Origin of the sequence: Photobacterium pectinilyticum, from assembly GCF_024357955.1 — a bacterium.
GTDB classification, from domain to species: Bacteria; Pseudomonadota; Gammaproteobacteria; order Enterobacterales; family Vibrionaceae; genus Photobacterium; species Photobacterium pectinilyticum.
This window is the reverse complement of sequence record NZ_JANEYT010000003.1, coordinates 57,672-114,336: the sequence shown is the minus strand read 5'-3', so window position 1 is coordinate 114,336 and position 56,665 is coordinate 57,672. Positions and strand designations below refer to the sequence as shown.

Genomic DNA, 56,665 nt, shown 5'->3' with positions numbered 1-56,665 from the left:
ATACAGATCTTCAATCGACACTTTGGCGATAAATTCGGCATGCTGAGGTTCATCCTCTGGCAGGATAGGACGAAGCAATATCTGTTCACCGTTCTTCAAGGCAACCTTTTCCTCAAGCTCTTTCGGATAAGGCCGAATAGCCAGGCGTTCTTGGCGGTTACCAATAAAATTGCGCAGAGTCATCGAGGCATCAATAACTGTCATTTCATTGCCTGCGGCAAGTAGCGGGTGGATATCGAATGATTCTATTTCTGGACAATCAATTATCAACTGAGACGTTTTGACCAACAGGCGGCATAGCGCTGGGATATCAATTTTCTCCGGCAAGTTACGCTGGGTAATTTTGCCTGTTTTGATCGCATTGATGACCATATATCGGGCTAGCGCCATATTTAATGGCGGGATGCCCACAGCGGCATTTTTGTGAATGTCCCAATCTTCCATATCTTCACCCAACAAGATGACAGGACCAAAGACATCATCGTTGTGCACGGATAACCTAAGCTCCTGAGCGCCGGCACGTTTTGCCATTCTCTGGACCAATAGACCGTCGATCCTTGCATGCGGATAATCCAATGACACACGATCAAGGATCGCTTGCGCGCCATTGGCAACTTCTTCCGCCGTTCGCAAATAAAGGAGAACGCCATGAATTTCTGATTTATGGGGAATATCAGGCGAGCGCAACTTCACGGCAACGGGGTAGCCTATTTGGTTAGCAATATGTGCGGCTTCTGCTGGATCGCCAGCAATCCAGGTTGGTAGGGTATTAAAGCCATAGGACTCTAACACTGGCCTAACATCGTGAGTTTCTAATTGAGAGACACCTTGTGCCAGAAGGTGGTTCACAACGTCATGTACGTGCTTTGGGTTGGCCTTGGTCTCACCAAATGATACGGGAGTTTCCATTAACTGTTTTTGGTTTCGTCGGTATTCGACTAAATGCATGAAAGCTGACACGGCACTTTCTGGGGTACGGTATGCGGGATAACCGGCTTCAGTGAAAATTTTACGAGAGGCAACGGCCTCATCTTCACCTGCCCAGTTGGTTAATATATTAAATTTTCGGGTACGAGGGTGGGCATTGAGCACTTCAACCAATCGGCGAGCTGTCTTGTTGCCTGTCGCAATAGCTGATGGAGAGTGCATGATTAACAGTGCATCAAAGTCATCACTATCAAGGAGAATTTTGACTGCTTCTTCGTAGCGACTAATATCGGCATCGCCAATGATATCTATTGGGTTTGCCTTTGGCCAACATGACGGCAATATAGCCGAGAGTTTGCTGGTGGTCTCTTCACTTAATTGAGCAAGTTTTCCGCCTCGATCGGCCAATGCATCAACCGCCATGATCGCCGGGCCACCACCATTAGTCAAAATAGCCAGCCTTTCTCCACGCAATGGGACTGAGTGGGCGAGTGTTTCAACGGCAGCGAACAGTTCATGGGTATTGTTTACTCTTAGCATACCGGAACGTCGAATCGCTGCGTCATAGACGGCATCCAGTCCGGCAGGAGAGCCGGTATGCAAGAAAGCTGCGGCACTGCCTGCGGGCGTTCTACCGCTTTTCACTACCAAAATCCGTCGGTTTCGCGCTGCGGCTCGAGCTGCCGACATAAACCGTCGTGCATCTTTTACTGAATCAATATAAAGCAATATCGCTTCGGTCTTACTATCCCGACATAAGTTATCCAATAACTCGGCGAAATTGATATCACAGGCATCGCCAAGGGAAAGGAAAGTCGAGAATCCGACATTTTTGCTTTTAGCCCAGTCCAATATAGTGGTGCATACTGCCGCTGATTGAGAAATGAAGGCGATGTTACCTTTGTTAGCGGCTATCGGGGAAAAGGATGCGTTAAGATTAATCCATGGCAGAATCAGCCCCATGCTATTGGGCCCGACCAAGCGCATATTGAACTGCCGAGCAACATCGAACATTCGCTGCTCTTCTGTTTGTCCACTTTCTACAATATTGGCCATCCCCGCAGCCAACACAATGGCGACTTTAACGCCTTTTTCACCTAACTGGCGAATAATGTCGACATTGCGATGAGCATTGGTACAAACGATGGCTAAATCTGGTATGCGAGGGAGGCTTTCAATCGTAGGGTAGGCGAGAACACCAGCAACGGCATCGTATTTGGGGGTGACTGGCATTATGGGGCCATGGAAAGAGCCTGATAAAAGGTTACGTATGACCACATTACCGGCTCGGTTTGGGTTGTCCGAGGCACCGATTACGGCAATTGACTTAGGTTTAAGTAGTTTGTCTAATCCGTCCATATCACCCTCATTCTCGCATTGATTTTCACTGAGTGTAACTAAAGCAACATCGAGTTTCTGACTAAAGTGTAGGAGCTGTGATCAATGCCTAATATCAATGAATTAGGTAAGGGAATGATGGTGGCAAGTCCATTGCCACCTGAATAGCCTGATGGAAAATGGTTTATATTTGGTACTTGGATTTATCGCCGATATCGTAATGCATTGGCATGCACCATTTAGAAAATGCGGCAACAGCCAGTAACATTGCGCCTGTCATACTGAACGCGATGCTGATTTGCAGTTGGCCGAAGACCAAACAAAACCAATACCCGGCTAAAGCCAAAGGGGTGAGCAATAAAGGCTTTAATTGAAAGCAAAAGTACTCTTTTATGGAAAGGGCACTAAAAGAGAATAAAGCCGCCCCAAGAGCCAATGGTTGCCAAAGGCCACTCAAAAGCCAAATAACAGAGAAAAGCGCGCTACCGAGGATTAACCAGCGGAAGCGTTTATCGTAAATATGTACCGTAGTCGTTGCAATAATTGCTGCAATGACAAGTGCCGTTGTACCAACATCAAGTTCCCAAGCGAGAATTGACATTATTCCTGCTGCGGCCGTAAGCGCAGAGCGATATAGGATCACTGTCAATTTATCCAGATTGTCCAAGTCGCTCTTAATGTGAGGATCGGCCATGTTGGACCTCCAATGAAACGAAAGAAAGAATGCAGAAGTATTTTACCTCTAATTCTTGTGATGAAGGGCCGAGAGTTTTTGATCTAACGTAAACTTAGGCTTGAATGGTGGAAATTCAGACGGCAGAATGTGACTAGATTTTTTGTTTGGCAGAGAAATAATGAAAAAACTAGCCATATTGGCCGTAGTTACGGCAATGTCTGGGTGCGCTTCAGATTCTGAAAATACTGAGATTATTACTTCATCCCAAGAAGAAATATATCTTCAGGAGCAAGTTGAGTCAGAGACTTTGGCTAAATTGGAAGAGGATACAATCTCGAGCAGCGAAAGTGTAGATCAAGCAACTGTTGCTGACGTCATAAAAAAAGCCGCTGAAGAGGATAAAGCTTCAGGTTTGCAGCTGTCTAAGGCCAGTTACTCGATACAGGTCTTGGCGCTAAGTCATAATAAAGGCTTCGTATCGTACATGAATAAACTTCCATCAGACCAACCGGTATGGACTAACACAAAACAACTTAACGGTGTTCCGTGGTATACCTTGCTATACGGAAATTTTGATACCAAAGAGCAAGCCCGTAAGGCTCTTGAGGCATTACCTAGAGATGTTAAAGAGTACGGGCCATTTATTCGAGATTTAGCTGAAGTTAAAGCCTCTCCCACACCGAAGTTGACTCGTTTGAACTAACGATAAACCAATCAGGTTTGCCTTGGCGACCATCACTGTCGTTGTTATGTTGTCAAAACCCACAATCCTACATAGTGAGGTTGTGGGTTTTGTGCTTTTTGCAAATCAATATCATGCATTGCGAGTAAATATTGGCTCGAATGACTGCTTATTGTTAAGATTTCGAAATAAGTAGCCATAAAGAACGATATGAGGTGCAATAGTCACCTTTTTTTTATTACTATTAAGGAAGAACTTTAGACAAGGGATGATAATGAGCTCAATCCACGTTTTATTACTCTGTGGCGGTGGAAGTGCCGAACACGAAGTCTCTCTAGTATCTGCAAATTACATTGAACAGCAGCTCAAGCAGATTGACGACATTACCTATACCCGATTGGAAATGAATACGGATGGTTGGTTTGACGAACAAGGTCAGCTTTACCATCTTACGCTTGACCGCACGTTGCATCAGGGTGAACAGCAACAGACTGTCGATTACGTTATTCCATGTGTCCACGGCTTCCCTGGTGAAACTGGCGACCTGCAGTCATTTCTAGATATGGCCAAATTACCGTATCTTGGCTGTGGTGCGGAAGCGAGCACAAATTGTTTTAATAAAATCACGACGAAACTGTGGTTTGATGCACTAGGTATCCCAAATACTCCCTATGTATTCCTAAGTGAAAACTGTGAAGAGTCGCATCTTGAGGCAGCAAACGCTTTTGATAAGTGGGGGAAGGTGTTTGTAAAGGCTGCCAGCCAAGGTTCGTCGGTTGGTTGTTACCGCGTCACTGAAAAAGAAGCATTGGCAGAAGCGGTGAATGCTGCTTTTGGTTACTCCGAGCAAGTGCTGATTGAAAAAGCCATTAAGCCACGTGAATTAGAAATCTCTTCTTACGAATACAATGGTGAGCTAATTATTACCAAGCCAGGTGAAGTGTCTTGTCCTGACGACCAGTTTTATACCTATGAAGAGAAGTACAGCGCTGACAGCCATTCAACGACTGCCGTTGAAGCAATCAACCTGACGGAAGCACAAATAGAAGACATTCGTGAGTATGCTCGTAAAGCGTTTATACATATGAAGCTTAAAGATTTGTCCCGTATTGACTTTTTCTTGAGTGAAAATGGTGAAATCCTGCTAAATGAAATCAATACCTTCCCAGGTATGACACCCATTTCGATGTTTCCTAAAATGCTTGAAAATCATGGTCATACATTTAAGGGCTTCTTAGAGCAAGCGATAATGAATGCTGTGAGGTAATTATAAGCCGGGTTTATCCCGGCTTTTTTCACTCCGAAGTAAACTGGCTATACTTTAGGTAGAGCACGCCAGTAAAGATAACAATTATGAGGCGACAAGTAATTAATGTTAACGGATGATATGAAAAAACAGCGCTTTAAGCAGTTGCAAGGGAAGAACTATCGAGCCAGTTTACGACTAGAAGGTATTCACTTAAAGTCTGATGAGAGTGAAAGTAATGATAGTGTACTGACTGAAGTTGAACATATAAAAAAGCTGAAAGGACAATATGCCAGATAAATATGGGGTTGATAGAGACCCAGATTGTTATCCAAACAGTACAGTTCTAATTAACTTGCTCAATATCCGTGATGAGGATGAACTTGAAGCGGCAGAGCGGGATTTCACAAGGGTGCGAGCGAGTCACTTTGAACCTGACTTCCATAACTTCACTTTCGAATACCTTAAACAAATTCACCAAATCCTGTTTCAAGATCTCTACTCATGGGCTGGGTTACAAAGAACGGTTGATATTACCAAGGGAGAAACCCGATTTTGCCATTGGGAAAATATTGAACGTGAATCCCAAAAGCTATTAAGTGAGTTAGCGAACCAAGACCACCTGTGTAATTTAAAACTAAATGACTTCATTGAAAAAATAGCTTTCTTCTATTGTGAACTTAATGTCATCCACCCGTTCAGAGAAGGGAATGGCCGAGTACAACGCATATTTTTTGAAATCCTTGCGATTAATGCTGGGTATGAGATTTGCTGGGAGGGAATTAGCTTGAAAGAGTGGGTAGAGGCCAACCAAGCCGGCTATTTTGGCAATATGGAACGGTTACACGCGTTATTTGATCGAATAACTACACCAATTAATTTAACGGCGGGTTACAACGAACATTGGACAGATGAGCCAAAACGCTAACATAAGATTAGCTATATCCTAGCGCACTATAATTTTGTATTATTAACTCAATATAAAATTATCATCACTAACCTAAAATGACTATTTTTCCCACGGTTTAGGCTTGATAAACTTACCTATCTCTTTCTCATGTCGATCAGTATTTCCGACATATTGAGCCGGCATCGCAGGGCTTTTCCAACGGCCTTGTTCTTGAATATCGATTATTGACATGCCGGCATCGGATAAATCTTTTGCTGCTCCGACACGTGGAGACTGTCCTGAAAATAGGGACGTGTCACCTAATCCTAATTCATCACTGGCACGACGAAAAATACGGTATATGGAAGAGTGATCTAATGGCTTATCACCGATATTACTGTGTCGGTCGATACGCCTGAACACAAAGCCTTCCGAAATCATGCCAATGACGAGCCAGCGTTGTAAGGCTTTAGACGCAATTGAGCTCAATGCAATAGTCGTCGAGCCGACCTCCAAATCTATTAAACCCGAACTATGGATGTATAAATTTTCCGCACACAGCGCGGCAAGCTCACTACGTTTCAGCATTGCTTCAAACATGACTGCCCATATAGCCAAATCTCTGATATCTTTAGGTTTTGTAGATAACTCGAATCTATCTAGTAGCTGTTGCAGGTGCTCATCACGGAAGGGAGCTGCATTCTGGTAATCGTCGTGTTTATCAAGTTGCTGTTTTTTCATGGCTAGTCGAATCTCTGTTTTAGCACAGGGGTCACTTAAGTTATGACAGCGATGAATAAGCGAGATAGTTATAATGTAACGCTTTAGGCTAGCTAACTTTCGGCTTTTCGCCATTAGCTCAATATAACGATGCACGGTATCTGGTTTAGCTGGTAACGAAGGAATGTGCTCTGAGCTGCAGAACACTAAAAAGTTATTCCAGTCATTTTTGAAGGAGATGAGAGTATTAGATGCATATTGATTGTGTGTCAATTCATCGAGTAATACTGTTGATTCCAAGTGATGACGAAAACGTTTGATACTGGACAAGCAATCAGCTTCATTTTGAATCGGTGGAATTTCTTTGGCCATCATATAACCCCTAATGCACTATAATTTATAGTTTATAACAATCTCATATAGAATTCGATTAACTTGATATATAATTTGTGCAGATGTAACACTAATGAGCCTTAACAGCAGGCAATCAAAGATTTTGATGCTTATATTTAAGAATACTGATGATAACCATAGGGCTCAGTATGGCTCAACCAAACGAGGCAGAAATGAAAAAAAGACTGTTCCACAGAGGCCACAACATTGAAAATGCCTCAGGAGCACCAAATGGCTGGAAAACAACCATCAGTGGAAACACCATTATCAGTAAGCTTTCGTTAGTAAAGAAAAGTATTGATTGGTGGTATGACATGCAGACATTTATGCCACCCGAAAAATTTATTATTGCGGGTTCAAGAGAAAAAGCGAGTCAAAAAGTTGAGGACTACAAGGGTTTCAAGTTAATCAATGACAACGGAGATCTCAATGGTTGGTATGTGATCCTTGGAACGAAACTGTTAAAAGGATCGCCGACGGCCATTAAAAAGCACTTGGATCTCGTGATAACTAAAATGCAGAAAAAATAATATCCTCAATAGCTATGACATAGTCGTCAAACAAAAACGCCCAGAGTAGGGCGTTTTTAGTATTTTCGAGCTAGTTGATAGTAATACAAACCTACATATTATCCAGATTGGTATTACTAGTCGTTTTCATCAAGCTTTTCGACATCAACGAGATAATCACCTTCAAGCCAGTTACGCCCAATCAACAGTTTGTAGTCAAGTTTGCTTCTATCACGAAGGTTGACGGTGACTGTTTTATGCTCACCGTTCCAGCCTAAATCCATTTCTACCGAATAACGACGTTCAACGCCTTGAGCATTACGGATTTTGCTCACTTTAACGATTTTTCCTTTGTATTGAGCTTTTTCTCCGTTTTCGTTGACGGAGGTGAACTCGACGGTATGGCCCAGATGATCTCGCATATTATCACTGTCACTATCGTCACCAATAACGTTGATATCCTTGGCATGTATCGAAGTCGTCGCGGCACCAGTATCAATGCGGGCAAGATAATCCATTTCTAAATCATAGACTTTAATCGTCTCGACCTGACCTACAATCGATTTCGAATCGTCACTTTTTGACTCAGCCATGGCAAGATTGGAACCAATAACAGAGAAGAACAACATTGCTGGGATAAAAAGTCTTTTCACGAAAACTCCTGACTATTAGGTACAAACTGAGGGCAATATGCCATTTATCAGATGAACGTTATATGAATCTCATCTACTTATGAAAACTCTAGTTAATTCTTAGCAGATTACGAATATCTGAACAGCTTTCACCTGGTGATTTAAAATGGAATACCTCAAACCCCAGCGCTTTTGCCGTATCTAGATTTTTTTGCTGGTCATCAATAAAGAGTGATTCTGTTGGGTCGATACCAAAACGTTGGCAAAGTAATTCAAAAATTTCAGCTTCGGGCTTAATGGCTAGCTCTTTACCCGAAACTAATCCACCGTCGAACAACTGATACAATCCGTGTTGCTCATTCAATTTTTCAAAAAAAGCGCTACTCATGTTTGTAAGAAAGTAAGCGGAATAGTTGAGGCTAAGAACTTGATTGACTAAATCGTAGGTGTCATCGATGAGCTGTAGATTACTTTGGATGTGTTCAAAAAAGTCTTCCATTCTGGATACGGGCAAATTGACCCGGGCAGCACAGCGAGGGATAGCTTCAGCCATTAACATTGTGCCACGGTCCAGTGATATCCAGTCTGGATGTCGAAGTACATGTTCGAGCAAAAGAGCTTGCTCATCCTTGGAATCTGTAAAGGAAGACACGATCTTTGCAGGGTTCCATTCAAACAAAACTGCGCCAAAATCAAAAATTACGTTTTTAATCATATCTGTTTCCGTTACAGTACCTAATATTGATACAATTGTGGTTCAGGTGATAGACAAATGAGAAATCACAAGATATTACCTGGTTCACAGATCCAAGAAATTTAATGAGATTATCCCATGAACGACAACAGCCGCTTGGTATTTTCAACAGAAACTGGCCGCATTAAAGAAGACAAGCCAACTCAACAACGTCCAACAGGCGATGGCATTGTTCGTATTCAGCACCAGACTAAAGGCCGTAAAGGTAAAGGTGTTTGCATTGTTACGGGTCTAGACCTGGAAGACGCACAATTGAAGTTGTTGGCTGCTGAGCTTAAAAAAGTATGTGGCTGTGGTGGCTCGGTTAAAGATGGTAACATCGAAATCCAGGGTGACAAACGTGACGTAATCAAAGCAGCGTTAGAGAAAAAAGGTCACACAGTAAAGCTGGCTGGCGGTTAATTCAATTGCAAAGCCACTAACAACAAATAGCCCTGAGTTTATAGCTTGGGGCTTTTTATTAGATAATTTTCACGATAGCAAACTGACACACGCATCTTGCGCAAGGCATTTTGCTCATCTGCAAATTATCTACTTTATGGTAAATAAGCATTACTGTTAAATAGCGTTAAGTGACACTGTAATTGAAGAGCAAAATTAAAATTGTTGATAGAAGAGCAGGTTAGAATGGAGAGGCAATCGGTTCTAGGTACAAATAGTTAAATACCTTATTTAACATAATATACATAATGCGCACTGAATCTTGGGTTCACTCAGGGCTAAAAATCCAGTCAAACCAAGGGTTAAGCCCCTAAATCCTTGGCTACTTAACTTTGCCGTGATGTCCTGCCAAGCTTGTTTTGCTTTGAATGTTTTGGCTTTGTCTGCGGCTAGATAAATCAAGACTTCGTGTACATCTGTATTTGTTTGCTCAGCTAAGAAAATAGCTTCATTTTCAGTTAGATAGCGGTCGCCTTTTCTTATTCTACTTAGCTTTGCAGTGTCCATACCTAAATCAGCTGCAATTTGCTTGTCTTGTATGTAGTTTTTTAGTTCTTTGTACTTGTTTAGCAGTTGATTTATGTACATGTTGAATCCTCTTTTTTTTCTATTGTAGCTCTTTAATTGTCATTTTTGGCATCTTGTAATTGTCTAAATTGGCAATTACGATTGTCAAAAGTGACAATTTACATGTGAAAACAAGATTATGTGCACTCAGCTCTATTACGAAATGAATGATGACGGTACGGGTTTCGCCTTTATTGATGGTGAGCCGGAATATTTTCGCAATTACGCCGAACTGCACCAAATCGGGCAAGATTTCTATCCGGATGGTTATGACCTCCACTTGGTCACGGCTGACAACTGGCAATCACTTTATGACTCGGGGGTTTTCGACAATGTCTGCGATTATTGATTTTCTATCCTTCTCTTGGACCCCCGAAGAGCTGGCTCAAATTTTCGACCTGACTAAAATGGGCGCATCCATCAAGGCCATTCGTGGTTTTGAGTTTAACGAATACGGTGACAACGTCACTCATCAAGCATTAGATACTGCCGCTATTGATTACAAGGCGGCGATTAATGCCAAGCTGCGGGATACTGAATTTGCTATTGGTACTGACTCCCGCAAGTTTCATGAGATCAAACGCGACATGCTTGACCATTTCGGCTTGAATACCTTGGATTGTTTATGTCGTGGTGAGGTTGACCGTTTCATTAATCGTTTGAATCATGGCCTCGGTTTGTTTGGCAATGACTGGTCCTTTTCCCTGCGTTCCGGTGGCTTTTCTGGTTATCCGCATTCCGCCAACATTCTTGTTAATGGTCAACAAGCTGGCTTGTGTGCTTGGGGGGCCAAAAATCACGGTTGCTATATTTCGTTCTCCGGTACGGGTACGGCGGTATTGGATTTGAACGAGGTTTATCGCGCATTACACGAATTGCCTGGTGCAAAAATTACCCGTGTTGATATTGCTTTCGATTCATTGGACGGCAAATACAACATCAAAACGGCTCGTAAAATGGCTGAACATGGTGAATTTATTACCCGTGGTCGCCCTGCTTCTTATTGCTATATCGAGTCGGGGCATATGTCGTCACTTTGCAATTATCAGAAATCATCAGGTAAAGAAGAGACTGTCAAAAAGCGCTATGGCTTCGTGGCTGATAAGGGCAAGTCATTCTATGTCGGTACACGTGACGCGGGTAAGTTGTTGCGTGTGTATGAAAAAGGTAAGCAACTCAAATCAGAAGAGCATAAAGATTGGGTTCGTTGGGAGCTTGAGCTTCGCGCCAAAGATCGTGTATTGCCTTTTGATGTGTTGCTTACGCCTGATAAGTATTTGGCGGGTGCATACCCTGCCCTTGGCTTTGTCAGCAAAGAAGAGCAATGCATGATTGCTACTCACAAGCGCAAATGGTTTACCAGTGTTGATAATGCGGTGCGTAACGGTGCTACCCAATGCGGCAAACTCGTCAACTTCATGCGTCAATGTTTGGATTTGGATGATTCACAGATTGTGAATATGCTGACCAATCACCTTGAATCGCATGAAATACCCAACCGACTTAATCAACCTGTTTATCAGGAAACGGAAAATTCAAAAGATATTCGGCTTCGGTGCATGAAACTCATCAATCCGGATAATCACGATATTTATTCCCTAGCATAATGAATAAGGAAATCGACAATGACAACATTAACGGTAATGGTAACGGGTTCTGTACTTGGCTCGGGTATCTCTAAAAAATCGGGTTCCCCTAAGCCTTATCAAATGGCCAATGTGATGTATCTTGCTGCTGCTGAATCATTTCAAAATGATGACCACAATATTCAGCGTTGCGGTATGCAAGAAAAACAAATTCCAATGGTGTTTAATCAAAACCTGTATGCACAATTTGCGGGCCTCTCCTATCCTATCCAGCTTCAACTTGTATTAGAACCTGACCCGCAAAATCCAACTAGAAATGTTGTTGTGGATTTTAAGGAATAACTGAAATTGTTTATTGGGGGTGTGTCTCATGCCAAAGGATGATATTTGTGTTGACATTAGCGAGCAAGGTTATTTGTTCGTCACTCCTCAAGGTTTATCAGAGTGTACTAGTTATGTGTTAGTTAGTAGCTCGAACTATGACAGCTATATAGCCGACTTTGAAATAACAGCAGAAGAAATAACAGAGGCATTTGGTTATGGTTTTGCTGCAATTATCATCTTTGGTTATTTTGCTGCCTATCCTGTCGGTATTGCGAAAAAATTGATTCGCAAACTTTAATTTGTTAAACGGAGATTACAATTATGACTGAGATTTTTGCTGCTGTTGATTTAGCGAGTGTTGCAACCTTTGTTGGTACAACGGGTGTTGTTATTATTGGTATTGCAATGGCGTTTAAAGGGATCACCCTTGCCAAGCGTGCCGTTAACAAGGCTTAATATATGGTTCCCCTTTTGCATGATTTAATTATAACCGTCTGGTCATTGATTGGGGCAATATCCGGTTATGCCGTCTTGCAAGGTTGGCGGTGATAAAACGGTAAAGTATAAGGCGGCTTAGGTCGCCTTTTTTATTGGTGTTATTATGCGAAAGTTTATATTTTTGTTTTTGCTTACCTCTTTTTATGTTCAGGCTGATACATATGTTGTCGATGCCCTTGTTGAAGCAAAATGCTGGGGTACTTATGATTCATTAGCTTCTGTATCTGGCTGTGTTGTAGGTACAAAATATGGTAAGTATGGTCAATATGAATATGTGAGTGTTAGTGAGTCAGTTGGTCGGATATATGGTAAGTTAAGCTCGGGAGGTGGTAATAATATCGGTATTATACATTATGGCGTTACTCCTGAATATTGCGAAACAAATGAGGCTAAAACTTTATTAAGTGACACCATTAATGCTTGTTTTGACGGTACTCCTTTGGATCATGAGGCAACGCATACATACACTTGTTCTAATGAGGCCAAATCAGTTGTTGGAATGTGTACTTATACCCCATTAAATCCGCCTTGTGTTGGCCCTGATTGTGATTGTACGGGTGAGGATTGTGATGACGGTGGTGATACGGGTGACGGCGGTGATGGTGGTGACACGGGTGACGGCGGTGATGGTGGTGACACGGGTGACGGCGGTGATGGTGGTAATACGGGTGATGGCGGTGATGGTGGTAATACGGGTGATGGCGGTGATGACTCCGGTGATTTATCTTCTGTATTGAATGCTATTTCTAACTTGGAAGGGTTAATTAATACAAATTCGTCTGAATTTAATGCCGCTATATTGGATGCAAAAACAACCAATCAAGATGCTTTTGCTAATATTCTTGAGTCAACTAACGGGCTTGGGGGTTATTTGGGCGATATAGAAACCAATACTTCACAAACAATTAATAGCATTAATAATTTATCATCTGGTTTAGATGATATTGAATCAGCTACTCGTGGTCTTGGGGGGAGTTTATTGGATATTGAGGGAAATACAGCATCAACGGCAACAAGAATTAGTAATTTATCGTCGTCTAATAGAGAAGGTTTATCTTCTCTTCAATCTTCTAATGAGGCAACAGGCAATAAATTGAGTATTGATATTAATAAGTTGCTTGATATAGATACAGAAATAAATGCTACCCTTTCTGAACAATTGGCCCTTTATAATAAGTATGTTGATACTGCGGATTCATCCAATAGTTATTTAGAGCATATGGCTAATTTTACTGACCAAGAATTAGCGGTATTGCGTGAAATGCAATCTGATTATCTTACCCATTTCGACCATCAATATAACCAATTTTCAAATATTGATACGTCTATTACTGATATGACACAATCAATACATGAAGATAATATGATGCTGGTAAATCAGGCGGTAGAAGATTTTAAACAACGTGAAATGCTGGCTAATCAATCTTTGGATGGTTTAGAAAATATTGCTGAGTTAACCAAGGGGCTTGGTGATAATCAAATTACATCAAATGATAATCTGGATAATATAAATGAAACATTATTAGCCAATGAACAGCAACGCAATGCGCAATCTGATGAGCTGTTAGCGGCGATAAATAATCTTGATTTTTCTGACGGTGAATTGATTGACCAGCTAGGCATGGTTAATGATGAGTTGGCTGGTATTGGTGATACTTTGGATGGTATCGCTGATGGTCAATATGCATTGCAAAATCTTGATATTGGTGGTGCTGGCACGGTTCCTTGTTTTCAAGATGATGCTTGTCGCGGTTTTTACTCATCGAAATATCCGCAAGGCATAGCTGGCGTTATGCAAGATTTCACCGATGATTTACGTTCTGGTGATTATTTTTCGTTCCTTGACCAGTTTAATGTTGATGTGGGTAATGCGTCATCCCCTGATTTTGAATTGCAATTTGATTTAGGCAAGATGGGCAACTTCGGGCGTCATAGTTTTGATATTGGTCCTGATATCTGGCTGTTTGTCCGGTTATGTATCATGTTCGGTGCGGCTATTTTATCTCGTGCGTTAGTGTTTGGGGGTTAATATGTTTGATTGGATTGTAGACTTATTTAATATACTGCTGGACTTTTTGTATAAATTGGTTTTATCGCTGGTTGATATGCTGATTGATTCTGTGTATTTCATTCTTGAGCAATTATTGGTTGTTGGTAAGGGGTTAATTTCGCTGATATCTGATATGTTGGCTCCGGTGGATTTATCCGAGTATATGACTGGATTCCCTCCTTCGGTGTCTTGGGTGTTGGGGCAAATTGGATTACCGCAAGCATTAGGGATAATCATCACGGCGATTACGATTCGTTTGATTCTCCAGTTAATTCCGTTCGTTCGGTTGGGGTCTTGATATGATTAATTTAATTGTCGGTAGACCAGGTGGCGGTAAAAGTTACGAGGCAGTGGTTTTTCATATTATTCCAGCGGTGCAATCAGGCCGAAAGGTAGTGACCAACCTCCCCTTGAATATTGACCATTTTGTACAGGTGTTTGGTGAGGATGTACGGTCGTTAATCCGCATCATAGATACCCAACTTGATGATTTTGGTAATATCAATCGCTCTTTCAGTAGGCCCGATGATTATCAGGATGAATGGAAAAATGACAAGGGCCAAGGTGTGCTTGTTGTGGTGGATGAGGCACACATGGTATTGCCGTGTGGCCGTTCCCCTGTTGAGGTGTTGGAATTTTTGAGTTTGCACCGGCACTATGGTATTGACGTTATTTTGATTACTCAGTCAGACCGTAAATTACATAAAGATGTGCGTGACATGGTCCAGCTTGTTTATCGCTGCTCCAAGAATACGGCGTTGGGAAGCAATGAAACGTATACTCAAAAAGTCAAAGACGGCTGTCGTGGTGAGGTGGTCAATACCAACATCCGTAAATACAAGAAATCCTATTTTCCCTTTTATCAGTCGCATACGGCTTCCAACACGGCGGTCAAAGAGGCAATGGCAAGTGATGTTAAACCGTTATGGCAACATTGGAGCTTTATCGGGGCTGGTATTTGTTTTTTGTTTGTTTTGGGTATGCTGGCAACGGGTAAGATTAAAAATCCGCTGTCAGTGGATGAGGCCCCAATAGAAGAGTTAGAACATGTTGAGGTAATACAACCTGTCAATCATTCCGTCACACCTCCCCCTGTGGCTCCTGCACCCTCTAAGGCCAAGTCTAATTTAACGCACCCTTTGGCGGATTATTCATTGTTTGTCACTGGGTTTGCCAAACAGATTGCAATGAAGTCAGACCGTCATTTTGATTTGGATTTGTCGTTTGACCGTGTTTATTTGGTGGCATTCCAGAAAAACATTCGTCAATTTGAATTGAACTCGTCGGAGCTTCGGCGTTTGGGGTATACCTTTAGGCGGCTTGGGGAGTGTTTGTATAGTCTTCAATATGAATCGTTTGAATCTCTTGTTGTTTGTTCAAATAATCAGGATTATCAGCCTGATGATATTATTCCTAGTTTCATGCCAATGTGATTGGGGGGAACGGGAGGGGTCCCCGCCTGCGGGGAGGGGCATGTTACCATCCAAGCAAGGTATTTGCGCATGATAAACGATGACATGGCTTCCCTGCCCTTTGTGCTATTCAGCACCGCAAATGAACAATCCGAGCCAACTGAACACACCATGCGGAGCTACCCACATTATTGACAGGTAGCCCGAAACCTCCTTCCTGCTAGGCCAAGCAAAACCATCAACAAAGTGCTAAATCAGAGTTTGAAGTAATTAAATGACGGTTCCGGCTTAACCCATGCCTTTTTGCAGCGCACACAACAGTATGTTCTTCGACGTACGTCATAGCGAATCAAGCCCCTACCGCAATAGGAATTACAAAGCTCAAGTAAATCTGGATGCTGTTCTTTGAGGATGTGGCTATATAGCCTTGGCTTACCCATAGATACCGACACTGTATAAAAACACAGTGTTAGTATAAATCGTGTATTTTAGACATTCCAGTGCAAAACATCGCTTAAACGAGTCGTGCTCTTTTGGATAGTGAATACGGCTAGATTATGTGGCTAACTTTCAAGTCATTTGGGTATGGATTTGTATGCTGTAAGTTGTACAATTGATTGCATTATGGCGTTTTGTGGCTGAAGTCGCTGTTTTTTAACGTAAAATCAGCTATTTAACGTAATGAGTATATTGCGCATTCGTACAAATAATATTTCAGAGGTTATATATGCAAAATAATAAACCTATCATTTTTGTAAGCCACGCCGCTGTTGATTCAGGTATTGCTGGCGTATTCAAAAGTGATGTAGAACAAAATTTTCTAGGGTTATGTTCTCTATTCGTTTCATCCGATTTAGATAGTATTCAAGGTGGTTTTGAATGGATTCAGAGAATTAAAGAAAACTTGTCAAATGCCGTCATTTCTATAGGGCTCTATTCTCCAGTAGCCCTTACTCGACCTTGGATTTACACTGAATTTGGCGCTGGTTGGATTCGAGATATACCTACTATTACGCTTTGTCACTCCGGCCTGCAAAAAAATCAATTACCTGTCCCCCTATCACATTTCCAAGCATTAGACCTTACTGACGAACTACACCTGAAGCATCTATATGAACAAATTACGGAAGCAATTAATTGCCAACTACCTAATATAGATTTTTCTGCAGAGGTTAATAAGTACCGGGAAATTACAGAAACTCAAAGAGTGCAACGCATGATTCATGGTTGGTTTACTCAACTCAAGAATTGGAATCCCGACCTTGATTCTTTATTTGATGATAAAGAAGTAATTGAGATATTAATTCCCGCTCAAGCAGATGCTGATTTCTTGAACTTTAAACAAGATGTAGAACAATCTGAGTTTTTGATTGTAGAACAAGCAGGGATGGCTATGGGGACTCGTGTAGGTGCGCAAGCCTCGGTGTGGAACCTGCGCAGAGGTGTTAAGTTTGATGTATTGAAATCCTTGCTTAATATTTAACTATAACCCCGTCTAGTAATACGGGGTGAAAGTTTAAGGGGTCGTCATATCCTTCAGCACGGTACGGTATTGCGGTTCCAAATGAATAAGCCCCTTAGTCGGGGCTCTTAAAATTTTCAGTCAACGCCTGCAATAAGGTGTGTTCCGCTAAACTAACAAAGCACACCGAACTTCATACCAAAACCGCCAAGTGTGTAACGCACCACCTTGATTGCTTTGTTAATTGCACTATTTTAGTGAGAAGCGTAAACGTTTTAACCTCATACGGTATGTAGCAATAGTTACAGGATCTATGGACTCAATAAATCTCCCATAGTTTTCTAGCTCATGAATCATATCTAGCAATTCTTTTAGTACAGATGATTCAACTTCAATATCTTCCCTAAGTTTCAGGATACGCCTTCTCGATGTGGTATAAATGATCATTACTGGGATTGTAACAATCATTAGAAATCCAGATGTTGCCACTTGAAAAACACGATCTAACTGCAAAAGATCTATACCTAGCAACAATGAAAGTGACAAGCAGATAATTATATATACAACCCCAACCAACCAGTATTGCCGCTGTTTAATCGAAGTAACTTCAGCATCCAATTCCTTTAGCTTATCCGATACATTCTCAGCAAGTGAAATTAGTTTATCTAGTTCATTTACGGTTGCTTCAGATTTCATTTCAGCTTCGCTACTCATGCGAAACCTCCGCTAGAATACTAATAAAGTTCTTCATATAGTTAGCAGGTTCATCAAATGTAATTAGCTGAGGAGATACTTTAGTTTCACCCCATACATAAGGCTTAGGCTTTGGACAAACAGGGACGACTCTACACTTAATATTGTTTGAGCCGACACGTTTTATTAAGCTATTGAGTTCATTAACAAATGGACTACTTCCTTCAGGGTAATAGTACATTTTCGCATCATCTAGCTTATCAAAGTACAAATCAGCCTTACTTACTGCTATTGTAATCCACTTAGGCCCTCGACCAGTAGCGCAAGCTGTTGCTATAAGATTAGCTACTTTCTTAAACTCTTCGAGTTCACGCTGTAGGTTATAATCCCTTAAAGCTTCAAGAGTATCATAGCCTGCATCACGCAACTTTTGCTCTGTTACGCTAGAACGAACAGAAGTAAAACCCCAGTCAACAACATGGACTACTCCTTCTAGATTCTTATGCTTATTAAATGCTTCGTCTAATGCAGCTTCTCTTGCTGCGATTTCCTGACCAGGAACAACCGTAAAGATCTGAGTCCACTCACCAACTGTTATCGCTTTCTTTTCTGCTTCAGTAGACGTTCCAGGTTCTTCCCATTCATGATCTTTAACTTCGCCATGTTGACAAAGTGTAAGTACAGATTTTCCAGCTCCAGCAACACCAGTAACAACTACGTTCGTATCACCTCTACCAGCATATACCAAAAGCCTCTTCCACCACTCATGAAGCTGACTCTTGTTCTGGTAAGCCATAACAGGAGCACGTAGTGCTGTAGGTAGTAAGTCTGTCCAATCTGCCATTTGTTCTTCTCATTAAGTTTCAAATGGTTAGAATTGTAATCGATTTTCTATAAATAAGTCACCTATAAGAAAGATATTGTGAGTGCGACAGCACTTAACAGCTTCATACATTGCAATTTTCAACATATTACTGCTAATTTATCAACACTTGCGATACACAAGATGCTTAAAATTAATAAGTTTTGTTATGTATTCGTGATATGTTGAATAATTCAACATATCACGTTCAACGGTAGTAATAGTCTTAGTTGTTGTGACTAATTGAGGACAAATTTACCTTAAAGGTAGTTTTTTCAACATCCTAGCTGTTCTGATGATGGCGGCCTTCATCTCCCTATCGTTCTCGGCACTGATTTGTAAAAGCGCATTCCCCGTTACGATCCTGTCTGGGGTTAAAGTCCATCCGTTCGGCGTCACTAACTCCCCTTGTTTGATTTGCCACCCTCTCCAGTCGTCATTAATAGCTGCAAGATCTCTACATGAATAGAGCTTCATTAGTCGTCTGCACTCCGGTGGTATCTTCTGACCCGAGTCCCAACGTGTGATGGTTCTCACAGATTTGAAACATAGCTCAGCTACCCTTTTTTTACTCAGTCCACAGACAAATTTTCTAAAAATGTAGTTTTCGGTCAACTTACTAGTCATAGTGCTTATTTATTCAATCTATCATTAATCAACTGATTGAATAATAAATCCCCTAAACTGTTGATGTTTCGAGTTATTTAACAACTTTGCCAACGACCATATTTAACATAACGCACCCATAATGCGCACTGAAGGGTTTGAGTTTTATAGCTGGGTCTAATCTGGTTCATGGCCTTCAAACATGCCTGAATCAAGCATTTCGTTGTAAAGCTCAGGCGTTAACTCTACCAAATCATAATCACCGTAATCAGTTGCACAGCTGACTTTAAGTGCCTCCCAAGATTTGAATGTGTAAAAACCATCTTGCTCAGTAAATGTAGAAATCATTTCTGGAGTTACTTCATCAAAGTAAACTTTAGTTTCAGTCATACCCACGGCACTCTTGTTTGCGGCTAATTATAATGCCGGCTCCAATGGTTGGATCATCATGCCAAACCGTTTAAGTTCAAGGCTACCAAAGTTGTTCACGATAAAACTAGAGCTATGAACGGTATAATTACCTGCCGGATACGCTGGTTGGCTTTCTTGTAATTGTACTTTCATCAATGTCGGGAAACGTCCGCCCAAATGAGCATAAGCATCCTGCTCATAGATTGTTCTTGGAGGCTTTCCATCTTTGCCAGGCATTGTTCGAGATTTTACTTTTACATCGTCTTCAAATATTTCGATTACTAACATGATGGCTTTCCTTTATGCGTATGCTCTAAATGGTAAAACATTGGACTCTGCTACTACTGGCATCTTGTACCAATGCGGAACACGAAGCGGTTTCACTTCAATTTCTTCTGATCGTTTTAGTGTTGGACACATACGACTGACATCAAATTGTTGGCCGATATCGATACCAATCGCTTTTAGGCGGGCTTTATGTTCATAGAATTGAGCCCTGCTTAATACCTGTCTTAAATCAGCTCCATGCTGCCACATCGTAAAATAGCTCATCGTGGTATTGGCTTTTCTCATAGTGTCCACAACACCTGAAGCTATTAATTGGTGTGCTATAGATTGATGTTCGTCGTGACTTACTTGTATGGTTTTCATGGCGTTCTCAATGTCTTGTAGGTGCTGGTAAAAATCCTGCTCGGTGACAATGCCGTAGAATTGCAAATTGTGTCGTTTTAATAATGCTTGTCGTAGGCTGTGTTCTTCTCGAACTACGCCAGCTGCTTGGCAGTAATCAATTAAGTGCTTTATATAATCAAGTCGTTCGGCTTCTATACCACATTTCTTTCGTTGTGCTTTTGATAAGTGTTGCTGGCCTAAGCAGTGGCGGCTTTTGGGTACACGTAAAAGTTGATGGTATCGCACTGACTTACCCTGCTCGTGATTTAAAGAAAGCATAATTGCTACTAGTCGGTAACTTGATAAAGGTAACCACGGTTACCTTTTTTCGTTTCAGGTTTTAAAAAACTATGTAGCTATACTCTGCGCCATCGAGAAGCACTCTATACTTATGCATTGTGCCTTTCACTTGGAGAAGCTTATGGCCATTACCTATCATCCAGACTCCGATCTGGACGACGCAAAGATCAAACAGCTGCACGGTGAACTGCTACTTAAGCAAGAGCACTTCCGAGATGAAATCACCAAGCTAAGTAATCTCATTGCAAAAAAAGAAGACTGCTCAGTCACCGATGTTGCTGAAGCGGCTAACATACGCGAAGAAGCCGACAGAGCAATGGGCCTTGTCGATCAATATACTGAAACACTGGCACAAATTGAGAAGGCCTTATCCCATATGGAACATGGTACTTATGGCGTAAGTGATAAATCCGGCAATCCTATACCTTTCGAGCGCTTGAAAATTATTCCCTGGACTTCGAGTTGCGCCGATGACTGATAAGTCACCTTTACACTTTTCCTTAGCTCTACACATTATTTGTCTTAATGCATAACTGTGACGTTGACGATTGAGTAACGAAATACTGCCATACGTGCTGGTAAAATTTTCGCTGATTAGGATGTGGAGCTAGCTGCAAAGCTTCTTCTAATGAACACCAACGGTAATCAGTGTGTTCGTTGTTCAACGTCACTTTTATCTCTGGATCACAATAGACAACAAAGCCAATAGCAATGAAGATTTGATCAGTTCGTGGATAATAAAACTGTTGTAAATAATCTGCATTGTATAATCGTGTTGCACACAGTTGTGTTTCTTCCTTTAGTTCACGAAGGAAAGCTTGCCATGCGGTCTCACTTTTCTCAATTTTACCAGCGACATGACACCAGTACCCTTCATCAGCTCTTTTTAACAGTAACATTTTAAACTGATGTTCTACCTTTGTTAAAACAACACCAGATACAAAGTTGGGTTTGAGCTGCATAATACGAACCTCTGTTAACCATTGGATACACTAATATTACATCTATTTACGATATCCCTTATGAATGCAAGGGCTCTAAGGGAAGACTATATGTGCACAACATACTGATTAAATAGACATTAACGAGCACATACTCTGAGCCAAAACGCTTAATTAACACTTTCATCTACTTGTAATGCATTTTTCATTTCAAAGAACTTTATCGCAATTACTTTACAGCATATTCTTGCTTTTATTCGAAAAGTCACCATGCCTCAATAGCATATGCATAAAGTTCATGGTAATGTGGAAATGTTAAAAAATAAAACAAACACATAACATATTTATTGAGTTGTCATTGTTAGGGGTAAGATATGGATATCAAAACACAAGATTCAAATAGCTTTGATGCTGATGTTATTCATCTGTATCTGCAAGAAATCGCGCACAAACCATTGTTGTCTAAAGAGGAAGAAGTTCTCCATAGCAGAAAGTGTTTACGTGGAGACAAATTTGCCAAGGCCACAATGATTGAAAGCAACCTGCGTTTAGTCGTGAGTATTGCCAAGAAATACCGCAACAGTGGCATGTCCCTCAGTGACTTAATCGATGAAGGAAATATCGGTTTAATCACTGCTGTTGAAAAATTTGATCCTGAGCGAGGGTTTAGGTTCTCAACCTATGCGACATGGTGGATTAAACAAACCATTGAACGTTCGATCCACAATCAAGCGCGTACGATAAGATTGCCTGTTCATGTGTCAAAAGAGATCAATACTATCCTGCGAACGCATAAGCAGCTAATGAAAAGTACTAACCAAGAACCAAGCCAGGAAGACATTGCTGCTAAACTCGAGCGCTCAGTTGAAGATATCTCGAGCGTACTTGCTTACGATGCACCTGTTGTTTCCATTGATCAACAGATCACCGATGATTCAGGCTCGCAAACTATTTCAGCTTTTATTGCCGACAATGAGGGTGAAAAGCCAGAAAGCGAACTTGACCGCCAAGATATCAGTAACCTTGCTATTACCATGCTTGAGAGCTTGAATAAGCGAGACAGAGAAATCCTGTGCCGCCGCTTTGGTCTTTTAGGTTATGAAGCTCAGACTCTACAGCAAGTTGCTGATGAAGTTGGTCTAACCCGTGAGCGTATTCGTCAATTACAAGTGAGCTCATTGAAAAAGCTCAAAAATACACTGAGCCGTGAAAATTACGATCTTGAGCTACTTTTTGCTGAAACTGCATAACATGATTATAAATAAATCGCTAAGCCTTCCTTTGGGAAGGCTTTTTGTTTTATGTAACCTTTATACCCATCATTTCATTTTTCTTTGATGGGCATTCAAATAATACCAACCAGGCGTACAAACCGCATCTTATTGTAACTACAGTAACTTCTGTGTCTTATCAGGAGTTTGAACATGCAAAATCACACCATACTTATATCCTTTCTTAGTGTTCTCATGTTTTTTGGCATCGAAATGGCATATGCCTCATCCAGTAAAAAGAAAGAGAAATGTGAAAAAGTTAATGACAAGATCACTAAAGTACAAAATAAAATGCGCAATGGATATACAACAAAACAAGGTGTCAAGTATCACAAACAATTGAATAAACTATATAAACAACAATTTGAATATTGTATATGAATAAACACTTTTATAACGAGCGATCTCGTATCTGAGCCGTTAATACGCTCTAGCTCTGATAATCTTTAAAGATAATTATTATTGCCAGAGGCGCTCATTTTGAAAATTTTCTATGCCCTATGCATATCATTTATTTTATCTTCATGCGCTAGTTACAGCGTCACCGAGCAGGAGATACAAGACTACCTTGATGATAGAAGCGGCTTTGAAAGAACAGTGGGAGTCAAAGGCTTAGCACACGCAAATATAAAGTTTGAAAATGTAAAAGTAGGTATTGGAAGGGTTGCCAATGACCGAGTAAACCTTGATGCAGATTCAAAAGCCCAGATATCCATCCAAGGGAAAAGCCCACAGCAACTACAAATAAAAGTGAACTTCAGTGCCGTACCCTACTACGACAAGGATGAAGGTGCTATCTTTCTAAATGACTTAAAAGTTGAGGACATCGACATACAGCCAAATGAACTGAACCTTCCAAGCAAACAGCTGTTGTCACCTATTGTTGAAATGGTTGGACAGTATTTATTGACAAGGCCAGTGTATCGCTTAAGCGATGAAGACTTTAAACAATCGATGCTGAAAACAGCAAGACCTGAGCTTTTAATCAAAAATCATGAGCTAGTGATTCAAATCTAACAAATAATGAGAGCATCAATATAAGATGATGCTCTCATTACATATGGCTATTAGCCAACTTTCAATTGTTATTGTTTTGAGCGCTCTAGAAAGTTTGTGCCAGCCGCCTCATCAATGATGTGAATCGCCCTTTCTGTTTCAAATGCTTTTCGCATTGCTTCCGCAGCATAATTTTTAATGGTAGATTCATGTGAACTAACAAAAACAAAGATAAATAAGCCAAGTGCAAATAAAGCGGCCAACATTGCCATGATGGTTCTTTGTACTATACGCTTTTCAGCTTCTTTCAATTGCCTCTCAAGTATCTCAATAACATCATGATTAGTGAGATTTGGTCTTATTTTTCTTTGATTTTTCATATATTTATTTATGACCAATAAATGCAGATTATTTGAGGCTACTTTAGCAATTGATTCTTAACTTTACCTTAATAGGCATTAAACATTGCTATAGCACATTGTTTTTATTAAGAGTAATATTTAATTACTAGTCTAATATAAAGTTATAGTGCATTAAGAGTTACAGAAAAACAGCCCGAAGGCTGCTATCTATAAGTTTCATGAATAAATTATCAACTGGTATCCGACAAATAAAAGAATCAAAACCCAGACAGGTATATTTCTGTATTTCAGTAAGTAGAAACCAATGAGTACAGCAACAACATCGAAAACCGAACTAATCGACGTTGAAATGACAGGATTAATAAATGCGCTGCCAAGCAGACCAACCACACATGCATTGACCAGTAAAATCGACACCTGCAGACGCTGATGCTTAAACAATGCCCCCCATGCCGGCAGGAAAGCAAACAATAATAAGCTCCCAGGGAGGAAAATAGCAATCGTGGCAAGTAGACTACCCAGTACAGGACTGTCAACAATGATGAAAGCACCTAAATAACTTGCCATTGTGAACATTGGACCAGGTACTAATTGTGCAGATGCATAAGCACTCAAGAATGTATCTGGTTCTACCATCCCTTCCATCATAGGTTCAAGTAGAGGAAGAACAACATGACCACCACCGAATACAAAGCTACCGGCTTGATAGAACACATTCAAAATGTTTAACACTTCAGACTGAGTCGCAACCAAAGGTAAACCAACAAGCAAAATGGCGAAGAACAAGAGAATACCAAGGTTAGGTTTAATCACGAGTTGACTAGCAACATCTAGATTACGGTGCTTTTGCGACGAAAGAATGAAACCTAGACAAGCAGCCAGTAAGATTGGGGCAATTTGGCCCAATAGACCAGAAGTGACAAACACACTCACTGCTGTCGCAACAGCGATGAGAGCTGTCAGTTTACTGGTGATATTTTTTTTATACATTCCCCACATCGCATCAGCAACAACTACAACAGCCAGCAATTTTGCCGCCTGAATGATCGTGCCGATGAAAGGCATATCATTGTAATGCTGGTTACCGATCGCCAAAAAAGTCAGCAACAAAAAAGACGGGAAAGTAAAACCGACAAATGCCGCAACAGCCCCTAAGTACCCTGCTTTTTTAAAACCGATATACATACCAAGTTGGCTACTCGCGGGACCAGGAAGAAACTGACATAAGGCTACCGCATGAGTGAAGTCTTGAACTGTAAGCCACTTCTTGTTCTGGACGAACTCTCGCTGGAAGTAACCTATATGAGCAGCAGGACCACCGAAACTATAAAGACCTAGCAGAAAAAACTGCCACATTACTTTGAACATAAAACCTCCTAATGAGGCTCAGATAATATCGCCAGAAAAACAATTAATGAAATCGTTATACTTAATCCAAAGCATCGATTTAGTTAATTCGCCTGTTATATATGCAAATGATAGCAAGATTTAATCGCTAATGATTAAACTCAAAGAACGTTTACCCACCGCTACCATTATCCCTACATGTAAACAATAACTGTTAGCTTATGTTTTTAAAGGGTTTATTTTTTGTATCTTTTTACTGATTACAGCATATTTTTATGGGTTTATGCCTGGGATGTCGATTAACAAACATTTTCCCTCATTCTGTTCAGTGATATAATTTCTTGGTTAACATGAAGTTGGTCTTACCTATGCTAGAAAATCTGCAACAAATGGTGATCCTTGCGACTGTCGGTCATGAACAAAATTTCACAAGGGCAGCAGAGCGTCTTGGGATCTCTAAATCTCAAGTCAGTAAACAAGTTCGTTTTTTGGAAGAACGCCTTGGTTGTCAGCTCGTACAGCGAAGTACCCGTACTGTCGCTTTGACAGAGATTGGCCTTCAATATGCAGAATATGGCCAGCAACTTCTCGATACAGTAAACGAAGCCGAAGCGCTTGTTGCAGGTTACCGCAATGAAATTAAGGGGGTGTTACGCATTGGTATTGCGCAGTCTTTCGGTAACCCCCATATCACTTCTGCACTAACTGAATTTCAAAAAGAACACCCTGGATTGGAATTAGAGGTCAGTCTATTTGACCACCGCCCTAACCTGCTTGAAGAAGGATTTGATTGCTGGGTAGCAATACATGAACACCCACCGGAAGGCATGGTTGCACGTCGACTTGCAGATTGTCATTTTGCCGTTGTTGCTTCACCTGACTACATTAAAGAAAATGGAGTGCCCAAGGTTCCAGGAGATTTACGTCAACACAACTGCATTACTTACCAAAGCCGAGAAAGAAAATATACAAACTGGGAATTCACCAAAGACGGTGTAAGGCAAGCCATTCGAGCGCGTGGTAATTATCGTATAGATAATGCCCCTGCAGTTCTCGATGCTGCTCTATCCGGGTTGGGCATAGCTTACCTAGCGACATACCTTATTACCGACGAAATTGAGACAGGTAAACTGATACAGCTATTACCTGAATGGAAAGCTGACGTTGAGTTACCTATTTATGCCGTCTATCCACGTCGTAAATACCTCGCACCGAAAGTGCGTTCGTTTATAGATTTCATGGCAGAACGTATGTCTGTTCCACCATATCGAACGCCTAATCCTGCAGCGCGTTGATCTACCTAAATATCTTAATTTCGCAGTTGTGATTCATTACAGATCAGCTAAACCTAACATATATGACTTAATAATTAGGTTTAGTTGGTTTGAAAAATCTAGCCCCCATTATCGCTTCAACTCTTTCACGCATCATGCTCGTTGCGTTTGTTGTGTTGGCTTTAGGCTGTGGTAATGGAAGTGACAACGTCACGCACACAACTACTGCACCATCATCTGGTAGTAATGAAAATGTGGTCCCAGATGCGCAGATATTGTTGGCCGAACTGCCTGAACTACGTACCACTGTTTATTTCGATAGCAAGAGCTATGACTTAACATCTGACGGGCAGCTGCTTTTAGACCCTATTGCAGTCCGATTACGTCAACATCCAGATAGCTATGTCATCGTTGTTGGCCACAGCGATGACTTTTCGAATGAAGATGATAACGTTGGGCTTTCTTATGAACGCGCTTTTACCATAGCCATTTATATATCTTCGGTTTTTGGTGTCGAAGAAGAGCGTATTCAAATAGTCTCAGCAGGCAGTACAGAGCCCTTGAGTTCAGGAAGCCGAGAGGTAGATAAACAACGAAACAGACGTGTTGAGGTCGTTTCACCTAAGTCGATAGTACGCACCTTAAGTCCTGCCAACGATGCAAAATTTTAAATCGTTACATTCAACGTTTAAAAAAGCAGCCACAAGGCTGCTTCCTTATTATTGATGTTTCTTCTGTGCAGGTATCGCGTACATCTGCTTGAGAATAGTAATGACACCATCGGGTAAGCCCGCAAACTTCTCGTTGAACCGAGCGACTTCGGCGTCATTAACTGAGCTATCGGCCATATCAGCTGCGATATAGTTAGCAGGGAACAAGTGGTAGTTAGCGGTGATCTGACGATCAATCTCCTCAGCTAATTGTTCAGGCGTGTCAAAGTCAGCACCAATCGCATCGCCAAAGCTGACGTGAATACGCCGTTTTTGCCCTACGATACCTTGGATGATGCTATCTATATCTTCAAGCTCACCTTTTTCATAACTACCTTCAGTTTGCTTCTGATAAAGCTCTTTTGCCTTTGCTACATCACACGGATCGTTTTCATAAGAAATGGCAACAGGTACAATGTTTAACTGAGCCATGTAGTTAGAAAATTCGATTTTCTGCTTACGGCCATCCATGTAAAACATTTTAAGGATGGCTGGATCTGTCTTGTCATTCCCATCTTTAGCGCGCCCTTCTTTTTGAGCGATCCAGATGGAGTTGCCCGTCTCTAAAGAGTGGGAAATATAGTTAGAAAGCAAACCCAGCGTTTTCATCATTTCACGCGGGCCTTTCGCAGAGCGTTTAACAATGAAACTTTTGTTAAGGCGCATTAGCTCTGTCACACAAGGTTTCTTGAGCAAGTTGTCGCCAATGGCAATACGAACCGTATTGAAATTGTTATTAAACAGGCACCAATTCACCATCGCCGGATCCATCGCAATATCCCTGTGGTTAGACACAAAGAGGTAAGACTGCTTCGGGTCAAGCTTATCAAGCCCAGTAAATGTGACACCGTCACAAGAGTGGTCAATTGTTGCATGCATGTATTTTGCAATTTGACGCTGAACATCATCGACTGTCTTGATGTTTGACCACTTGTTAATCAGAAAGCGTTTAATCAGCGGTGTAAGCAGCCAACCAAATACACCTGATAGCTGTGGAAAACGGTAATTGAGAATGGCGTTAATAAATTCGTTATCGTTAACCAAACGCGTAATAGCCCCACTGACTTCATCGTCATTGTATGGGCGAATTTCTTTGTAGATATCGTTATTAGACTGCACTGTAATGCTTCATAAGTTGAACAAACTGCGACATTTTACGCATGTTTATTTGATTTACCCAATGACATCCTCCTAACAACGTAATGGTTGGAGGTCTTACCAGGTAAAATCGGATTAATTTCAATCACTTTACCCCCTTGATGCTGTAATGTCTGCCTAACCGCTAACATTTCTAGCCAAAAAAACACCATTTATCTGTTAAAATTCCCCGACCAGTTGACGCATGCAACAAAAGCGAACAACATGTGTCAGCGAAATTGCTAGAGATTAACTATGAAACAAGCTATTGAATATTCACTGCATCAACATACTTTTCTTGACGTCGGTTCTAGAAAAAAAAGTCATACTGCCTATATGCTTATCATGACATCAGGATGTGCATTTATCCGTTTAGGCAAAGCTGAATATACAGTGACTGCCGGAAATGGCTTTTTCATCCCATTCGATTGCCTCCATGCTGTCACTATGATGCCTGGGTCAACGTGTAGTAAGGTCGAGTTTTCCCCTCGCCTAACAATGGCCATTTGTCGTGAAGCAGGGTTCGTTCGGATGACACCTCTCATCAATGCGCTTTCCAAAGAGCTAAATAAATGGCTAAACATGGGCAATGAGATCACTTTGGAAGGCGAAAGTGGTAACTTACTCAGAGTATTGGCTGATCAGGTCGCTAAGCTGAAGGTCAATAGTAAGTCAACTAGCCCGGGGTTAAGTGGTCATCAGCAACTATCCTTAACGTCGCTACTTAAAGGTGACAAGGTAACAGACAGTAAGGCGCTAAAGGAAATTTCCACCTACACAGGCTTCTCTGCGAAAGAAATTGAATCTTGTGTGCTCATGCGTGAGGTGCTGAAACTGTCTCGCTCAGGTCGCAAAATCTCGCAAATTGCCGAGGCATTGAATACCTCCCCAGAAATCATTTCTTCGTTGGCCCTTCCCGTGTTGGGCAAACCGCTATAAAAAAAGCCACCGACTGGTGGCTTTTTTTGTTCTATAGCTTTACCTTGGAATTTCAATCATGCAGACATATCTGCCAGCTTGAGAATATTAGGTAAAAAATATTAATTCAGCCTTTGAGGTACCCCAGACTGTTTTAGCAAAGCAACGTCAAGGTTTTGATATCCTTCATCGCTTCCAGCCACCTCGGCCAATAGGCTGTCAGGTGCCTTCACCGTCTTGAATTCGCCCATTTGTTTCTCACTTCTGGACAACGGTTCGTGAACTTCTACATATACGCTACCATCAGGCTCCACGGTGTGCTTCAAAGGCTGATTGATGATCTGAACCCGAGTACCACGCGACACTTGGTGAAACAACCACTCAACGTCCCATGGATTCATTCGTATACAACCGGAGCTAACTCGCATACCGATCCCAAAATCTTTATTAGTTCCATGGATCAAATACTGCCCGCTGCCGTATGACAACCTCATTGCATATTCACCAAGTGGATTTTCAGGACCCGCAGGCACCACTCCAGGTAACTCAATGTTGTACTTTTCACGGTATTCTTTACGAATATTCGCAGTGGGGGTCCAAGTAGGACCTTCAGTCATTTGGCTTATGCTGGTCGTCATTTTAGGTGTCTCACGCCCTACACGACCTATTCCGATTGGGAATACATACATTTTTTCACTGTTTTTAGGGAAATAATACAACCGTAGCTCGGCAAGGTTGATGACTATCCCCTGTCGTTTTGCATTGGGTAAGACCAGTTGCATTGGTACGGTCAGTAACGAGCCTGGTGTAGGCAAGAAAGGATCAGCTCCGGGATTTGCTGCCATCAGCTGCAAAAGACCAATATTGTACCTGTTGGCAATATCAAGCAGACTATCTCCCTTAACGACCTGGTAGTACTCCATGACGCCTACTAATTTACTATCGGCATCAGGCTTTTGATATTCAACCGCTTGAACAGAGCACGACATTACACCAGCGAGTAGCATTATTAACAAGCGTCTCACACCAGTACCTCCATCTCTACATCCCCTAATTATGGCAAATCTCATTCAGCGCGATATTACGAATAACAGCGTTTGCAAAAATGAGACAACATTCGACGATTTTACTGGTGACCATGTCTTCTTACGTCAACAAAAAGTCAATGATTTACCAAAAGCTTAACTTGTGACCACTTATTAAGTCAAAAAAGGCGGGGAAACTCCCCGCCTTTGGTTATCAATGTATAGTATACCTAATCAAACATATTGTGCCGTAAGCTGCTGCCATGAGCGCTGCTGTTCTTCGAGTCGTCGTTTCATTTCGTTATATTGCTGCAAGAATTCAAAGCTCTCATAATGCTTGAGTAACTTCTTCTTTTTTAGTTCCAACAGCCGCTTTTTAGCATCGTAATAGTCAGCAATCTTTTGCACTAGCAGTTCGTATTCTTCATCAAGCCTTGCCAGTTTAAGTTGCGTGCTGTGGTTAGTTGCTCGATTATCCATCAACTTTTTCTGCACTCGCTTGTGCAGCATTCTGACCTTAGCCTTCTCAATACGATCTTCAGGACTGGTACGTAAATTTCTGGTTGCCCCAATCCATGACAGAGATTTGATTAACCACTTGGTAGGATCAAATTGCCACCAGCGAATGCCATTACGGTAATCATTTTCAAATATATGGTGAAAGTTATGGTAACCCTCACCGAAAGTTAGGAAGGCCAACAAACCATTGTCACGGGCGGTATTCTTTTCAGTGTAAGGTTGAGAGCCCCAGATGTGGGCCAATGAATTAATGAAAAATGTTGTATGGTGACTCAGTACAAGCCTGACAACACCGACCAACAAAAGCGCTCCCCAAACGTCACCGTGAATCAAACCGAATAAAAATGGAATGCCGAAGTTAGTCAAAACGGCTAGCAGTACATAGTATTTATGTTGCCACATGACGATCTTATCTTTTTGCAAATCACGGCAGTTCGAATAATCGTTATAACGGCTCGCTTGATACTCTCTCAGCATCCAGCCGATATGACTATAGAAGAAGCCCATCTTGGCGGAATAAGGGTCCTTGTCATTGTTGTCGACATAACGATGATGTATGCGATGGTCAGATGACCAATGCAAAATACTATTCTGTAGGGCAAATGCACCACCTATGGCAAATATACACCTAACGACAGTATTCGCTTCATACGTTTTATGCGACCAAAGCCGATGGTAACCGGCAGTTATCGACATGCCACAGAACGAAAAAGCAATAAGCAGCATTAGCCATTGTGCACCATCAAAGCCAACAAAATAGGCATATAAAGGTGTCGCAATCACAGCAACAAGAAAAGTAAGGGCAAATATCGTAACGTTTAGCCACAATACGGCAGGTTTGGTCGAGGTCATCCTTTTGATCCTATCCATTGAGCGTACAACTGTAAGCTAGAATAACGTTCATACACTTTTGCGTCAATTAATTAAATATTAGCAATAAAAAAAGCCATCATGGCTGATGGCTTGTAGAAATAAATAGAACCAGTGGTGTTTAATTGTTGAAGTTACGTGTAAAGACAGGATCGACACACGCATAGATCTTACCAATGGAAGTGTCGTCCAAAAGTAACGTTTGGATTAATCTTGCAACTTCGCTTCGTGTAATCAAACCATGCACTTCCCCTTGGCTCGATAATACCCCTTGCTCAGTAGCTTCACCGTCTTGGAGGCCCCCAGGGCGAAGAATGGTGTAATCCAACGGACTGGTTGCTAACCATGACTCCGCGAGACTTTTTTCCCTAACAGCTTGACCAAATACCGCTTTTGCTTTGTCGGATAAATACGCCCATGAATCACCACATCCAAGCGATGTTACCATGACAAAACGACGTATACTTCGCTGTTCAAGTTCATTGATTACCATTCGATGACCGATGTAATCAACAGGGTTATCGGCTTGGAAACTACCCATGGTTGAAACAGCTACAACGTCTTTTGGTACATCCTCAAGGAATGACTTGATACTGTTCTGTTCTAGCGCATCACCAAGTGTCACTTTAACACCAAGCTCTTCCAATGCGGCTGCACTCTCAGGTTTACGGACCATCGCATAGACATCAATATCCCTTTCACGGAAATGACGAGCAACAGCAAATCCTAATCCACGACTAGCTCCAAACAAAACAACAGGTTTCATTCTTTTCTCACCTCAAAAAAATAACGATAATGATTATAACTATCATTATCGCTATTTGTGATATTCATTTCATTTAGTTGATCTACCCCAAGAAAACCTTGGTTTTCCGATCACTTTATATACGTTACGTGCGCTTCCATCTCTTCGCCAATCTCTTTACGCATATTCATTAGGCGAATAGCTGATTCCCTGAGAGCTATATCTTCTTCCGTTTCTGGTAACCACTCTGGTACCTCTGCAGACTGACCATTTTCGTCCACCGCAACCATAATCACGATACAGTGTGTGGTCAGTTGGTTTTTCAATTCCTTCGGATCACTGGCTTGCACGTCAATCGCAATATGCATTGATGAGCGACCGGTATAAATAACCTTGGCGGTTACCTCGACCAAATTGCCAACATGGATAGGTTTAACAAAGCGAATACCACCAGCATAGGCCGTTATACAATACATACCGCTCCAACCTGCCGAACATGCATACGCCGCCAAGTCGATCCACTTCATCACGGCTCCGCCGTGCACCTTACCACCAAAGTTTACGTCACCCGGCTCAGCCAAGAACCTCAGTGTTACTTCACGCTGCCTGTTACTCATATCGACTCCTGCTAAAGGCATTGGCTGTATTTCATGTAAATCATTATTAACAGAAAAACAACAACAATCCTATTGCTAGTTCACGCATTGCGTAACTCACACAACCGTAATCCATTCTAATAAAGGAATAATGAAAAAAGCGCCATCAGGCGCTTTCTAACGATATGCAAAAAAGTGGTGAATATCGCGTTACGAATCTTGCCCTACCGTGGCTAATTGAGACTGTAACTGAGCTATCTGTTGTTTAAGATCTGAATTTTGCTGAGTTAATGCCTGATTTTCCTTAGCTGTTTCAGCCTTTTCAGATTCAAGTTGAGTAACCTGCTCCTCAAGTTGTTTACTGGTTTCGCTAGCAGCCTCTAAATCTGCTTTCACTTTTCGTGCATTACGCTGCGCTGTTTGTTTTGCCCTATTCGCTTTAGTGACCTCAGCCTGATGAGCAACAACTGTTTGGTTCAATTCATTCAGCTGACTTTCTTTCTCTGCCACTATGCCAGATAGCTCGCTCTCTGTGGCTTTCGCCTCTTCTAGTGCTTGTGCAAGCTTATCTGCTGAACTTGTTGGCAAGCCAGCCAATGCACTCCATTGATCAGCCATATTTCTTGTTATTTGATCCATAAGATCAAAAGGAAAGCACAGCGACTGCTGTTGATCTTGCTGGTAAACAAGCTGCTTATCCATTTCTTCGATTAATTTAAGACTCTGCTGATAGCTATGCTCTAACATCTGCTTAGTACTATCCACCGTCATAGCCTCAATGGCCTTTCCAGCCAGCATCATGCTTTGAAAATGCTTAACAAGAGATTCAGACTGAGTCGCCTCGGTGAGTTTAATCAAAGGGTGCGTATTTAAGCCATATTCCATCATGTTGTTACCTGCCATGTATCTACATTTAATAGTTAAAAAAGTATGAAAAACCAGCCATCTATTCTTATAGCAAATTGAGCGTACGTTGAACAAACATTAGGCAATACATTTCATAAAATTTGATCTACACGCAATGATTTATTCATCCTACTAGGCATGCATGACAGTTTTTATTTCACATCGTGATCATCATCAAACCGCATTTATTATTCGAAATGTCACATACTTAAGCTATACATTTTAGTTATCTAGTAGGTAAGGATCAGCATTGAATGAAACCTCTGAAGCGATACCAATACGAGCGCTACGCCATTCTTTGTAACCTTGCTTACCCCCCAACCTTCAATCACACCTTATATGGATTTGATAAAAATGGTCGCCATGAAATCACTGATCGCTGGGGCAGATCCATCATTCGTATATTATGGGGGGAGAGAAATGAAGTCGTTGTCGTGTTTAAGGGATCACAAAGTCTCTCGGATTGGCTCATTAACCTGGCCTTCTTTCCCAAGAAGATTCAGTCTGGCGATCAGTTCTGTCATGTTCACTGGGGCTATTATTCACTGCTTGAGCAAAGCAGTAAAACCAATACCATCAGACCTAACCCACACTTAAGTGAGGCGATGAATACTGAATTCATGCAGGCGAGTGAGAAGAATGTTAAACAAACAGCATTGACGCTATATCAACAGATCGAGTCAGTTCTGCTTCCTTTGATAGCACAAGGTAAACGAATAACCCTTACAGGTCACTCCTCGGGAGGTGCGATGGCCATATTGGTTGCTCATCGCCTATACCAAACCCAACCCGCCGCTGTTAAACGGATTGTCACGTTTGGTCAACCCGCGGCAGGCTTCTGGAATTTCAAGCAACAATACCCTTTGGCTAAACGGACGTACCGAATTTGCTGCGACCTGGATATTGTGACCTTTCTACCACCGATCCCTTTTATGTTCTGGCATGTCGGAAAAGTCCTCTGGTTGCATAATGGTAAGATTTACGAAGATACTCCGACGTTATCGCGATTATATCGCTCTATTATCAGTTGGGTTCTCAGGCCCATTACCTATCACTACATGAATAAATACATTAGAAACAAAGATTTCTTTGATAAACACTGAAACATTCTCTGTGGTCTATATAGGCGTTCCACTAAAACAGGTATAGTTATCCTAGGTTTTCAACTTTAATGTCTAAAGGCCACTGCCCCTAACATGTCTGAATCTACTATTGTCTTTACCGATCTTATCCATTCCCGTCGTTCAGTTCGAAAATATGACCAATCAGCCTCTTTTGAGCACCAAGCTGTTTCGCGCTCACTACAATTAGCGACACTGTCACCCAATAGCTCAAATATGCAGTTATGGGAATTCCACCGCGTTATCAGCGCAGAGAAACGAGACCAACTCGCTCAATACTGTATGGGCCAAAATGCGGCTAAAACTGCAAATGAATTGGTTGCCTTTGTCGTTACGCCACATAAATGGAAAGGCCGAGCAGAAATGAATGCTGCCACAATTCGAGGGGCTTTCGAAGGGCGCGAAGATGCGACAGCAAAACGTGCAGTAAAGTATTACGAAAAACTGATCCCGTTTGTCTATCACAATGATCGCTTTGGGATCTTTGGACTGGGCCGAAAAATCGTCAGTGCTTTGCTCGGCATGAAAAAGCCAATGGTAAGAGAAGTCAGTAAAGCTGACTTGCGCGTTTGTTTACACAAAAGCAGCTCACTGGCCGCAATGACCTTCATGACTGCAATGCGTGCAGAGGGCTATGATACCTGCCCCATGGAGGGATTCGACTCCAAGCGGGCTAAGACACTGCTCGGATTACATAAAGATGCTGAAATCACTATGATTATCAGCTGCGGCAAACGCTCGGATGATGGTATTTATAGCGAAAGACACCGCGTTGCTAATGATGAGGTTATAATCAGTCATTAATTAAGCAAATAAGTCGCAAGCCATACCCTCAAGGTTTCTTTTGCGGTATGGTGTTGGCAATCAAAGTAAAATATACGGTCAGTAGTCTAGATGAAACAGCTCATCGAACGAAAAAGCCGGTGGATGGCAAGCCATATCACCGATGCGGAGTTTCCAACCCCTCTCAGTGAAAAAGGTCTTGCCTTATATCAGGATACCCAAGCAACTGTAGAGTTTGGTCCTTACCAAGCTTGCGACTCCTCCAGCTCTGACTCGCTGTCCATCTACCCTGTGGATTGTCATCCACTCACTATCCGATACGCACTTGTCCTTGCCAATCGCTGGCAAAATAACACCGACAAAGAAGCCGTCATTGAATATCTCACTCAAATCATGTTTGAAGATAATTCACCGGCACAACTATATGTCGGGTTCTTCAAAGGCAAACCTGCGGCCTGTGGTATGGTCTTTAATGATAATGAACACGGCTCTCTGATCTGCGATATTGCCGCAATACCGCTACCGAATCAGCAGCAGTTGGTTGCTGAAATGCAACAATCACTAGCAACCAAAGCAATAAACCAGCCTCTTTATAGTGAGCAGCTTGGTTAAATGAAAACAATCCAATTAAAAAGAGCCAGTCATTCTGTGACTGGCTCTTTTGTATCTATCCAATAGGTTTATTTAGTCAAGTGTTTGGCGAGAAATGCTGACAGCCTATCGGTCACGAAGTCGGCTTGCTCAAGATTACTGATATGGCCAGCATTAGGGATCAATACAAACTCACTGCCTGTTATGCCATCATGCATTAATTGAGACTCGAGAACCGGCCTCATTTTATCTTGAGCACCAACCATAATCAGAGTTGGTAGCGCAAACATTTCAGCGTCTCCAAACATATCCCGCCGACCAAACACCATTCGACCCGCTTTAACCAACGCCAATGCTTGCTCTTTATCGGCCGCCAGCAATTGCTCGCGGAAGTGGACACGAACAGGGTTGTCTTTCTCTAATACCGCAAACTGGCGTTCTTCAAAGAATTCAACGGTTTCAATTGGTAACGCCGATTGTGCTTCAACCTCTGCCAAATGCGCAAAATACTTAGTGTGGACAACCTCGGGCTCCAAACCAACAAAGGTATCCATCAGAACAAGGCACTTAACCCGGGCCGGCGCATTGATCACTAGCTCTGTTGCCCACATACCACCTGATGATAAACCGATAAGCGACACGTTATCGATCTCCAGATGGTCGAGAAGGCAAAGTACATCATTGGCATAATCTTTCAAACTACGTGTTGCTTCTGGTGCTGATGAAGAACGACCATGTCCCCAAAAGTCTGGGACAATACAACGGTATGACTGGCTTAATACTTCCACTTGTGGCGCCCACATAGTGCTGTCCCACAAATAACTATGACCAAAAACGAGAACGGGGCCTGAGCCAATATCCTGATAATGCATCGTCTGGTCATTAAGAGTAAAAGTTTTCATGCAATCTAATCCATCTTCTTGTTTTATTAGGTTAATACGAGGCTGTGCTAGCAAATTTCGCTTCAACCGCTCGCATACCTCGCTGATAACAATTCCAAGCAGTAATGCCAGCCAACACATTGCCAATCATGGCGCCAATAAAGAGTCCTTGAATACCACCGTATTGTGCTCCAAGCCAAAGCAGCGGTAAAAAACAGACAAACAGGCGCAGAGCTGAAATAACCAGTGCTCGCATTGGCATGGTAAGCGCATTACAAATAGACACCATCAACATACAGATACCAAGCGGGCCAAGGCTTAATGGTACCCAGGTTAAATGAAGTGACAAAATATCGCCGACCGCTGATTCACTCGTCAGTAATGACGTCAAAGGCGATAAAACCATATACAAGATAACCGCGATCGCGAACTGCCACACCAATACAAACTTCACGGAAAGTGAAACCAAAGACTTAATCTTGCCGATTTCGCCCTTCCCTAGCCAACGACCGACCATCGGTGGCATCGACATGGTCAGAGCTAATATAATCACAATCGAAAAGAACTCTAGTCTAGAGCCCAGTGCCCATGCTGCAACGGTAGCAGCGCCGAAACCCGCAACCAACTTAGTTGCTAGCATCGATGACAAAGGTGGCAGCAACTGACTGAGCATAGCTGGGGCCATGATGTTTACAAGCTCATTGACTGAAGCCAGAATATCCAAGCCTTTCCAGTCGAAGCTCAACCAATGTCGCTGTATCACTTTGGGAAACACGGCAATCATTCCGACACTGAAAGCAACAACCGTTGCCCAAGCGGCCCCCACTAACCCCATATCGAAAGTGAAAATAAACAGTGGGTCTAGCACCATGTTAAGCAAACTGGTCACGACCATCATGATACCGGGTAGCATTGTATTGCCATTGGCACGACATAAGCTATAGGCAAAGTACAACATCGCCCCACACCAAGAACTTGCCAACCATGCCGGCCAGTAGCTATCTATAACGGGATAGACGTCTGCAGGAGCACTGAGTAATTGCAAAATACCATGTCGAGAAAACCAGATAAGGAGACAGATTAACAGCACACTGATCGCGCCGGTGATAACCACCAGCCCACCAAGTTGCTTGGCTCGTTGGTAATCTCCACTCCCCAAGACACGTGAAATAAGTGACGTTGTCGCAATGCCTAGCCCAACTTGAAGACCAATGATCACCATTTGCATAGGAAGCGTGAAACCTTGCGCAGCCAAGGGCAATACACCAAGTTGACCGATAAAAGCACTATCTACCAGCTGGAAACTCATCAGGGAAAGTACACCAAACAGCATCGGCCAAGTCATATCGAACAGCTGGCGGCCAAGCGATATACCAGAAGAATGCGGCTGAGGTTTGGGGGGCATAGATTTTGAGGACATGGGTTTAGAAGGCATAGGGTTGAGCGCCTTTTTCTTAATTACTGCAGGCTATATACAAAAAAACTCGGTAGAGAGAATACTTTGTTCTCATCTTACCGAGCTATAAATACAACAAACTTGAGTTACGCTGTCACCAACTTAACTAAATCAGCTGGGCGGTAGTATACCGACTTCAGAACTTTGCCTTGACGAACAAGCTTTCCACCGAGATCTACATCTTTCGCACACTTGGCAATAATAAACTCGCCCTTCTGGCTACCGGTGATCTCGACACCTTGCTCGGCGTAGAAAGCTTTTGTTTCTTCAAATTCTTTTTCGTTGCGGCAAACCTTGCTCATGTTGCTTGAATGTACTTCATCCCAGCAAGATACAAAGTCAAAGCCTAAACGCGTCGCGATCTGAAGTAGGAGGTCGATAAGGTAGCTGATACCGATATTAGACTCTACTTTCTCATCACCGAGGTGAACCAGACGCCCCATTAGGACATATACCGAATCCACAATCGCATCAGCTTGCTCAACCAGTGAATCAGCCTCCGCCAATTCTGTTAACTCTTCGACCGCCAATGATGTGTGTAATGCATCAGCCTGTTCGTTCAAACTGGAAGGCGACTCGATATCCAAGTCAAAAGTATTACGAAATTCGCGGATATCACGGTAAAGGTGATCGAACAGTGCTTGATCCAAAACAGACAGCTTCATGCAACTTTCCTTTAAGTCAAATCAACACTGAGGAATTAGTCATTCCCCAGAAAGTAACGAATCAGCCGTTGGGCACGACTGATTGTTCAAAATAGGCTTTTATTTAAAAAGCTTTTGGCGCAAAACCAGTAACAACGCTAATGCCCATTTCACGGCCAAGTGCTGTCATTGGGTGAACAACAACTAAACCCTTAACTGATTTTTTCAGTTTGCCCATATCGGCCTGCTCAGCTTTTGTTAGTGGACGATTGAAAGCCAGTGACTTCACATCCGAGCCTTTTTTGTTAAGTTCGTGCTTAGAGCGGCCCTTAACTTTATTAATCTTTTTGGTAATGGTCTCGATTTCTTGTGTAGCCTGACCTGCAATCGCCTGATCACCACGCTCTTCTGCTCCAGCCAACTTACGGCGAAGTTTATCTAAACGGTTATTTAGACTCTGAAGCTCTTGATTTAAATTCATGTAGTTACCTTATTTTACTTCACAATATCCCGTAACCTGATGCCGAGATAAATTGCTTGACCGACAATTATATAACAACCGTCACACTTTGGTCGAAGGTTCTCATAAAAAAATGTCGTTGATTTGTCGTGATTGATGAGAAGTTCGCTGCACCTGATATTGATAACTTACTCAACCTGTCACAAGTATGATACACCTTGCATTGCACCACTAGCTTGTTTTTGCTCTCATAGCGACATCAAACGACAATAAATTGAACACCGAGGCAATAAACAGTCATCAAGAGGTAAACATAAGGATATGTGTATACACTGCGGAACAAATCAACATAGCCGAAGAGTGAAGCGAAGTTTTATCGAGCGTCATATCACTCACAAAAGCAAATATAAGTTCTACTGCCCAATTTGTAAGCGGAAGGGGTTTATTACTATTGGTGAAACACCAATAAAGTTAATATAGTTGAAGAAAAACAGGCCTTTCGGCCTGCTTATATGCGTTTACTTAAGTGCCAGCAGTTGGCCAGTAAATTCTGCGAACCCAAACCCGCCAGGTTTAGACATAACGACCTGGGGTTTGAACTGTAATTGATCCCAATAATGCTTGATATTCGCGACCCCAACACTCATTGGCAATAACTCAAACATATATTGATCGTTCATTGAGTCCCCCACATAGCACGCAGTTTGTTTTATCTGCTGCTCAGTCAGGCCCTTTTCTTTAAGAAATGCTGTCGCGGTTGCTTTTTTTGAGTGCTCCCCATACCACGCATTGATATGAATCGAGCTTGCTGTTGCATTAGCGCCTAGGGCATGAATACGGCCCACAATTTCACTGACTATCTGGCTATCTGCCTTAGGGCAATTTTGGCCTATATCAATTGCTACCTCACAAACACGGTAAGCCTGATCCAAGGTCAGTTTCAAGTCAGAGTAATCAACAAGAATAGCTTCAACCTCAGCTTTAAGGCGCTGCTGAGCACTTCTGATTTCATTGATTGGCGCTTCTGAGCGTAACGTCAGGTAACCGTCTTTCTTTTCCATGATTACCGCACCGTTTTCAGCCAATACGGCATCTACCGGCCATAGTTGTGCAATATGATCGCCCCAACCCGCGCATGCACCCGTCACAGCAACGACCTTCTTGCCGGCATCACGCAATTGCTGCAAAGCAATTAATGTCTCTGGCGGCAGTTGCCCTTGCCAGGTCAGGGTATCGTCGACATCTGTCAAAACCCACTCAATCTTGCTCCACTCTGGTGATAAGCTCATCACATCCGAATTCATATAAACCTCAAGACTTTCTTGTTACAACATATTCGGCAAGAACATCACCAAACTTTCTGAAAATGTCAGCAGCATTAGCACAGTGAACAACGCCAATAGCAGTGGCAGCACTTCCCTGACAAAGTCCACCATCTTCACTTTTAAGATGGAACACACCGTAAACATCATGGAACCAAATGGCGGCGTTACCCCACCAATCATGATGTTAACGATAATTATGATACCGAAATGTACAGGGTTAACCCCCAAGTTCAACACCGCTGGAAGTAGCAAAGGCGTCAGGATGATCATTGCTGCACCACCTTCGATGAACATACCGACAACAAGTAGCAATACATTGATTAGAAGCAACAAGACATATTTATTATCCGTTAACTCAATCAGGCCTGATGCAACATTGTGTGGAATTTGCTCCAGCGTCATGTAATAGCCGAAGACCATTGCACCGATGATGATAAACATCACGCTACTGGTGCCTTGTACCGTCTCGCGCAATATCATTGGGAAGTGACGAAATTCTAGCTGACGATATACGAAGATACCGATAATAGAGCATAACAATACGGCAATGGCACCGGCCTCCGTTGGAGTAAAGAGACCAAAGCGCATACCTAGGATGATGCCAAATGGGATCAACAGCGCAGGGATCGCTTTAAAAAAGTACTGCCAACGCTCCTTGGCCGGTGCTGCCTCACGGCGTGATGGCTTATAGTTTCGCTTTCTGGCGATAAAGGCAATCGTCACCATCAAGGAGACAGCCATCAAGAACGCAGGGACATAACCCGCGATAAACATCTGGTGTACTGAGACATTTGCCAACAAAGCAAAAATAATCAGGTTTATACCTGGCGGGATAACCGGACTGATACTGGAAGAAGCTGCGGTGACCGCTGCTGTAAATGGCAAATCATAACCACGCTTGGTCATCTCTGGCGCCAGAATTTTCGATTGCATCGCCGCGTCGGCATTGGCTGAGCCAGATATCCCCCCCATTAAGGTACTCAATGCGACGTTGACTTGCGCCAAACCACCGGTTTTATGCCCTATCATCGCATCTGCAAAAGATAGCAAGCTCCGGCTGATCCCGGCGTAATTCATCACCGAACCCACCATAATAAAGAAGGGGATCGCCAATAGCGGAAATGATTCAGCGGAACTGATGAAGCGCTGCATGACTAAGGTAACGGGAATAGAATTATTAAGGAATAAAAAATACACCATCGCTGATGCAATCAACGAGAAGGCAATGGGGATGTTCAATAAAAACAGAACAAAGAGAATACCGATAGGTAGATAGCTTTCCACAAAATGACCTATTACTTACCACGTTTAAGCGTGTTTATATCTGCGATAATGAATTTCACCGTGTGCAGTGCCATCAGAGCAAAGCTGATAAACAGCACACCATTAATAGTGAAATAAGACATTCCCATCACCGGGGTAACTTTATTTGACAGCATTGTGTACTGGTAGCTCAGCACTGCCATCAGAATATTAAGAGCGAGTAAAAACACATGTACCACTAGCTGAAAAGGACGTTTTGCCTGACGTGGCAACAGGGCGACAACAACATCCACCCCCATGTGGAGCTTGTGTTTATAGCAAGAGCTAATACCCAAATACACTGCCCAAATAAAGCACACTACCGATAACTCTTCGCTCCACGGCACCACAAAGCCGAAGCCATAACGCAATACCACATTCACGATAACAACAAGTACAGTGATGCTAATTGCAATTGAGGCGAGGATTTCTTCTAAGTTACGTATCAAAAACACATTTTTCTCCAAAGCAAATAAGGAATCACCGGTGCTCCCTACTTCACCGGCGATTCTTTTTAGCGCTACTACTTAGTCTTGATTTGCTCGGATAGTCGCCAGTTCGTTCATGATGGTTGCATGAACACCTTCACTCCATGTCGGGAACTGGTTGTATACATCAGCCGTTAGCTTGTTGAACTCTTCTGAATCCACTTCATTGAACGTCACACCCAACTCTTCAAGTTTTTCGGTGTACTCTTGATCCAACTTGATAAGCTCGGCAGTGTTAGATTCAGCCCCCGCCTCCAACTCTTCCATGATGATTTGCTGCTGCTCTGGTGTGAACTTGTCCCAAACTGATGGCGAGATATAAATGCCCACGGTACCCAAGAAGTGCTTAGTCAGAGACATGTTTTTAGCGACTTCATAAACCTTAGTGGAGTACATAGTTAGGATTGAGCCTTCAAGACCATCAACCACACCCTGTTGAACACCGGCATAAGTTTCCGGGAATGGTAGCGCTGCAGGCGCAGCACCCATAGCTTGAAGCGTACTGATGAACAACTGGCTTTGCGGTACACGAATACGCATACCTTTCATATCTTCAGAGTTAACAATCTCTTTGTTACTGATCATATGACGGAAGCCGAACATGTAATCAGCATTCAGTACCTTAATACCTTTTGCTTCAGCTTGTGCTTCCAAGCCACCAACATAGTCAGTTTTCATCATCGCAAGGTATTCATCGTAAGTGTTGTACAGCATAGGGCCAGCCAGTGCTGCAAAATCAGGAACGTAATCACCTAGGTAGCTAAGATCTTCAACGGCAATCCAGTTAGCACCATTAACAACCTGCTCAAGGTTATCTTTGTAAACAGGAAGCTGACCACCAGGGAAAACTTTAATATTCACCGAACCATCGGTACGATCACGGATCACATCTGTCGCTTTGATCAACTCTTGCGTTAGCAACTCGTTCTGTGTGAACACTAAGCTCATGTTTAGATCAATCGGAGCCGCTGTATCTGCAGTTTGATTATCAGCTTCACCACAACCAACCAATAATGCAGTGGCAGTCAAAACAGTTCCTAGTAGCTTTTTCATATCCTTTAGCCTTCAATATGTATTATTCGGATGAAAAACGATTTACGGCAGGGAGTATGAAATGAAAATATTACATTCATATGAACATCAATTATCGTTATTTTGGCATTCATATGAAAAGCTTCATCATTAACTATAATCCTATAATCCTATAATTTAGATGTATTATTAAATTACTAGTAAAGATAACGACTCACTAGCAGTGTCATAGTGCGGTAACATAAGCCACATACTGTTATGTGAATTTTCAAATGAACATTCAAAGTTATCGTAGGAATATTATGATCACTGGTCACCGCGGCGCAGCCGCCCTTGCCCCAGAAAATACCCTTATTAGTATTAAAAAAGCCGCTGAAGCCGGTGTAAGCTGGGTTGAAATCGACACCCAGTTAAGTGCTGATGGCATTCCTGTTGTGATTCATGATGAAACGGTCAACCGCTGCACCAATGGCAAGGGAAAAATTGCTGACTTGAACCTTGCTGAGCTAAAAACACTTGATGCCGGTAGTTGGTTTAACCCAGACTTTACAGGTGAACACATCCCTACCCTTGCCGAGGCATTTGACACTTGTCTGGCACTGGATTTAACGCTCAACCTTGAACTTAAAATCCACCATGCTGAACAAATCGAGCCACTGGTTAATGCCGTCATTGATTTGGTGAAGAAAACAAAATTCCCCATTAATAAGCTGCTTTTTTCCAGCTTCCAAAAACGTGCTTTAGAACTTTGCCAGCAAAAAATGCCGGAAGTTCGTCGTGGGTTTATCTGTGAGGTATGGAATGGCTATAGCTTAACGTCTATCGCCGCTAGTCAGCCGTACAGCGTGCATATCGATCACCATATTTTGACGCCGACCATTGCTAAAGACATTAAAGATGCAGGATATGTGTTAAAAATCTGGACCCTGAACAATGAAAAGAAGGCACAATCTTTCTTTGATATGGGCGTTGATAGCATCATCACCGATGCTCCGGATAAGTTTTAAATCGCATCAGGACGTAAAGTGCAGGAAAGACAATGGAACTAAACCACCGCCAGCAACAGATCCTCGCCACCATCAGGGCTGAGAGTGAAGTACAAATTGACCACCTTGCCGACAAGTTTGCTGTCACCACGCAAACTATCCGCCGGGATGTTAATCATCTTTGCGAACAAGGATTAGCACGCCGAGTCCATGGTGGTGTTAGCTTGCCTGCGACAATGACCAATACCAGTTACCGCTACCGCTCTGAAGTAGAATCAAAAACTAAAGGCGATCTAACGGCCAATATTGCCGCTTGTATACCGGATGGGGCAACCGTGATGATAGGTATTGGAACGACACTCGCCCATCTCGCCCAACATCTACTCTCGAAGGCATCACTACGGGTTATTACCAATAATTTGCAGGTTGCTCAAATTCTCGAAGCCAACGAAAGTATTGAAATCTATCTTGCTGGCGGCCAATTCCGGCGCGAGCACCAAGATATCATGGGTAGCAGTGCAGTCGATTTTTTTAATAGCTTCGAGGCTGATATCGGTATCTGTGGTTGTGCTGGTGTCACCGATAGTCACCATGTGATGGAACATGAAAATATCGAGGCTGATATCTCTAAAGCTATTATCAGGAACAGCCGCCAACAGTGGTTAGTTGCCGATGCCAGTAAATGGGGGCAATTTGCTGCCATGAAAGTTGCCCCGATGAAGCAGTTTGATAAAATATTTACCAATAATACTCAGTTACCTACTGAATTCCCGGTGTACCTAACTAACGACAACCCGTAAAAACGAGTAACAAGCCCCCGCCATCACATCGTGATCGTTTTGCTATTGGGGCTGCAAAGTTGTCCAGCAGCCCTTTATACCTTCGCGTCAAGTCAGCTTAACTGACACCAAATGCCCAATTTAGCACCATTAATTCCAAATTAGTCCCCACTTCTGACTATTATTGCTCTATAATCAGCGACCATATTTTTGTCAGGCTCAGCCGTCTGCTTTAGGAAAGAAGAATGTCATTTGCATCACAAAACTTTTCTCAGGATATTGTCCGCGCACTTACCGAGTGCGGCTATGAGAAATTAACCCCAATCCAGCAACAAGCGATCCCACACGCTCGTCGCGGATCCGATATTCTTGCCAATGCCCAAACAGGTACCGGTAAAACAGCCGCTTTTTCTCTACCAATTATTCAGCAGATCTTGGATAAACCTAAATCTCGCAGCCGCTTCAATGCGCGTGCACTGATTTTGGCACCGACTCGTGAGCTAGTTGCTCAGATCGCTAAAAACATCGAAGACTACACCAAATACACCGATATCTCGGTTGCTGCTGTATATGGCGGTACCAAGATGTCTTCTCAAGAGAAGAAGCTTGAACCCGGTGTCGATATTCTGGTTGCAACCCCAGGCCGTTTGCTAGAACACATGGAGCTTAACAATGTGACGCTAGCAAACCTTGAATTCTTAGTATTCGATGAAGCTGACCGTATGTTGGATATGGGCTTCATCACTGATATCCGCCGTATCATGGGCGATATCCGCAACCAGCCACAAACCATGCTGTTCTCTGCGACTTTCTCTGCTCAGATGAACAAACTGGCAGGCGAGATCACACGCAAACCAAAACGTATTTCTGTTAGCCCAGAAAATGCAACAGCCGATACTGTTGCTCACGTGGTATATCCAGTCGACCAAGAACGTAAGCGTGAATTGCTATCAGAACTGATTGGCAAGAAGAACTGGAAGCAAGTGCTGGTATTCGTTAACTACAAAGAAACCGCTAACGAACTCGTAAAAGAGCTTAAACTCGATGGTATCAAAGCCGTACTATGCCATGGTGACAAAGCACAAAGTGCTCGTCGTCGTGCCCTTGATGAGTTTAAAGAAGGCAAAGCGCGTGTAATGGTTGCGACCGAAGTCGCTGCACGTGGCCTGGATATCCAAGGCCTACCGCACGTCGTGAACTTCGATATGCCTTTCCTTGCTGAAGACTATGTTCACCGTATTGGCCGTACTGGCCGTGCTGGTCTTCAAGGTCATGCTGTTTCTTTCGTTAGCCGCGATGAGGAATTGACACTTCAGCAGGTAGAAAACCTGATTAAGCAACGTATTCACCGTGTCCAGCTTACAGGTTACGAGCCAAAGAGCCGTGATGCGCTATTGAACAAAATCCACAATAAAGCGGCATACCGTGACCGCCAAGGCCGTACTAATAACCCAGCGGCTGATCAGTCAGATGCAGAGCGTCGCGCTCGTTTGCGCCGTGCGGTATTGAACAAATCTAAAGTGACAAAACTGAAAAAATAATTCGGCTTTATTAGGCTCGAATAACAAAAGGGTTAGCGATCAGCTAACCCTTTTTTGTTCGGTCTTTTTTTATCGATCAAGACCATCAATTTTTATCGCTATTATACCAACCTACATAAATATTTGATCAACCACTTATCCAGATTGGTATTACTGAGCAAGGAATGCCTGAAATTCATCGCCGGGAACCGAGCTGGCCGTTGCTACAGCGATAGCTGCCCACTTTGCTCCAACAGTCATTGACTCGGAAATCGACAGCTTTGCGAGTAATCCACTGATCACACCAGCGGCAAATGCATCCCCAGCACCTGTTGTATCAACGACATCAGCAGCGACTGCCGGCACAGACTCTTGCTCTGAATCACTATAGGCTGTAGCCCCATTCTCCCCATCCGTGACGATAAAGTATTCCAAAGATACACCAGCAATAGATTTTGCATACTGGAAAGGCGGAATATCATTGATCCCTGTAGCTCTTTCTGACGATGCAATGTGTGCGTCTAAATCGGATTGAGATGTGATAAGTACTTGGCATGGCCGTTGGCTATGGCTTTTGGGTAGTTGGGCAACAACTAAAATCGCGTCATTTTGCTCAAGGGCAGCTGTCGACCATTGCTCGACCCCTTGAGCACTGGAGTTGATATAAATACCATCCCAACGAGTAAAATCAGGAGCAGGCCCAAGTGAGAAAGCTGGACGCTCTGGGCGAATAATGGTGCGTTCACCGTCTGGTGTCATTAATAGCATCAACTCTGGGGTCGTAATGTCATTACGCTGTAACAACGAGCAATTCAGCCCCTTTAAACTGGCTTCGGCCAGTAGCCAGTCAGCGGTTTCATCACGACCTACTTGGCTTACCAGAGTGACTTGGTGCCCTGCGTAAACCAAGGCTAATCCGGTATTGGCTCCGCCACCACCTAAACGCCGGCCAAGATCTTGATAATGATGCCTGCCACCCGCTTGTAATGACTCTTTTAACTGTAAAACCCGATCACAGTTTAGATTTGCAACCAACATAACGTTTGCCAAGTTTCTGACTCCATACTCTTCAAAGATGTAAATACGCTATTACACAGATGCTTACGTATTGGTTGGTATAACGTTACCATAAAAAAACCGCAGTGTATTAACTGCGGTTTATATCCGTTAACTCTCCCTCGTCGAGGTGAAGTAAAGCTTAACTGTAATCGGCATAAGGATTATCGGTCGCTAAAGGTATAGACGATGTAAACTCGGACAGCTTGATCGACTCTGGCGTCATCTCAATCGAGGTTTCATCCATAACATTTTCACCAAAATGATATCGAATAATCTCCTCACCCAAGCAAGCTGCCTTGTCATTGGCAACAGCTTGCTCAGAGACAGACTGATTTTTATTCCTATAAGCCGATATCACATCCTTACTGTACTTCTTAGATAGCATTGCCATCGTCTGCTGTGGTGAAAGAACCAAACCAGATGCATTATTGCCTCCAAAGCCTTTGGCATTAAGGATCACCGCTTTATAGTCTTTACCATTATCCCCCGCGAAGTAGTGATCAGTTAAAATGTTCAAATTCGACTGATGCACATCATCAGCGATATGGTCGATCGTTTTGATCCCAGGGATCCAACCATATTGCCATACACCCAACGAGGCTATTAACTGATCAGCCGCTGCGGCGCTCATTGAATGGCCAACATATGACTTAATTGCCGTTACCGGCCAGTTATCAATACTGAAAGTTTTAGCCACTTCATTAAGAATGTGGCTCTCAGTTACTCGATTCTGCGGCGTACCGGTACCGTGTGCCTGAACATATGTTCGTTTGACACCTTCAGCCCCTAAGATAGCTTTTGCCAAAGCCGTTGCTTTGGCGACAGTCACATAGTTACCTACCCCAGGAGCAGAAATTGATTTTTTATTGGCATCTGCATTGATAAACACATCAGCAACCGAACCATACACGGTCGCGCCCAATTCTAAGGCTAATTCATCATCCATCAAGACAACAAACTGTGCCGATTCTGCCATGGTGAAACCAACGTTGGACGAAAACGGGCGACAAGCACGACGATTATCAACCGTCTCGCTGTTATCTAGTGCTTTAAGCTGAGCATCTTCAGCAAGAGCCCCCATGACACGGAAACCTTCCATGATTTCAGCAACCACAGGCGCTTCAGCATTACCGACAATCGCCACTCGAGACTTTCCCTGTTGAATATCCAACAAGCCTTGGCGCAGGTTGTACAAAAATGTGGCACAAGCCCCCATACTGGTACCGGTTGTACCGACACTATTAATGACATAGCCATTAATAAAATCCGCAGGCATTTCAGCGAATGAAAGTGCCATCATTTTCGAGCTAACACGACCTCCAGTTAAAGGTGCCGCTAACATACCCGACAACGAGTTATCATCAATTTGTGCAAGTGCACTGCCGGCATAGACTGAGACCTGATCCGGTTTGATATGCTTCAGAACTTCACCCCAATCCATGCCCAGCGAGTTAAGTGCATCAGATGCCCCATAAACAGTCAATGCCAGGCCTCGCGGGTGAAAACGAGAATTGTATAGCTTTGCCGGATCAAAACCAGTAGGGATATTACCGCCGCTAGTCACTGGGAAGGCGATTCGGTCTTCCAGCAATGCATTTAGCTCACCGCTGACCGTAATTGTCACTTTGCTGCCCTGCTCTTCCACCCGCCAGTTGTCAGGAATACGCGTTGGTAATTTTGACTTACGAAGCGTAAAGCTAATAGTTTCCTGCCCACCATTCAAAGCGGCTTTATATTGATAACGCAAGCTATCAGGATCGAAAGATTCAATACGTCGAACTAATGTTCCCTCTTTGAGCGCTTTAATCACCTCAGGATCGGCAGCCGTGTCGCCAGAGATGCCCATACGATGTGCTAAGTCTTGCCAAGTCGATGCCATATCGCTGTCACTAAGTACATCTGCAACCATGCGCTTATAGCTATGAAAACCTGAACTACGACCTGCGGCATTAATACCACCGAAGCCTACAATTAGCGGTAACTTAGACATCCTAAACCTGCTCTCAAAATTTTAGTCAGCATAGATTACCAATTTACACTGTTCATTCACCTGGTATTTATGCCAATATATGCGACATAAAGGCCAAGTTGATTTCAAATCACTCAATACAACAGTTTTCAATTATGAACAAACACCCATAAATCATGAAAATAGGTTTCCTTCTTTACGAAAGAGCATTAATCACAGGGATATCCCTTGCCGCCGAGATGCTCAGTTCGGCAGCCAGCCTCAGGCCACGTACACAACAACGGAACGAGCCGTTTTCTATCAAACTGATCGCGCCTAAACTAGCACCGACCAAGGTAACAGCAGGGCTTAAACTTCAGCCGGATATCACTTACGATGACCCGCAAGCCTTCGATATTTTGATCCTTCCTCCCATGTGGGGGAACCCTCAACAATCGATTCACCGCTCACCTGAGATTATTCCATGGCTCAAGAGCCAGTATCAAAAAGGTGCCAAATTGGTTGCCACTGGGACTGGTGTGGCTTGGTTAGCTGAAACGGGGTTACTCAATGGTCAAGTCGCCACCACCCATTGGTATTTTTTCGATACTTTTTCTAGCCGATACCCAAACGTTATCTTAAACCGCCAAGCGTCTATCACTGCAGCAGATGGGATCTACTGTACGACCAGTATCAACTCACAATCAGAAATGATCTTGTACTTAATCACCGAGTATTTCGGACAAAAAACAGCCCAAACCATAGAAACGCATTTCGGCCACGAAATAACGAAATCGACCCAACAACCTTTTTATCAAATTGGTGGCCAACTTCAGTTTGATGAATCTATAGCACTTGCCCAAGACTGGATGAAACGGAACCTAGCGAAACCAATAACAGCGCAAAGTGTCGCGGATCATTGCGATGTACCACTGCGATCCTTTAATCGAAAGTTCAAAGATCAAGTCGGCGAAACACCCCACCAGCACCTTCAGCGCTTAAGGATGGATGCCGCTCAGCAGTTATTGCGTGATTTTGGTATGTCAGTCCAAGATGTAGCAGAACAGGTGGGATACAAAGACGCCCATCATTTCTCAACCCGGTTTCAACAGAACTTCAATATGAGCCCGAGCCAATATCGACGAATGGTGAAAACCAAGATCTATAACCCCTAGTCGTCTAAACGAGAGATTTTGATGTTTGTAGCTAATTTAAGACAGCAGGTAGACAGCATGAATCACTATGCTTTGAGAGGATGTTTTCAAGGGCCGTTGTATGAAGCACCTCACTTTTCCACTTTTGTTTGCTTTAAATCTCGCGTGTACCGATGCTAGTGCCAAACTCCAACCCACCAGCGGAACACTCAACAACGAAAATATGTGTCGACTCGACATCTACCATCTCACTAAAAGCCAGCAAAATACATTCGTGACTGATCTTCAAATCGCGATCATTACCAATAACGCCATGCGTCATCGTTATGTTGATCTGAAAACCGACATTGACCATCCAACCGGGTTTGAAAATATCCACTACTACCGCTCCGGCAGCCCTGTAGAAGTCTTTACCACCAACTGGCGAAATAATGGTAACAAGCATACCGTTGGGCGCTTTGTCATGCTGGGAGGCACCAGCGACAAACAAGCATTCGACGTGTTTGCCACGCTAGTGAAAGAAGATAAGGGCCATTTTGAGTTACGCGGTAACAAGCAGAAGTATCGATTCAACGCTAAAGAGCAGGACGTAACTGACTTCCTCACCTGTGTCAAAAATCATTACCGCCCTTAACCATTGCCGACCAAACTATTACCTACAAATAAAAAACGCCAGCTTAAAAGCTGGCGTTAAGTTATTCGTCTTTATTTCATGCTAACGACTGTTTTGAGCCGTGAGGTGCTGACTGGGTAATGTCTTCGTATTCACCATCAATCGTTGAACCATGCTGTTCTTGTTGATGAGTTTGACTATAACCTTGCTGTTTTAGTGCCTCTTCATAGGCTGCATTGATTTTCTTTTTGATAAATGGGCGAGCAATTAGTGCGCCTAAACCAATGAATAGCCCAATGACAGCAGCGAATGTCACCGTGATAAAACCCAGTATTAGGGCAAAGATGCTGGTAAGTGTATTTTTCATCGCTAACCTTCTTATCTATCGTCTTTTCATGCTTTGCAGTTTATCGCATTAAAAATGAACCAATGATGAACAGTGTGTTTATCTTCACTTCCCCCCTTTTCTTAACGTATATAAAATAAAAAAGCCCTCACTTTTGAGGACTTTAAGTCAGTAAATAATTTTAGTTATTTTTTAGATACTGGAATACCTTGTCCTCGAACACCCTCTTTACGAGGAATTTCAAATACAGCTGGTGTCCATGCAGGCACCGTTGCCACAACACCATTCTCAGCATCAGCAACACTTGCCTGTGATGCTAACGCCGATGTGTGGTAAGGGCTTAACGTTAGATCCGTCGTCCAATTCACCTCTTGTGATTCGTTAGTCGCGTTGATAACAATCACTATCCCATCAAGGCTGCTGTCACGATCTGTCCCAGAGGCCGTACCGTTATCAATGGACATCACAATCAAACCTGGCGTTTGGGCACTGCCGGTATTATGGAAATCAACACGCTTGTTCACTTCGGTACCAGATCCTAGTGTGATCAACGGGTAAGACTTACGCAGTAAAGCAAGCTCTTTGAAATACTCAACCATTGCGGTCATATCCGCTTGGGTTGGTTTAGCATTAGCACCCGCCGAAGAGATCACCTCTTCAATCAACGCGTAGTTGTCACCATCTTTATCCTTGCGTGGTAGACCTTTATCCCAGTTGTTGTCATTAAGGGTGAAATCTACCAAGTTATACCAGTCACCTGAGTCGTAAGAATCACGCTGCATTGATTTAGAGCGAAGCAGTTCAGAGCCCATATGGGTAAATGGCATACCTTGACCTAACATCGCCGTCGCAATGGACACCGCCTGCATTCTCACTCGCTCACCAACTGTTACGTCGTAACCGACCTTATATTGGTTGTTATCCCACAGTGTCTGGTTGTCGTGCTTCGATACGTAGTTTTGGATTTCCGTAGGATTGACCGCATAGCCTGCAGGCTGACCGTTGTAATCCAAGTCATCACCACGTATTGCCGTGCCCGTTGAATCAACAAACTTAAAATCCTTCAGGTTGCCGGCCATGCCTAAGCGTGTGAGATCAGCAAGATGTAAAGCCGTTTCTTTCGTTACCTCTTTATACTCGTTAGGCTGAACAAACGCACCGTTACCAAACCCTTGTGTTTTACGGATCCCCTCTTTGCTATCAAATGGGCTACCGCCACGTACGGCATCACGCAAGCGGTCAGAGAAGCTACCGATCCCTGTACCACCAAGATTTGGCTGAGTGGCCTGAACAAACAGTGCATCATTTTCTACTTCACCGAAGTTCCAGCCTTCACCATAGAAGTAGGTATTCGGATCAACTTTTTGAACGTCCAGCAACGAACGCTGCATTTGATCCAGTGGGTGGTGACCCATCAAATCGAATCGGAATGAATCAATCTTGTAATCTCGCGACCACACCACCAGCGAATCACTGATCATTTTCTCAAACATAGCGCGCTCTGGTGCCGTGTTCGAGCAACAGGTAGAGTTTTCAACGTTACCAGTCACTGGATTCAAGCGTTGGTAGTACCATGGTACAAGCTTATCCAATACTGAAGTACGTTGTTCTGGACCTGCTGAGTTGGTGTGGTTATACACCACATCCATCACCACATTCATACCAATATCATTTTTGATAGCCATAACCGCTTCACGCAATTCTTTGATTCGCTGCGGGCCATCAGGATTTGTTGAGTAAGAGCCTTCAGGTACCGTGTAATGGAATGGGTCATAACCCCAGTTAAAGCCATCGGCATCTGAAACAAACCGATTCAATTCCTGCACGACAGGGTTTTCTTTAGAATCGTCTTGTTTTACTTCTTCTAGTGCTTCAGCAATCGTCATACCTGATGAACAGTACTTCGAAAACTGAGAATCTTTCACCGCAGCATTCACTTCACAAAGCTTAGTGAACGGTTCTTCAATATTCGCCGCTTCATTTGGGTTTTCATTGATAGTGGCAATATCAAAGATAGGTAGCAGGTGAAGGTGCGTAACTCCACTTTCACTCAATGATTTTAAATGATTGACAGGCACAGTATCTGGCTGCGTGAATGCAATAAACTTGCCGCGAGCATCAGCCGTTGTAGATTCATCTTGGGCAGAAAAATCACGTACATGTGATTCATAAATCACAAACTGTGCCGGGTTAGATTGATCGATCGGTCTTTGAAGATCATCCCAACCTTGTGGCTTGAGGTCTGGATCATCAAGATCAATCACCTGACTGTACTCAGAATTCATCGATAAACTCAATGAGTACGGATCTGTCACCTGATAACTTTCAACGTTACCTGAAACTGGATGGAAAACATCAACCAAATAGCGGAAGTAAGTGCCATTCGGTGCTTTGTCTGTTTCCAGTGACCACACCCCTGAGGTTTCATCGTAATCCATCTGAAGGCGACCAAGCTCTTCTTTGTCATCACCAAATAGGACGGTAATAACATTTTGTGCCGATGGTGCCCATACCTTGAACTGGGTCGAATTGCCCTCAATTACGGCCCCTAACTCGATGTTCGCTGCAGCACTGGCAAACAGCTGATCGAAAGCACCAGCAGGTTGCACTTTGGTACCATTAAGTACCAACCCCTCTTCATCAACAGCGATTGCAGCCAACTCTGCTTTCATCACCGGGCGCATATCAATAGCACTATCGATTGAATATGCTCGTTTATTAGCAAGGTGAGGGAATTTGGCTTTCACATCAGCGCTAAGGACTGTCGGTTCCAATACAATATATTCAGCATCATATTTATTTTCGCTGTTCGGACCAAAACCGCCCTCAAGCTGAACATATAGGCGAACTTCATCTGCCGATTCAGCCCCATTCCAAATAAGGGTGTGACCTTCAACTAAATGTGCTTCTGCGTTAGCCACACCAAAAAGTAATACGTAAGCGTCACCACGATCATCATAGGCCTGACTGCTACCCACAACATAAGACGCCGTTCTATCTTTGATTTCATTGAAATCAAGCTTTGCATCACTGCCTAATTGACTGTTTAGGTTATCGTCGCGAATAATGACGTTGATACATTCTGTACTGCCGTCTTTAAGCGGTAGCTTCCAGTAAGGGCCCAGCTCATCTTCCCCGACAGGCTTAAGCGATTTATCATCCCAAGCAGGCGTTAGCGCTGCACGATCACAAGCATCATTGTTCCATAGATGAAGACTGTAATTACTGTAAGATGACAGTGATTTCGTACTATCATTTTTCGCCACCATATAAATTACGGCTTCACCTGCTCCTGCTTTAATTGGCTCTTCAACCGATCCACTTTGTGGCAAGAAAGCTGTTGGGCCATCTGTTTCTGGTAATTCGATATCAATCGCTGGTGGATTGGTTGTATCAAACTTACCATCAGTAGACGACGAGCTATTACAGCCAGCAATAACAAATGCAGAACACAGTGGAATCACGGCTTTTGCAACCGTTGATAGTTTAAAGTTCACGAGATTTTTCCCTTTATACTCATAATTTTATGGGGGGAAGTATAAAATTTGAGTTTTAATTATGACGGGAACAATACTTAATATAGTGCTCAGCATACTGTGATCAAAAGCACTAAAATGTAGTTTATTAACAACAGTTCATAACCTTTTGAGCTAAGTGTCACTGTTTGTACAGAAGGAACAATATGCATCCGCTGACATTTTAATCACCACCTCAGCTAAATGTAACTATAAGACTTACCACCAAATTCTTACACGGCACCATTTATCACATATAGATAACAAACAAAACCCGGCTTTTGCCGGGCAGGTATTATTTCTATCTACAAAAATGTGACGGCTAACGTTCAATCAAGCGCCATACTTAACCCGACAGAAATGGTATAAGCTGATAAGTCGTCATGCCAAATTAA

General features: G+C 42.8%; 62 protein-coding genes and 1 pseudogene (2 of these 63 only partly in view). 29 read left to right on the top strand and 34 right to left on the bottom strand.

Features of this window, described 5'->3' with window-relative positions:
- Positions 1–2,286: the 5' portion of a bifunctional acetate--CoA ligase family protein/GNAT family N-acetyltransferase gene (locus tag NHN17_RS02505; RefSeq protein WP_255040543.1), read on the bottom strand. It extends 408 nt beyond the left edge of the window; the window shows 2,286 of its 2,694 coding nt (coding positions 1–2,286); its start codon is at positions 2,284–2,286; the stop codon falls past the left edge of the window.
- Positions 2,287–2,449: 163 nt separating this feature from the next.
- A complete protein-coding gene (locus tag NHN17_RS02500; RefSeq protein WP_255040542.1) occupies positions 2,450–2,932 on the bottom strand; it encodes a DUF2301 domain-containing membrane protein in 483 nt (160 codons plus the stop codon).
- Positions 2,933–3,119: 187 nt separating this feature from the next.
- Between NHN17_RS02500 and NHN17_RS02495 the strand changes: the two genes are divergently transcribed.
- The 4 genes from NHN17_RS02495 (at position 3,120) to NHN17_RS02480 (ending at position 5,797) form a co-directional block, all read left to right on the top strand.
- Positions 3,120–3,644 (top strand): SPOR domain-containing protein, encoded by a 525-nt coding sequence (locus NHN17_RS02495; RefSeq protein WP_255040541.1) that lies wholly within the window; start codon positions 3,120–3,122, stop codon positions 3,642–3,644.
- Positions 3,645–3,897: 253 nt separating this feature from the next.
- A complete protein-coding gene (locus tag NHN17_RS02490) occupies positions 3,898–4,890 on the top strand; it encodes a D-alanine--D-alanine ligase (RefSeq protein ID WP_255040540.1) in 993 nt (330 codons plus the stop codon).
- A 120-nt stretch (positions 4,891–5,010) separates the two neighbouring features.
- Complete coding sequence (locus NHN17_RS02485; protein WP_255040539.1) at positions 5,011–5,169, top strand: YhfG family protein; 159 nt, start codon at positions 5,011–5,013, stop codon at positions 5,167–5,169.
- Entirely contained in the window at positions 5,159–5,797 is a 639-nt protein-coding gene (locus NHN17_RS02480; protein WP_255040538.1) for a putative adenosine monophosphate-protein transferase Fic, read from the top strand. Before NHN17_RS02485 ends, NHN17_RS02480 begins: the two co-directional genes overlap by 11 nt.
- An 81-nt stretch (positions 5,798–5,878) precedes the next feature.
- Here NHN17_RS02480 and NHN17_RS02475 read toward each other — a convergent pair whose 3' ends face one another.
- The gene (locus NHN17_RS02475; RefSeq protein WP_309243477.1) at positions 5,879–6,853 is read right to left on the bottom strand and encodes a tyrosine-type recombinase/integrase; all 975 of its coding nucleotides are present in this window, start codon (positions 6,851–6,853) and stop codon (positions 5,879–5,881) included.
- A 167-nt stretch (positions 6,854–7,020) separates the two neighbouring features.
- Between NHN17_RS02475 and NHN17_RS02470 the strand changes: the two genes are divergently transcribed.
- Complete coding sequence (locus NHN17_RS02470) at positions 7,021–7,401, top strand: DUF3319 domain-containing protein (RefSeq protein ID WP_255040536.1); 381 nt, start codon at positions 7,021–7,023, stop codon at positions 7,399–7,401.
- Positions 7,402–7,517: 116 nt separating this feature from the next.
- On the opposite strand, the gene NHN17_RS02465 is transcribed toward NHN17_RS02470, so the two are convergent.
- Together NHN17_RS02465 and NHN17_RS02460 are read right to left on the bottom strand one after the other, a co-directional pair.
- On the bottom strand, positions 7,518–8,009 hold the full coding sequence (locus NHN17_RS02465) for an ATP-dependent zinc protease family protein (protein ID WP_373689533.1): 492 nt from the start codon (positions 8,007–8,009) through the stop codon (positions 7,518–7,520).
- 112 nt (positions 8,010–8,121) lie between these two features.
- Positions 8,122–8,727: an HAD family hydrolase gene (locus NHN17_RS02460; RefSeq protein WP_255040535.1), complete on the bottom strand. Its 606-nt coding sequence runs from the start codon at positions 8,725–8,727 to the stop codon at positions 8,122–8,124.
- A 117-nt stretch (positions 8,728–8,844) separates the two neighbouring features.
- Here NHN17_RS02460 and yciH point away from each other — a divergent pair, with 117 nt between their 5' ends.
- Positions 8,845–9,168: a stress response translation initiation inhibitor YciH gene (yciH, locus tag NHN17_RS02455; protein WP_255040534.1), complete on the top strand. Its 324-nt coding sequence runs from the start codon at positions 8,845–8,847 to the stop codon at positions 9,166–9,168.
- Between the two features lie 270 nt (positions 9,169–9,438).
- Here the strand turns inward: yciH and NHN17_RS02450 are convergent, their stop codons facing one another.
- Positions 9,439–9,795, bottom strand: coding sequence for a DUF3693 domain-containing protein (locus tag NHN17_RS02450; protein ID WP_255040533.1), 357 nt, complete (start codon positions 9,793–9,795; stop codon positions 9,439–9,441).
- Positions 9,796–9,913: 118 nt separating this feature from the next.
- On the opposite strand from NHN17_RS02450, the gene NHN17_RS02445 reads away from it, so the two are divergent.
- From NHN17_RS02445 to NHN17_RS02405, 9 genes are all read left to right on the top strand, one after another.
- Entirely contained in the window at positions 9,914–10,123 is a 210-nt protein-coding gene (locus tag NHN17_RS02445) for a hypothetical protein (RefSeq protein ID WP_255040532.1), read from the top strand.
- Complete coding sequence (locus tag NHN17_RS02440) at positions 10,107–11,381, top strand: replication initiation factor domain-containing protein (protein ID WP_255040530.1); 1,275 nt, start codon at positions 10,107–10,109, stop codon at positions 11,379–11,381. Before NHN17_RS02445 ends, NHN17_RS02440 begins: the two co-directional genes overlap by 17 nt.
- Positions 11,382–11,399: 18 nt before the next feature.
- On the top strand, positions 11,400–11,702 hold the full coding sequence (locus NHN17_RS02435) for a CTX-RstB family phage integration protein (RefSeq protein ID WP_255040529.1): 303 nt from the start codon (positions 11,400–11,402) through the stop codon (positions 11,700–11,702).
- 28 nt (positions 11,703–11,730) lie between these two features.
- Complete coding sequence (locus NHN17_RS02430; RefSeq protein ID WP_255040528.1) at positions 11,731–11,982, top strand: hypothetical protein; 252 nt, start codon at positions 11,731–11,733, stop codon at positions 11,980–11,982.
- A 23-nt stretch (positions 11,983–12,005) separates the two neighbouring features.
- Positions 12,006–12,140: a hypothetical protein gene (locus NHN17_RS02425; RefSeq protein ID WP_255040527.1), complete on the top strand. Its 135-nt coding sequence runs from the start codon at positions 12,006–12,008 to the stop codon at positions 12,138–12,140.
- A 145-nt stretch (positions 12,141–12,285) separates the two neighbouring features.
- On the top strand, positions 12,286–14,211 hold the full coding sequence (locus NHN17_RS02420; RefSeq protein ID WP_255040526.1) for a hypothetical protein: 1,926 nt from the start codon (positions 12,286–12,288) through the stop codon (positions 14,209–14,211).
- A 1-nt stretch (position 14,212) separates the two neighbouring features.
- Positions 14,213–14,530 (top strand): DUF2523 family protein, encoded by a 318-nt coding sequence (locus NHN17_RS02415; protein ID WP_255040525.1) that lies wholly within the window; start codon positions 14,213–14,215, stop codon positions 14,528–14,530.
- A 1-nt stretch (position 14,531) separates the two neighbouring features.
- Positions 14,532–15,665 carry a zonular occludens toxin domain-containing protein gene (locus NHN17_RS02410; protein ID WP_255040524.1) on the top strand — a complete coding sequence of 378 codons (1,134 nt, stop codon included), beginning with the start codon at positions 14,532–14,534 and terminating at the stop codon, positions 15,663–15,665.
- A 706-nt stretch (positions 15,666–16,371) separates the two neighbouring features.
- The gene (locus NHN17_RS02405) at positions 16,372–17,127 is read left to right on the top strand and encodes a toll/interleukin-1 receptor domain-containing protein (RefSeq protein WP_255040523.1); all 756 of its coding nucleotides are present in this window, start codon (positions 16,372–16,374) and stop codon (positions 17,125–17,127) included.
- Positions 17,128–17,355: 228 nt separating this feature from the next.
- On the opposite strand, the gene NHN17_RS02400 is transcribed toward NHN17_RS02405, so the two are convergent.
- The 6 genes and pseudogenes from NHN17_RS02400 to NHN17_RS02375 all read right to left on the bottom strand — a co-directional run.
- Positions 17,356–17,820, bottom strand: coding sequence for a hypothetical protein (locus tag NHN17_RS02400; protein WP_255040522.1), 465 nt, complete (start codon positions 17,818–17,820; stop codon positions 17,356–17,358).
- Positions 17,813–18,643: a hypothetical protein gene (locus NHN17_RS02395; protein ID WP_255040521.1), complete on the bottom strand. Its 831-nt coding sequence runs from the start codon at positions 18,641–18,643 to the stop codon at positions 17,813–17,815. Before NHN17_RS02395 ends, NHN17_RS02400 begins: the two co-directional genes overlap by 8 nt.
- Positions 18,644–18,916: 273 nt before the next feature.
- Positions 18,917–19,138, bottom strand: a complete 222-nt coding sequence (locus NHN17_RS02390) for a DUF3653 domain-containing protein (protein ID WP_255040520.1) — start codon at positions 19,136–19,138, stop codon at positions 18,917–18,919.
- A gap of 306 nt (positions 19,139–19,444) precedes the next feature.
- A complete protein-coding gene (locus NHN17_RS02385; RefSeq protein WP_255040518.1) occupies positions 19,445–19,657 on the bottom strand; it encodes a hypothetical protein in 213 nt (70 codons plus the stop codon).
- Between the two features lie 27 nt (positions 19,658–19,684).
- A complete protein-coding gene (locus NHN17_RS02380) occupies positions 19,685–19,966 on the bottom strand; it encodes a single-stranded DNA-binding protein (protein ID WP_255040517.1) in 282 nt (93 codons plus the stop codon).
- A gap of 12 nt (positions 19,967–19,978) precedes the next feature.
- Positions 19,979–20,530, bottom strand: a pseudogene (locus NHN17_RS02375) (phage/plasmid replication domain-containing protein); the annotation flags it as partial.
- A gap of 241 nt (positions 20,531–20,771) precedes the next feature.
- Between NHN17_RS02375 and NHN17_RS02370 the strand changes: the two are divergent.
- Entirely contained in the window at positions 20,772–21,128 is a 357-nt protein-coding gene (locus tag NHN17_RS02370) for a TraR/DksA family transcriptional regulator (protein ID WP_255040516.1), read from the top strand.
- Positions 21,129–21,156: 28 nt separating this feature from the next.
- On the opposite strand, the gene NHN17_RS02365 is transcribed toward NHN17_RS02370, so the two are convergent.
- Positions 21,157–21,615, bottom strand: coding sequence for an NUDIX hydrolase (locus NHN17_RS02365; protein WP_255040591.1), 459 nt, complete (start codon positions 21,613–21,615; stop codon positions 21,157–21,159).
- A 350-nt stretch (positions 21,616–21,965) separates the two neighbouring features.
- Between NHN17_RS02365 and rpoS the strand changes: the two genes are divergently transcribed.
- Together rpoS and NHN17_RS02355 are read left to right on the top strand one after the other, a co-directional pair.
- Positions 21,966–22,841 (top strand): RNA polymerase sigma factor RpoS, encoded by an 876-nt coding sequence (gene rpoS, locus NHN17_RS02360; RefSeq protein ID WP_255040515.1) that lies wholly within the window; start codon positions 21,966–21,968, stop codon positions 22,839–22,841.
- A gap of 501 nt (positions 22,842–23,342) precedes the next feature.
- Positions 23,343–23,879, top strand: a complete 537-nt coding sequence (locus tag NHN17_RS02355) for a YceB family lipoprotein (protein ID WP_255040514.1) — start codon at positions 23,343–23,345, stop codon at positions 23,877–23,879.
- A 68-nt stretch (positions 23,880–23,947) separates the two neighbouring features.
- Here NHN17_RS02355 and NHN17_RS02350 read toward each other — a convergent pair whose 3' ends face one another.
- Entirely contained in the window at positions 23,948–24,238 is a 291-nt protein-coding gene (locus NHN17_RS02350) for a hypothetical protein (RefSeq protein WP_255040513.1), read from the bottom strand.
- Positions 24,239–24,436: 198 nt separating this feature from the next.
- Entirely contained in the window at positions 24,437–25,588 is a 1,152-nt protein-coding gene (gene chrA / locus NHN17_RS02345) for a chromate efflux transporter (RefSeq protein WP_255040512.1), read from the bottom strand.
- Between the two features lie 347 nt (positions 25,589–25,935).
- On the opposite strand from chrA, the gene NHN17_RS02340 reads away from it, so the two are divergent.
- Together NHN17_RS02340 and NHN17_RS02335 are read left to right on the top strand one after the other, a co-directional pair.
- Positions 25,936–26,862, top strand: coding sequence for a LysR family transcriptional regulator (locus tag NHN17_RS02340; RefSeq protein WP_255040511.1), 927 nt, complete (start codon positions 25,936–25,938; stop codon positions 26,860–26,862).
- An 89-nt stretch (positions 26,863–26,951) separates the two neighbouring features.
- Positions 26,952–27,512, top strand: a complete 561-nt coding sequence (locus NHN17_RS02335) for an OmpA family protein (RefSeq protein WP_255040510.1) — start codon at positions 26,952–26,954, stop codon at positions 27,510–27,512.
- Positions 27,513–27,560: 48 nt separating this feature from the next.
- On the opposite strand, the gene NHN17_RS02330 is transcribed toward NHN17_RS02335, so the two are convergent.
- A complete protein-coding gene (locus tag NHN17_RS02330) occupies positions 27,561–28,670 on the bottom strand; it encodes a 1-acyl-sn-glycerol-3-phosphate acyltransferase (RefSeq protein WP_255040508.1) in 1,110 nt (369 codons plus the stop codon).
- Positions 28,671–28,943: 273 nt separating this feature from the next.
- Between NHN17_RS02330 and NHN17_RS02325 the strand changes: the two genes are divergently transcribed.
- Entirely contained in the window at positions 28,944–29,627 is a 684-nt protein-coding gene (locus NHN17_RS02325) for a hypothetical protein (RefSeq protein ID WP_255040507.1), read from the top strand.
- 101 nt (positions 29,628–29,728) lie between these two features.
- Here the strand turns inward: NHN17_RS02325 and NHN17_RS02320 are convergent, their stop codons facing one another.
- The 5 genes from NHN17_RS02320 to NHN17_RS02300 form a co-directional block, all read right to left on the bottom strand.
- The gene (locus NHN17_RS02320) at positions 29,729–30,631 is read right to left on the bottom strand and encodes a L,D-transpeptidase family protein (protein ID WP_255040506.1); all 903 of its coding nucleotides are present in this window, start codon (positions 30,629–30,631) and stop codon (positions 29,729–29,731) included.
- Between the two features lie 234 nt (positions 30,632–30,865).
- On the bottom strand, positions 30,866–32,002 hold the full coding sequence (locus NHN17_RS02315; RefSeq protein WP_255040505.1) for an acyl-CoA desaturase: 1,137 nt from the start codon (positions 32,000–32,002) through the stop codon (positions 30,866–30,868).
- A 139-nt stretch (positions 32,003–32,141) separates the two neighbouring features.
- Complete coding sequence (locus NHN17_RS02310; RefSeq protein WP_255040504.1) at positions 32,142–32,786, bottom strand: SDR family oxidoreductase; 645 nt, start codon at positions 32,784–32,786, stop codon at positions 32,142–32,144.
- 110 nt (positions 32,787–32,896) lie between these two features.
- Positions 32,897–33,382, bottom strand: a complete 486-nt coding sequence (locus NHN17_RS02305; protein WP_255040502.1) for an acyl-CoA thioesterase — start codon at positions 33,380–33,382, stop codon at positions 32,897–32,899.
- Between the two features lie 189 nt (positions 33,383–33,571).
- Positions 33,572–34,342, bottom strand: a complete 771-nt coding sequence (locus NHN17_RS02300; protein WP_255040501.1) for a hypothetical protein — start codon at positions 34,340–34,342, stop codon at positions 33,572–33,574.
- A gap of 179 nt (positions 34,343–34,521) precedes the next feature.
- Between NHN17_RS02300 and NHN17_RS02295 the strand changes: the two genes are divergently transcribed.
- The 3 genes from NHN17_RS02295 (at position 34,522) to NHN17_RS02285 (ending at position 36,783) form a co-directional block, all read left to right on the top strand.
- On the top strand, positions 34,522–35,370 hold the full coding sequence (locus NHN17_RS02295) for a lipase family protein (RefSeq protein ID WP_255040500.1): 849 nt from the start codon (positions 34,522–34,524) through the stop codon (positions 35,368–35,370).
- 93 nt (positions 35,371–35,463) lie between these two features.
- Positions 35,464–36,192: a nitroreductase family protein gene (locus NHN17_RS02290; RefSeq protein ID WP_255040499.1), complete on the top strand. Its 729-nt coding sequence runs from the start codon at positions 35,464–35,466 to the stop codon at positions 36,190–36,192.
- Positions 36,193–36,282: 90 nt separating this feature from the next.
- Entirely contained in the window at positions 36,283–36,783 is a 501-nt protein-coding gene (locus NHN17_RS02285; protein WP_255040498.1) for a hypothetical protein, read from the top strand.
- Between the two features lie 68 nt (positions 36,784–36,851).
- Here the strand turns inward: NHN17_RS02285 and NHN17_RS02280 are convergent, their stop codons facing one another.
- The 8 genes from NHN17_RS02280 to NHN17_RS02245 form a co-directional block, all read right to left on the bottom strand.
- Positions 36,852–37,664 carry an alpha/beta fold hydrolase gene (locus tag NHN17_RS02280; protein WP_255040496.1) on the bottom strand — a complete coding sequence of 271 codons (813 nt, stop codon included), beginning with the start codon at positions 37,662–37,664 and terminating at the stop codon, positions 36,852–36,854.
- 31 nt (positions 37,665–37,695) lie between these two features.
- Entirely contained in the window at positions 37,696–39,063 is a 1,368-nt protein-coding gene (locus NHN17_RS02275) for an MATE family efflux transporter (RefSeq protein ID WP_373689532.1), read from the bottom strand.
- Between the two features lie 122 nt (positions 39,064–39,185).
- Positions 39,186–39,764 (bottom strand): nucleoside triphosphate pyrophosphohydrolase family protein, encoded by a 579-nt coding sequence (locus NHN17_RS02270; RefSeq protein WP_255040494.1) that lies wholly within the window; start codon positions 39,762–39,764, stop codon positions 39,186–39,188.
- Between the two features lie 103 nt (positions 39,765–39,867).
- Positions 39,868–40,224 carry a YibL family ribosome-associated protein gene (locus NHN17_RS02265; RefSeq protein ID WP_255040493.1) on the bottom strand — a complete coding sequence of 119 codons (357 nt, stop codon included), beginning with the start codon at positions 40,222–40,224 and terminating at the stop codon, positions 39,868–39,870.
- A 497-nt stretch (positions 40,225–40,721) separates the two neighbouring features.
- The gene (locus NHN17_RS02260) at positions 40,722–41,507 is read right to left on the bottom strand and encodes an HAD-IIB family hydrolase (RefSeq protein ID WP_255040491.1); all 786 of its coding nucleotides are present in this window, start codon (positions 41,505–41,507) and stop codon (positions 40,722–40,724) included.
- Positions 41,508–41,528: 21 nt separating this feature from the next.
- Positions 41,529–42,812, bottom strand: coding sequence for a TRAP transporter large permease (locus NHN17_RS02255; RefSeq protein ID WP_255040490.1), 1,284 nt, complete (start codon positions 42,810–42,812; stop codon positions 41,529–41,531).
- A gap of 11 nt (positions 42,813–42,823) precedes the next feature.
- On the bottom strand, positions 42,824–43,285 hold the full coding sequence (locus NHN17_RS02250; protein WP_255040489.1) for a TRAP transporter small permease: 462 nt from the start codon (positions 43,283–43,285) through the stop codon (positions 42,824–42,826).
- Positions 43,286–43,357: 72 nt separating this feature from the next.
- Positions 43,358–44,371: a C4-dicarboxylate TRAP transporter substrate-binding protein gene (locus NHN17_RS02245; RefSeq protein ID WP_255040488.1), complete on the bottom strand. Its 1,014-nt coding sequence runs from the start codon at positions 44,369–44,371 to the stop codon at positions 43,358–43,360.
- Positions 44,372–44,652: 281 nt separating this feature from the next.
- On the opposite strand from NHN17_RS02245, the gene NHN17_RS02240 reads away from it, so the two are divergent.
- From NHN17_RS02240 to NHN17_RS02230, 3 genes are all read left to right on the top strand, one after another.
- Positions 44,653–45,357 carry a glycerophosphodiester phosphodiesterase family protein gene (locus NHN17_RS02240; protein WP_255040487.1) on the top strand — a complete coding sequence of 235 codons (705 nt, stop codon included), beginning with the start codon at positions 44,653–44,655 and terminating at the stop codon, positions 45,355–45,357.
- A 32-nt stretch (positions 45,358–45,389) separates the two neighbouring features.
- Complete coding sequence (locus NHN17_RS02235) at positions 45,390–46,136, top strand: DeoR/GlpR family DNA-binding transcription regulator (protein ID WP_255040486.1); 747 nt, start codon at positions 45,390–45,392, stop codon at positions 46,134–46,136.
- Between the two features lie 224 nt (positions 46,137–46,360).
- The gene (locus NHN17_RS02230) at positions 46,361–47,656 is read left to right on the top strand and encodes a DEAD/DEAH box helicase (RefSeq protein WP_255040485.1); all 1,296 of its coding nucleotides are present in this window, start codon (positions 46,361–46,363) and stop codon (positions 47,654–47,656) included.
- 150 nt (positions 47,657–47,806) lie between these two features.
- Here NHN17_RS02230 and NHN17_RS02225 read toward each other — a convergent pair whose 3' ends face one another.
- On the bottom strand, positions 47,807–48,685 hold the full coding sequence (locus NHN17_RS02225; RefSeq protein WP_255040484.1) for a PfkB family carbohydrate kinase: 879 nt from the start codon (positions 48,683–48,685) through the stop codon (positions 47,807–47,809).
- 148 nt (positions 48,686–48,833) lie between these two features.
- The gene (locus NHN17_RS02220) at positions 48,834–50,684 is read right to left on the bottom strand and encodes a beta-ketoacyl synthase (RefSeq protein ID WP_255040483.1); all 1,851 of its coding nucleotides are present in this window, start codon (positions 50,682–50,684) and stop codon (positions 48,834–48,836) included.
- 155 nt (positions 50,685–50,839) lie between these two features.
- Between NHN17_RS02220 and NHN17_RS02215 the strand changes: the two genes are divergently transcribed.
- Both NHN17_RS02215 and NHN17_RS02210 read left to right on the top strand, forming a co-directional pair.
- Complete coding sequence (locus NHN17_RS02215; protein ID WP_255040482.1) at positions 50,840–51,817, top strand: GlxA family transcriptional regulator; 978 nt, start codon at positions 50,840–50,842, stop codon at positions 51,815–51,817.
- Between the two features lie 100 nt (positions 51,818–51,917).
- Positions 51,918–52,430 carry a hypothetical protein gene (locus tag NHN17_RS02210; protein ID WP_255040481.1) on the top strand — a complete coding sequence of 171 codons (513 nt, stop codon included), beginning with the start codon at positions 51,918–51,920 and terminating at the stop codon, positions 52,428–52,430.
- Between the two features lie 76 nt (positions 52,431–52,506).
- On the opposite strand, the gene NHN17_RS02205 is transcribed toward NHN17_RS02210, so the two are convergent.
- The 3 genes from NHN17_RS02205 to NHN17_RS02195 form a co-directional block, all read right to left on the bottom strand.
- Positions 52,507–52,776, bottom strand: a complete 270-nt coding sequence (locus tag NHN17_RS02205; protein WP_255040480.1) for a hypothetical protein — start codon at positions 52,774–52,776, stop codon at positions 52,507–52,509.
- A 164-nt stretch (positions 52,777–52,940) separates the two neighbouring features.
- Entirely contained in the window at positions 52,941–56,252 is a 3,312-nt protein-coding gene (pulA, locus tag NHN17_RS02200) for a pullulanase-type alpha-1,6-glucosidase (protein WP_255040479.1), read from the bottom strand.
- Positions 56,253–56,599: 347 nt separating this feature from the next.
- Positions 56,600–56,665 carry the 3' portion of an autotransporter outer membrane beta-barrel domain-containing protein gene (locus tag NHN17_RS02195; protein WP_255040477.1) on the bottom strand. 1,158 nt of this gene lie beyond the right edge of the window, so 66 of the gene's 1,224 nt are visible here — the last part of the coding sequence; its start codon lies off the right edge, out of view — the gene reads right to left on this strand; it ends in the stop codon at positions 56,600–56,602.

What these genes read in the sequence shown, in the direction of transcription:
- NHN17_RS02495 (WP_255040541.1), top strand. Translation starts at nt 3,120, where the DNA reads ATGAAAAAACTAGCCATATTGGCCGTAGTTACGGCAATGTCTGGGTGC.
- NHN17_RS02490 (WP_255040540.1), top strand. Translation starts at nt 3,898, where the DNA reads ATGAGCTCAATCCACGTTTTATTACTCTGTGGCGGTGGAAGTGCCGAA.
- NHN17_RS02485 (WP_255040539.1), top strand. Translation starts at nt 5,011, where the DNA reads ATGAAAAAACAGCGCTTTAAGCAGTTGCAAGGGAAGAACTATCGAGCC.
- NHN17_RS02480 (WP_255040538.1), top strand. Translation starts at nt 5,159, where the DNA reads ATGCCAGATAAATATGGGGTTGATAGAGACCCAGATTGTTATCCAAAC.
- NHN17_RS02475 (WP_309243477.1), bottom strand. Translation starts at nt 6,853, where the DNA reads ATGATGGCCAAAGAAATTCCACCGATTCAAAATGAAGCTGATTGCTTG.
- NHN17_RS02470 (WP_255040536.1), top strand. Translation starts at nt 7,021, where the DNA reads ATGGCTCAACCAAACGAGGCAGAAATGAAAAAAAGACTGTTCCACAGA.
- NHN17_RS02465 (WP_373689533.1), bottom strand. Translation starts at nt 8,009, where the DNA reads ATGTTGTTCTTCTCTGTTATTGGTTCCAATCTTGCCATGGCTGAGTCA.
- NHN17_RS02460 (WP_255040535.1), bottom strand. Translation starts at nt 8,727, where the DNA reads ATGATTAAAAACGTAATTTTTGATTTTGGCGCAGTTTTGTTTGAATGG.
- yciH (WP_255040534.1), top strand. Translation starts at nt 8,845, where the DNA reads ATGAACGACAACAGCCGCTTGGTATTTTCAACAGAAACTGGCCGCATT.
- NHN17_RS02450 (WP_255040533.1), bottom strand. Translation starts at nt 9,795, where the DNA reads ATGTACATAAATCAACTGCTAAACAAGTACAAAGAACTAAAAAACTAC.
- NHN17_RS02445 (WP_255040532.1), top strand. Translation starts at nt 9,914, where the DNA reads ATGTGCACTCAGCTCTATTACGAAATGAATGATGACGGTACGGGTTTC.
- NHN17_RS02440 (WP_255040530.1), top strand. Translation starts at nt 10,107, where the DNA reads ATGTCTGCGATTATTGATTTTCTATCCTTCTCTTGGACCCCCGAAGAG.
- NHN17_RS02435 (WP_255040529.1), top strand. Translation starts at nt 11,400, where the DNA reads ATGACAACATTAACGGTAATGGTAACGGGTTCTGTACTTGGCTCGGGT.
- NHN17_RS02430 (WP_255040528.1), top strand. Translation starts at nt 11,731, where the DNA reads ATGCCAAAGGATGATATTTGTGTTGACATTAGCGAGCAAGGTTATTTG.
- NHN17_RS02425 (WP_255040527.1), top strand. Translation starts at nt 12,006, where the DNA reads ATGACTGAGATTTTTGCTGCTGTTGATTTAGCGAGTGTTGCAACCTTT.
- NHN17_RS02420 (WP_255040526.1), top strand. Translation starts at nt 12,286, where the DNA reads ATGCGAAAGTTTATATTTTTGTTTTTGCTTACCTCTTTTTATGTTCAG.
- NHN17_RS02415 (WP_255040525.1), top strand. Translation starts at nt 14,213, where the DNA reads ATGTTTGATTGGATTGTAGACTTATTTAATATACTGCTGGACTTTTTG.
- NHN17_RS02410 (WP_255040524.1), top strand. Translation starts at nt 14,532, where the DNA reads ATGATTAATTTAATTGTCGGTAGACCAGGTGGCGGTAAAAGTTACGAG.
- NHN17_RS02405 (WP_255040523.1), top strand. Translation starts at nt 16,372, where the DNA reads ATGCAAAATAATAAACCTATCATTTTTGTAAGCCACGCCGCTGTTGAT.
- NHN17_RS02400 (WP_255040522.1), bottom strand. Translation starts at nt 17,820, where the DNA reads ATGAGTAGCGAAGCTGAAATGAAATCTGAAGCAACCGTAAATGAACTA.
- NHN17_RS02395 (WP_255040521.1), bottom strand. Translation starts at nt 18,643, where the DNA reads ATGGCAGATTGGACAGACTTACTACCTACAGCACTACGTGCTCCTGTT.
- NHN17_RS02390 (WP_255040520.1), bottom strand. Translation starts at nt 19,138, where the DNA reads ATGAAGCTCTATTCATGTAGAGATCTTGCAGCTATTAATGACGACTGG.
- NHN17_RS02385 (WP_255040518.1), bottom strand. Translation starts at nt 19,657, where the DNA reads ATGACTGAAACTAAAGTTTACTTTGATGAAGTAACTCCAGAAATGATT.
- NHN17_RS02380 (WP_255040517.1), bottom strand. Translation starts at nt 19,966, where the DNA reads ATGTTAGTAATCGAAATATTTGAAGACGATGTAAAAGTAAAATCTCGA.
- NHN17_RS02370 (WP_255040516.1), top strand. Translation starts at nt 20,772, where the DNA reads ATGGCCATTACCTATCATCCAGACTCCGATCTGGACGACGCAAAGATC.
- rpoS (WP_255040515.1), top strand. Translation starts at nt 21,966, where the DNA reads ATGGATATCAAAACACAAGATTCAAATAGCTTTGATGCTGATGTTATT.
- NHN17_RS02350 (WP_255040513.1), bottom strand. Translation starts at nt 24,238, where the DNA reads ATGAAAAATCAAAGAAAAATAAGACCAAATCTCACTAATCATGATGTT.
- chrA (WP_255040512.1), bottom strand. Translation starts at nt 25,588, where the DNA reads ATGTTCAAAGTAATGTGGCAGTTTTTTCTGCTAGGTCTTTATAGTTTC.
- NHN17_RS02340 (WP_255040511.1), top strand. Translation starts at nt 25,936, where the DNA reads ATGCTAGAAAATCTGCAACAAATGGTGATCCTTGCGACTGTCGGTCAT.
- NHN17_RS02325 (WP_255040507.1), top strand. Translation starts at nt 28,944, where the DNA reads ATGAAACAAGCTATTGAATATTCACTGCATCAACATACTTTTCTTGAC.
- NHN17_RS02315 (WP_255040505.1), bottom strand. Translation starts at nt 32,002, where the DNA reads ATGACCTCGACCAAACCTGCCGTATTGTGGCTAAACGTTACGATATTT.
- NHN17_RS02310 (WP_255040504.1), bottom strand. Translation starts at nt 32,786, where the DNA reads ATGAAACCTGTTGTTTTGTTTGGAGCTAGTCGTGGATTAGGATTTGCT.
- NHN17_RS02305 (WP_255040502.1), bottom strand. Translation starts at nt 33,382, where the DNA reads ATGAGTAACAGGCAGCGTGAAGTAACACTGAGGTTCTTGGCTGAGCCG.
- NHN17_RS02295 (WP_255040500.1), top strand. Translation starts at nt 34,522, where the DNA reads ATGAAACCTCTGAAGCGATACCAATACGAGCGCTACGCCATTCTTTGT.
- NHN17_RS02290 (WP_255040499.1), top strand. Translation starts at nt 35,464, where the DNA reads ATGTCTGAATCTACTATTGTCTTTACCGATCTTATCCATTCCCGTCGT.
- NHN17_RS02285 (WP_255040498.1), top strand. Translation starts at nt 36,283, where the DNA reads ATGAAACAGCTCATCGAACGAAAAAGCCGGTGGATGGCAAGCCATATC.
- NHN17_RS02280 (WP_255040496.1), bottom strand. Translation starts at nt 37,664, where the DNA reads ATGAAAACTTTTACTCTTAATGACCAGACGATGCATTATCAGGATATT.
- NHN17_RS02275 (WP_373689532.1), bottom strand. Translation starts at nt 39,063, where the DNA reads ATGTCCTCAAAATCTATGCCCCCCAAACCTCAGCCGCATTCTTCTGGT.
- NHN17_RS02270 (WP_255040494.1), bottom strand. Translation starts at nt 39,764, where the DNA reads ATGAAGCTGTCTGTTTTGGATCAAGCACTGTTCGATCACCTTTACCGT.
- NHN17_RS02265 (WP_255040493.1), bottom strand. Translation starts at nt 40,224, where the DNA reads ATGAATTTAAATCAAGAGCTTCAGAGTCTAAATAACCGTTTAGATAAA.
- NHN17_RS02260 (WP_255040491.1), bottom strand. Translation starts at nt 41,507, where the DNA reads ATGAATTCGGATGTGATGAGCTTATCACCAGAGTGGAGCAAGATTGAG.
- NHN17_RS02245 (WP_255040488.1), bottom strand. Translation starts at nt 44,371, where the DNA reads ATGAAAAAGCTACTAGGAACTGTTTTGACTGCCACTGCATTATTGGTT.
- NHN17_RS02240 (WP_255040487.1), top strand. Translation starts at nt 44,653, where the DNA reads ATGATCACTGGTCACCGCGGCGCAGCCGCCCTTGCCCCAGAAAATACC.
- NHN17_RS02235 (WP_255040486.1), top strand. Translation starts at nt 45,390, where the DNA reads ATGGAACTAAACCACCGCCAGCAACAGATCCTCGCCACCATCAGGGCT.
- NHN17_RS02230 (WP_255040485.1), top strand. Translation starts at nt 46,361, where the DNA reads ATGTCATTTGCATCACAAAACTTTTCTCAGGATATTGTCCGCGCACTT.
- NHN17_RS02220 (WP_255040483.1), bottom strand. Translation starts at nt 50,684, where the DNA reads ATGTCTAAGTTACCGCTAATTGTAGGCTTCGGTGGTATTAATGCCGCA.
- NHN17_RS02215 (WP_255040482.1), top strand. Translation starts at nt 50,840, where the DNA reads ATGAAAATAGGTTTCCTTCTTTACGAAAGAGCATTAATCACAGGGATA.
- NHN17_RS02210 (WP_255040481.1), top strand. Translation starts at nt 51,918, where the DNA reads ATGAAGCACCTCACTTTTCCACTTTTGTTTGCTTTAAATCTCGCGTGT.
- NHN17_RS02205 (WP_255040480.1), bottom strand. Translation starts at nt 52,776, where the DNA reads ATGAAAAATACACTTACCAGCATCTTTGCCCTAATACTGGGTTTTATC.